Genomic DNA, 57,671 nt, shown 5'->3' on the forward strand with positions numbered 1-57,671 from the left:
AGCAAGGGAAATCCGCCATGGACGGCGGATTTAGGCGTCATGAGCAGGGATGCGAATAAAGCCGTCCCGCCAGCGAAAGGATGAGTCGAGGGAACCTGCGAAGCAGGCAAGCGATACGTGCGCAAGCGCAGGGGTTCCAAGGGGGTTACGCGCTTGTAACCCCATTGGCGGTTGAGGCGCTGGAGGCCAAGTGAACGCCGATCTCATGTCAACCGAACCGATCGCCTGAGCCGCTATCAACCGAAACCTGATCCGATCTAACTAAACTTAAACTTAAACCGAAACCCTAAATCTCCCCCTCGGGATCACCAACGGCGTCCCCGACACCGGATCATCAATAATCAAACACGGCATACCAAACACCTGTTCTACCAACTGGGCGGTAATCACCTCGCGCGGTTTACCTTGCGTCACAATCTGCCCGTCGCGCATGGCGATAATATGGCTGGCGTAGCGGCAGGCGTGGTTGAGATCATGCAGGACAGCAACCAGCGTGTGGTTATGGTGCTGATTCAGGTGGCTGAATAACTCAAGTAAATCAATCTGATGGGCGATATCCAAATAGGTGGTTGGCTCATCCAACAGCAGCAGCGGTGTTTGCTGCGCCAGTACCATGGCGATCCAGACTCGCTGGCGCTGCCCGCCAGATAGGGCATCGACTGACCGGTCAGCCAGTTCACTGACGCCAGTGGCCTGCATCGCCTCACTGACTGCCCGTTTATCGGCCTGTGTCCACTGCTGTAATAGCTTCTGATGGGGATAGCGGCCCCGCGCCACCAGATCCAATACACTGATACCGTCCGGTGCTTGCGAGCTTTGCGGCAATAAGCCCAAATGGCGTGCGACGTGGCGAGTATCAAGGCTGGCGATATTCTTGCCATCCAAAATCACCTGGCCCGCCTGCGGTTTCAGCAAACGGCTCAATGCGCGCAGCAATGTCGATTTACCACAAGCATTGGGGCCGACTATCACCGTAAACTCACCATCAGGAATGGCGACACTCAAATTTTGGCTGATTACCTTGCCGTCATAGCCCAGTGTCAGGGCATCAGCCTGCAAACGGGGGGTGCTGCTCGCTGGGTTAACAATAGTCATGATCGCCCGGACTCCCGGATTAAAAGCCAAATAAGATACAGCCCACCAATACTGATAGTGATAACACCGACTGGCAGTTGATTAGGTAAAAACAGGTGTTGGGCGCAGAGATCCGCTGCGATCAACAGCAACGCCCCCATCAACGCCGAGGCGGTGAAGGTCACTGACGATGTTCCCGCCAGACGCCGTGCAATTTGTGGCGCGGCTAAGGCAATAAAGGAGATTGGCCCAGCGGCGGCGGTGACGGCAGCCATCAGAATCACCCCAATCGCCATTAGGCTCAGGCGCGTTCTCTCCACTGGCACACCCAAAGCACCCGCAGCATCATCACCCATTTCTAGCAACGGCATACGGCGGCTAAGTAGTATCGCAACCAGCATGGCGATAGTGATAAACAGCACCGAAGGCAGACCTTTTGCCCAAGTCAGGCCATTGAGTGAACCGGCCCCCCAGGCCGCGGCGGTCATGGCAGACTCCAGTGACGCGGTGATCGTCAGCCAGGTATTGAATGCCGTCAGCATTGCACCCATGGCAATGCCGACAATAATCAGCCTAAAGCCCTGAATCCCCTGCCGATATGCCAGTAAATAGACCGCAATGGCGGAGAGTAACCCCCCCACCAGTGCGCTACTGGCAATCTCAAAATAGTTGCCATTAAACAACGTGATGGCGACCAGTGCGCCGGTATAGGCTCCCACATTGAAGCCGATGACATCTGGGCTGCCCAGTGGGTTGCGCACTAATGATTGAAATATCGCGCCACTAACGCCTAGCGCCGCCCCGAAAATTAGCGCCATCACAGCACGGGGTAAGCGCCATTGATTGACGATAATATCCACAGTGCCATGGCTATTGCCGAGCAAGGCATTCACCACCTGCTCGGGAGATAACGACAGCGTGCCGGCCATTAATGCCAACAGCGCACTCAGTAAGCAAGCCAGTAATAGCAGAGCGCCTACCATCAAACTGCGTGACCGGACACGTAAGTTTACCGGGCCATCAGGACGCCCCAATAGCCACGTGGGTGTGGCGGGTTTCATAGTGTGGTCATCCTTTTGTTACGCCGTACCAGCCAGATCAGTAGGGGCGCACCAATAAATGCGGTCACGATGGAAACCCGCAATTCGCCCGGCACCAAAAAGCGCCCAACAATATCGGACACCAATAGCAGGATAGGTGTCATTACCAGTGTAAATGGTAAAATCCAGACCTGATTTGGCCCGACAATCCAGCGCGCAATATGTGGCACCATCAGGCCAACAAAGGCGATAGGGCCGACGGCCGCGGTCGCCGCACCACATAATAGAGTGATGGTGATTACCGCCCAAAATTGGGTGCGGGCAATACGCGCCCCCATCGCCGCCGCCAGATCCTGCCCCATATGTATGGCATTTAGTGACCGCGCCAGTAGTAGGGCAATGATGCAACCGAGCAGAATCAGTGGGGCGACGGCTATCACCACCGCCATGTTACGGATATCCAGCGATCCCGCTTGCCAGAAGCGGACACTATCGTAAACCTGTGGATGGGTCAGCGAGATACCGGAAGTGATGCCGGTTAATACCGCACCAATGGCGACGCCAGAGAGTGTCAGGCGCAGAGGATTCATCCGCCCGCCGCCGGTTGCGCCGACCCAATAGACCACCAGAGTGGTGATCAGGGTGCCGATAAATGCCGAGATCATATAGCCGTAAATGGCGTGTACGCCAAACACCACTATGCCGATGACCACAGCAAAACTAGCCCCTGCATTCACCCCGAGAATACCGGGATCAGCCAGCGGGTTGCGGGTCAGCGCTTGGATCACCGCACCTGATAACCCCAAGGCAGCACCCGCGAGCACCCCGATCAGGGTGCGCGGCAGGCGTGATTCCAATATCAAAATGCTATCGGCATTGTGGCTCTCACCGAGCAGGCTTTGCCACACCACGGATAAGGGGATAGCTTTGGCCCCGAACATCAGGCTGGCCGCCATCACCAGCATCAATATAAGGAGGCTGAGAAGCAGTAACAGGGCGTGTCGGCGCTGCGTTTGCGCACCTGGAGTGGGGGCTGGTTTCAGCGCTGTTGTTGACGATTGATCTGAGGAATAAGCAGCTGGCATTGTTACTCTTTTTTAACAAATGATTATTGTTATCGATTTGATTATCATTATTATTTGCTGGGGTTATGTTAGCACGAGTTATGGTGGGAGGGCAGGGGGATTTATTACAATTCAGTTTGGTTCAGTTTGGTTCAGTTTGGTTCAGTTTGGTGATTGGTTCGGTTGTTAAAGCTTCAGTGTTCACCTTGCCTCCGATGCTCCAACCGCCAAAGGGGTTACAAGCGCGTAACCCCCTTGGAACCCCTGCGCTTGCGCACGTATCGCTTGCCTGCTTCGCAGGTTCCCTCAATCATCGTTTCGGCTGACGGACCGCCGTGATTCGCTCCTGCTCAAGCACGGCTCGCTCGGCATCCATGCCTCGCGTCCTACCTCCACTCTTCACTCGGCAGCTCAAATGTGCTTTTAACCTTGAGCGCAATCAGGAATATTGCCGACGAGGATGGAGGGTAGAGTGAGCGGGCAGGACGCCCGCGAAAAGCGCGCTTGGGCAGGGATGCCCATCGCGCTGGCTCGTCAGCCCGAAAGACGTGGGAGGTTTACCCGCAGGGCAATATTTCGCGCAAGCCGCAGGTGCAGGAGGGCCGGCCTGCCCTCCTGCTCGGTTGAGGCGACGAGGGTCAGGTGATCACTGAACGACTATCAACCGAAACCAGATCCAATCTCAATCTCAATCTCAATCACCAAACGAATATCAACCAGAAACCTGGTTCGGTTTCCCCCTTTACCCCTTAAACATCCCCTCAATCCGTGCTAACAAATGACTCGCACTATAATAATCCAGCCGGAAAGTATCATAACCCACCACATAAACACGGTTGTGCTCAATCGCTGGGATGTGCGCTAAAAACTGATTACTTTTCAATGCATCAACTGCCGGTCTCTCGCCGGAGAACAGTAAAATCGTCTCCCCGTTTAACCCCTCGGCCAGCTTCTCACCACCTAACTGAATGATATCCTTGCGATGTCCCATGCTGGTGTTGCCTTTCACGGCATCAGGAATAGTCGCCAGTGTGAAGCCCAATTGCTGCAATAACTTCCCCTGCGCTGAGTTATCAGTCCATAAATTGGCGGTGCTGCCCGCTGCTTGATAGACAAAAGCGGAGGTGGGTTGTGGTGGCAGGGTGATATTCTGCTTCACCTCATTAAGCCGATTGGCAAAACTATCAATCACTTGCGTTGCATCTGACTCATGCCCGGTAGCCTGCCCTAAAAGGATGGCTAACTCCTGCCAGCTCTTATCATCGTAATTAATCACTAATGTTGGCGCGATAGCGGATAACTGCTCATACAACTTCAGCGCGGAGTCGCCACCGGTAGCGGAAATGATAATTAAGTCCGGATTCATGCCGGCGACAGCTTCGGCATTCGGCTCGGTTTGATACAGCGGTACCAGTTTTTTAGCCTGTGCAACATCTGACCACTGGATAAAGAACCCTTGATTATCCGCGACAGTGGTATTGGGGGCGGTGGCTCCGGTGGCAATAACCGGGGCATTGATCGCCAGTAAAGTGCCAGTGATGGTGATGCTGGTGGAGACAATACGCTGCGGCTGTGAGGTCAATGTAACCGGGCCTTTTGCTGTCTCCACCGTTCGGGACCAGGCTGGCGTATCTTTCGCTGCCGCTGATGTCTCGGCTTCTTGCGCAGGTTTGCAGCCAGATAAGCCGAAAGTGAGAGTTAAGAAACTCAGCAGGAGGAGAACAAAACGAGCTGTTTTGGGTGAAATTGGTGGCACGTATCGGGATATCACGGCGTTTCTCTCTCTATTTGACGATGCTGGGCCGTAATTTATCACGCCATAAAATGAATGGTAGTAATTATTATTTCGATTATTATTTGTGACGAGGAGACAAAAAAGAGCTGCCAGAGAGGCGTTCGATAGCATGGTTGATCGGGCGAATAGTTGTACTTTAAGCAGGATATTGGTGTGTTAAGCACGGAAATTGCTTTTTATGTCCCTATAGCCAATATGTGATTGAGCGGTATTCATCGGTTAATTTCACTCAAGGTAGCTCGATAGGCTGATTTTAGTTTTCATACTAATCATTTCAATTTAATTCACTCGGATTATTGGTTTAATTCACTCATAGCGAAAACTATTGCACCAGCCAAATCATTTAGACGATAATGATTATCGTTAAGCTTTGTTGGCTAAAGTTCCCTTCCACCGATTTTTTATGCGCTGACCTCCATGACTCATATGACCACATTCTGGAGTAACTTCTATCTGGCTCATCAGGGCTGGTTGCGTGGATGGCTGCGTAAAAAAGTGGGTTGTCACCATAGTGCCGCCGATCTGACCCATGACACCTTTATCAAATTGCTGACCATGGCTGATCCCAGTGTGATCCGCCAGCCCAGAGCTTATCTGATGGTGACGGCTAATCATGTGATGATCGATCAATTCCGTAAGCGCAAGCTGGAGCAGGATGCCTTAGTGGCGCTGGCCCAGATGGCGGAAGATGTACATGAGCAATCGGCAGAAGAGCGGGCGGCGGTCAGTCAGCTGGTGGCGCAGGCGGTGCAGATCCTGGCAAGCGAGCTGGAAGATCACGTCTGCCGTGCCTTCTTAATGGCTCGTGTTGAAGGGTACAGCTACAGCGAAATTGCCCAGATACTGGGGGTCAGCGAAAGTAGTGTAAAACAGTATCTCGCCAAGGCACTTATTCATTGCCATAGCCGCATTTTTTGTCAGGAAAATCATGAATAAAAACCCCCATAGCCCTGATGGTGGGGTTGCTCAAATTCAGCAAGATGCGGCGCAATGGCTGTTGGACTTCTCTGAGGCGACGCCCGGCAGCCCGGAGCATAGCAAGCTGTTGGATGCCTGGTACAACTGGTGTCAGCAGAATGAGCAACATGAAAAAATTTATCAGCAAATGAGTGGGTTATGGCACAGCGGCCAACATGAGCCAGTGCGCCGCCGACCGGGTCTGCGGGTGTCGATTTGGCTGGCGCTAATGGTCAGTGGGTTGCTGCTTAGCCAACTGCCATACGGCTACTGGTTGGCGGATCAACGCACCGCTGTTGGCGAAATCAAACATATCCCGCTGGATGATGGCAGTGAGATCATTCTGAACAGCAACTCGGCTGTGAACATTCACTACTCATCGGGGCAGCGCCTAATCACCCTGCAACAGGGCGAGGTGTATGCCATTGTGGCAAAAGATCAGGCTAAGCGGCCCTTTGTGGTCAGTAGTCGTGATGCGCAGGCGCGAGCACTGGGTACACGTTATACGGTAGAACAGCAGCAGCAGGAGACCAAAGTCAGTGTGGTTGAGTCCATCGTCGAAGTCAGGGCGAATGGCAACCTACAGGCCAAGGTGACATTGGTGGCAGGGCAGCAGGTGAGTCTCAATAAGCACGCATTTACCGGCTCGGTATCCAATAACCGCAACGCCGACAGTTGGCTGCAAAACCAGCTGATTTTTGAGGATGCGCCACTTGAACAGGTGATTGAACAATTGACCCGCTATCGCGCTGGCCTGATGTATATCGATCCCCGTAGCCGGCGCGCATTAAGCGAATTGCGCTTCACAGGTGTACTACCTGCAACCGACAGTGATCAGGCGCTTAGCCTGCTCAGACAATCACTGCCGCTAAATGTGAATACAGCGCTGCCCGGTCTGGTGTGGCTATCAAAAAAATAAATCATCACTATTCAATTGGTTAACTATTTTTTGAACAAAAATGATAATTAATTTCATTATCAACTGCCCATTTTTATCTCTGATGCGTCTTTGATCCTGAAAACATAAAAATATTATTTCAGGGTAAAAGTATGCGCAGGAAAATTCTGCTGAATACATTGCTGACAGTCATTCTGTCTGGCGGTACTTCAGCGCTGGCTATCGCAGCTTCAGGGAGCGGCGGCAGCACCCAGGTTATCACTATCTCTGCACAGCCATTAGAGAGTGCATTGACGCAGTTTTCCAAACAGACCGGCATCACCTTTGGCGTCGATAGCCGCTTATTGACGGGTAAACAGGCCGCAGCCATCAGTGGCAATTACAGCACCCCTCAGGCGCTGGAATTACTGCTAAAAGGCAGCGGGCTGTATGCGGAGTTATCGGTCGATGGCCGTAGCTATATTCTGCGGCCACTGGCAACTTCAGCGGGTGAGACCGCTGATTCTGACCGCAAAACACTCCCCACTGCCACCGGAAATGCACAAAGTACCGGGGATGTGATTACCGTGCGAGGACGTGCGGCGGGGCAGTTGCAAATTGGTAGTCAGCAGATGACGGAGACAGATATTGCCAAACAGCCTACCGGCAACGGCAATATTACCGAGCTATTGCGCACCAATCCCAATGTGCAGTTTTCTGAAACGTCGCGCAACAGCACGACGCCGGGAGAGCTGGCCCCTGAGGCGGTCTCTTTCCACGGGGAAAAGTTCTATAACAACAATTTTATTGTTGATGGTTTATCCAATAATGACCGCTTAAATCCCGGCGACAATGTTGCTGATATTGAGAAAGCACCGAATGGCAATTCAGGGGCAGACTTTCCTGCGGGTCATCCGGAAGCCTTTTGGATTGATACCAGTTTGCTGGAGTCGGTCTCCGTCTATGACAGCAATATCTCCGCCAAATATGGGCAATTTACCGGTGGTGTGGTGGATGCCACACTAAAACGCCCGTCATTTACTGAATCTAGCGGCAATATCTCTTATCGCACCACTCGCTCTAGCTGGGCGAAATACCATATCGAAGATAAGAAACAGGTCAGTTTTAATAAAGCCTCCTCACTGGATGCTCAGCCCAAATTTACCAAAGATTTTTACAGCATCACGGTCAATCAACCGCTGAATGACCGCGCGGGTTTTACCTTTTCCTATAATCGCAAAGAGTCGGCCATCCCCTATTGGCACAGCTACATGCAAAAGTGGGAGGACCAGTCACGGCTGAGCGAAACCTACTTATTACGTGGCTCTTGGGACAGTGACGAAAATAATAAATTTAACCTGACATTAATGTATTCACCGCACAGTTCGACCTTCGTGCGCGCCAATACCATGAATGGCCAATATACCAATGAGGGGGGCGGTTATAGCGCTAATTTTGATTGGGCAAATCAGAATAAATTAGGTTCGCTTAATACTAAGCTGGCCTATCGGCAAAATGAAAACACCATCACTAACCAAGAGCAGAACTATTTTGCCTGGATATCCAGCCCCCACTTTGATTGGCGTAGCTCCGCCGGCTTGTCCGGTTTTGGTGGCTATGGCAGGGTAGAGACACAGCAGAGAAGCCAGATTTTACAGCAGGAGATGGCGTTCAATAGCTTCTACACCGGCCCTGTGAACCACAAAATTGATGTGGGTTATACCGCCGAATTTTCAACGGCAAGCTATAACCGACCAACCAGCAGCTACGGTTTTACCGGGCAGATTGCCGCGCCTAATGTGGTCTGTAACGGGGATATCGGCTGTCTGGATGGCGACCAATATTTCTATATGCGATCTGTGTATAGCGCCGGAAAAACGGACGTCAACGCCAGCACTTACGGGATCTATTTGCAGGATACGGCGAAATTTTCCCGCCTGACCATGATGCCCGGCGTGCGTGTGGACTATGACGATTACATGAAAAATCTCAATGTCTCACCACGATTAAACCTTGCTTATGATGTGTGGAATGATCACCACACCGAGGTGTTTGCTGGGGCTAACCGCTACTATGCGGGCAATATTCTGGCCTATAAATTGCGCGAATCCCGTAAGGCGGTTTATACCGAGTGCCGTGCCGGACATCTGTCGTCCACGGGAACTTGCGCGAAAGGGAAAACCCCGCTTACCACTCCGGGGCCGTGGGTTTACAGCAAAGCTCAGTCAACCACCAACTATAACTACAGCCAGTTGAACACGCCGTACAGCGATGAGCTGAACTTCGGTTTGCAACAACGTATTGGCGAGACGATTTGGACGGCCAAATGGGTTCATCGTCAGGGTAAAGATCAATTTGCCGCAGAAAAAATTGAGGGCACCAAAACCTATGTCATGACCAATGACGGGGAGAGCAGAGCAGATACTTACAGTTTGACGGTTGCCCCTGTTGCCCCAATTGACTGGCACTCGCTGGTTTTATCCTGGAATTTGGGTGCCAACATTCAACGTAGCTATAGCTCGAATGGGACTTATGACGATGAGGCCGATCCTGACCAACTGATTATCTATCGGGGCAGTGTTATCCGACAAATAGAGAAACCCGCAGATAACTTTAATCGCCCATGGTCGGCGTTTGCTGAATTAAATACAGAAATTCCGGCATGGCGTTTGGACTGGACACAGCGGCTGAGTTATATCGCCGGTTATCGCTCTATCACCACCAAAGAGACAGTTTCATGTAACGTCGATGTGCGCTGTCAGGGTTATAGCGGCACCATGGATGTTTATGAAGAAGAGCAATTCAGCCCAAATATTAATCTGGATTGGCGCGTTTCTTATACCCAACCATTAGGCAAACAAAATATTAAGGTGGGTTTGGATATATTCAACGTACTTAATCACGTCAATAAAACGGAATCGAATTATCAGATGGGCCGTCAATATTGGCTGGATGTGGCATATAGCTGGTAAGCAATTTTAAATAAAGAATAAGGATAGTTATGACACGCATATTGCGCTATTGGTCAGCGGGTATTCTATTGCTGCTGACTGGGGTTCCTGTTGCCAGCGCACAGGAAATTAGCAGCCCGGCACCTGAGATAATCGAAGGGCAATTGGAGAATGGCCTGCGCTATTCGCTGGTTCCACTGGCGGGGCAAAAGGGGCGGGTGGATATCCGTCTGGTGGTCGGTGCCGGCTCTCTGGATGAAGAGGAGCAACAGAGCGGCGTTGCCCATATGGTGGAACATATGGTGTTCCACAGTAGCAAAAATTACCCGCAAGGGGTCTCTGAATATTTGCATCAACAGGGCTGGGTGCGGGCGCAGCACTATAATGCAATGACCAATTATGAGCGCACCTCCTATTTATTCAGCCCCCCTAAAGGCAGTAAGCAATTACCTGAAGCACTGGCGGTATTAAGCCAGATGGCAGGTGAGAGCAATATTACGCAGCCGGAGTTGGATCGCGAACGGCAAATAGTTTACGAAGAGTGGCGCAGTAAACTCGGGGTGGCTGAACGTATGAATCAGCAGCGGGTTCAGGCAGTCCGTTTTGCTTCTCGCTATCCCGAACGGCCAGTCATTGGCGATGAAAAAAATATCAGAACACTACCCGCCACAGAGTTAAAAGCCTTTTATCAGCGCTGGTATGTACCGGGTAATATGCATTTGATTATTACCGGCGATATTGATGGGGAAAAAGTCACGCAACAGATTATCCACTATTTTGCGCCTTTGATTAGCGCCCAACTCCCTGAGCGTCACTATTATGAACCGACGCTATCCCCGCAACTGCGGGTGGTTCGCCTGCAAGATAGTGAAAGTGGTGGCAGTCAGGTCTCTTGGGTCTATCGCTTAGATGAATCTGCCAGTCGGGTGGCGGGCTATAACGGTATTTATGCGCGTTTAGTGGATCAAATCGCACTCACCGCACTTACCCGCCAACTGCGCCGTCAACAGCAGCAGCTTCCGCCTGCGGTCAGCTCGATGGTTATTCGGAAATCCAATATTGGCAGAACCACGTCAGCGCTGGGTATTTTCGCGCAAGTGACACCAGAGGGGCACCGCCGTGGGTTGACGCAGATTCAGACTGAGATCCAGCGCTTACAACGCTACCCGATTGCCGCTGACGATATCAACGACATCAAGCAAGAGCTGCTGGAGACACTGGCGAAAAGCAATGATCGCGAAGAGAGCCGCGATTTTGCCGCCTGGGTGCAGAAGGTCAGTGATACGCTGGTGCAAGACAAGCCGATGACCAGCCAGAAGCAGATCAACCAATGGGCCACTATGGCGCTGAGCCATATTGATGCCGATAAAGTGAATGCTCGCATTCAGCTTTGGTTATCCACTCCAGACCGCTTAGTACAATTCACCGTGCCGGGTAACGCCCCCTTTGCCCTGCCAAGCGCGGGGGCGATTTTGCGTGCCGAGCAGCATCTCCAAAACAGAACCATTGCGCCGCCACAAGCCAAACCAAAAACTGTCGCCGCGCCGTTTTTACCCGTGGTCAAAACCACAGGGACTGTAGTGCGTAAACAGAATTATCCACAGCAACAGGTTACTGTTTGGTCGCTCAGCAATGGTGATCGCGTGGTCTGGTTACGCTCACCGCAAGCGGATAAAAAAGTCTGGTTTACTGCCGTCAGTGGTGCCGGATTTATGTCCCCAGATCTTAATCCGTGGCAGTCCCAGTTAGCCTCGCAGTTGGTACAACAAAGTGGCCCTCAAGGCTGGAGTGGAGAACAATTTGCCGCATGGAGAAAGCAGCAAGGCGTCTCACTGAGCTTCAACCAAAAAGCAACTGAGTTGCAGATAAGCGGCCAGACTGATGCATCAAAGCTGGATGATTTGCTGGGCTTATATAACAGCCTCCATCAGCAGCCGCAAATAGCATCAGAAGTGATGAAAGAGAGTCTAAATTCGCTATTACGGATGACGGCAAGTAGCGCTGATTCTGTTAGCGCGAATAAGGAGCAATTGGTAACTCAGTTGCGGTTTGGCCAAGAGATCTTTACCCGCCCAACTCATGCGCAGTTATCTGCGGTTAGCCAGGAAGACTTGTTGTCACAGTGGCAACGAAGTGCCGCCGCGCCCGTCACGTTCTATCTGCTGACGGATGTAGATGCTCCGCAACTACAAGAAAAAACCGAGCGCTATCTGGCGGGGATCCCCCGAAAACCGCTGGCCGCCGCAGCCACCCACTCCCCACTAGCGGGCCATCGTGAAACCCGTAATCAGTGGAATATCGAGCCGCGCTCAGATTTAAATGTCTGGAGTTTCACCCCGCTGAAATGGACGCCGCAGCAGGCGGTTCAAGTGGCTATCGCCCAAGACCTGGCGCGTAAATACCTCAAAACAGCTTTACGGGATGATTCACTGGGTATTTACCGCATGAAAATTGACAGCACATTAGCGGATAAAACCAATCGCATCGACACCACAATGAGTTTTGGCAGCGAACCGGCTCGAATTGAGGCGCTATTGCAGCAGGCCGAGAGAGTCTTTGCCCAATTGCCGACGTTGATTACCGAGCAAGATGTCAACGAGGGGATCGCTAACTTCAAACGTAGCCAAGCCCCTCGCCTCAGTGATCCGACGACCCAATTACGGCTGTTGATCCTGAGTGACGAGAATTATGGTGATCCTCGCTATCTGAGTGAGGTTAAGTCGCTAGCGGATACGATCACCTTGGCGGGGGTGCGCACGGCGGCGGGCCAGTTATATAATCGGCAAAACAGTGTGATATCCATTATTCAACCACAGGAAAAACCCGCTAAGCCACAAGGTAGTTCGACAGTTCCGCAGGAGCAACAGCCGTGAAAAAGCTGTTTGCGATGCTGCTCGATTTAAGTCGCCCATTCTGGTGGAAACGCCAGAACTGGCAGGCGTGGCTACTATTGGCGTCAATATTGGCGATCGGCTTTGGTGTGGTTTATTTGAATATTCGGATTAATGACTGGAGCAAATCTTTCTATGATGCGCTGGGGGCATTTGATAGCGCGAAACTCTATGGTTTGGTCAAAGAGTACAGTCTCTATATTGCTATTTATATTGGCATTTATGTCTATCAGGATTGGCTCATCAAGTTGTTGACCATTCAGTGGCGAGGGGCGCTCACCGAACAACTGATCGACAGCTGGTTTGCCAAAAGAGCATTTTATCGTTTATCGCTCAATGGCCAGATGGATAACCCAGACCAACGTATCGCCGAAGACATTGACCTGTTTGTCACCAAAACCCTTGAGCTGTTTACCTCATTTATTATCAATTTTGCTCAATTGTCCTCATTTGTCATCATCTTGTGGAATCTCTCTGGAGTGCAGCAATTTACCCTGTGGGGCAAAAACATCACCCTATATGGCTATTTGGTGTGGGTAGCGGTCATTTACACCTTGCTGGGCAGCTTGATTACCCATTGGATTGGTAAAAAACTGCATGGCTTAAACTACCAGAAGCAGAAAGCCGAGGCCGATTTCCGCGCCTCATTGCTACGTAAACACGATAACGCCGAGCAAATTGCACTCTATGGCGGCGAAAATCAGGAAAAACATCATTTAAAACGTAATTTCTCGGCGATCGTGAGCAACTGGCGCGCCATGATGAATAGCGAACGAAATTTGGGTTTCTTCACTGTGGGTTATGGGCGTATCAGTATGATTGTCCCTATTTTCGCGGCCCTGCCTGCTTTCTTGAACAAAACCGTGACGCTGGGGGGCTTGATGCAAATTCGCAGCGCCTTTAGTCAGGTTTACAGCGCGTTAAGCTGGTTTGTGCGGGCATATCACTTGCTGGTCACCTGGTCGGCAACACTGGAGCGCTTAAGCCAATTTAAGCAGGCGATTTTGGATGAACAGCGTAAACAGCCGTTAGCCACAGCGGGAGACGAATTAGTCACTCAGAATTTATCGCTGTCGACCCCACAAGGCATGGCTTTGCTGCACGATATCAAACTGCATTGTGCTCACGGCAGTTGGCATCGGCTCTCCGGAGAGAGCGGCTTGGGTAAATCGACCCTGTTGCGCACATTAAGTGGATTATGGCCTTACTATTCAGGTGGTTGGGTAATGCCGCAAGGGCGAAATCTGCTGTTGCCGCAGCAGAGCTATCTGGGGCAGGGCACATTGGCTGAGTTACTGTGCTACCCGCTGGCAAGCACCGCAGAACCTGAATATCTGCGCGAAATACTGCATAAAGTGGGGCTATCGGGCTGGCAAGATCGGCTTGATACGCGGCTTAATTGGGATCGCATATTCTCCGGTGGTGAGCGCCAGCGTTTGGCTTTTGCCCGAGCGCTGATTAACCAGCCGGATACGCTCTATCTCGATGAAGCAACCAGCAATTTAGATACCGCAACAGCCAGAGAGTTGCTATTGCTGCTTAAAAAGCAGCTACCACAATGTACTCTGGTGGCTATCACCCATCAGCATGGATTGGCTGACCTTTTTGAGTATCAACACGACTTAAGTCAATTCAGGCTACCTACTGCTGCAATCTCCGCCGTGAATTAAGGGAAATTAACCGCCAGCGCTCCAAGAAGTTTGCTGGCGGTTTCTCTTCCGGGATAACTCAATGTTGCGCTATGCATTTAGCCGCATATCAATGAATAAAATTGTCACTCTTCTCGCCATATTTCTTTGCTCAAAAATCGATACAAAAAACAATTTTGATAAATAGATAAATTCTGCTGTATATCGAATCTGATAACTTTAAATGAATTTTTGTTAATTTTTTATTTATTGCGTCTAATCTCATTTAGTGGAGTGTTTAATGCTGCCATTGTAGGGGCGTTAATGACGACTCAGTAAGCAAATTAATTGTTTGGCTTATAATCCTAATAGTTAATAGGCAAGATGACACTGTATTTATATTCAAAATAAAGACATATTCTGCGAAAAATAGTGAGAGTTGCTAATTACTTTTCGATCAAAATTAGCGATCGTTATTTACATTTTAATAGGTAAAATCAATCAGTTACTTATTATTGATCGGTTATCTTGATCTTTTGTGTTGGTTTTATGCTATTTTGGTGATTAATCCTGATATTAAGCCTTTTTCCCTGCGGGAATTATCAGCGATAAACACCTTGAAATCTCAAGGAAATAAACTAAAAAAATAAAACACAAGGGTATTCCCGTGAATTTTCTAAAACATATCACCATCAGGATGGCGTTATTATCTATTCTTGTTATATTTTTGTTGCTCTGGGGCGGTGTTTCAACCTTTACATTATTTTCACTTAATCAATTGATGCACTCTTTGCAATTGAGTTCCAACCAACAGAAAAACATTAATATTATTAACCGGGGCAATGACCAATATTTCCGCGTGGTAACACGTTTAAGTCGTGCGGCAGCATATCGCCAGAGTGGGGCAACTGCCGAGGCAGATCGTGAACTGGCTTCGGCAGGGGTAGCGCTGAAAAATACTCAAGACGCGTTGGCGGCATTTAAGCTGCAAATCCATGAGCCGATGGACCCCGCATTGACGGATAAAACGATTCAAAGCTACTCAACACTCCTAAGTCAAGGGATTGAACCTATGTTCAAGGCGGTAGCTGAAAATCGATTTGATGATTATAACAAACTGTTTAATCAAGGTTATCCACCATTAAGTCGCGAGTTTGGCGCGGCAGTAGAGAAATATAACTCTACTGTCGATCAAGCAACCGAGGCCGCCAGTGTCCGGGTTGAGCTATTGGTCACTTGGTGTGTGCGGGCGCTGATCGCGGCATTAATTGCCGGTTTCATTATTTTGCTATTAACCGATCGCTACATTGTTCACTATCTGGTGCGCCCGCTGGATTCGATTAAACAGCACTTTAAGCGGATGGCGGAAGGGCAGCTAGGTCGACCAATGGCTGAATTTGGCCGCAACTGCGTTGGGCAATTAATCCCCTATTTGCGTGAAATGCAAAACAGCTTAGTAAACACGGTTTCGACTATCCGCAGTAGCACCGATGCCATCTATACCGGCGCCGGCGAGATAGCGGCGGGCAATGCGGATCTCTCTTCGCGCACTGAACAGCAAGCGGCGGCACTGGAAGAGACGGCTGCCAGTATGGAGCAGCTAAATGCCACGGTGAAACAGAATGCGGAGAATGCGCATCAGGCCAGTAAGCTGGCAGATAATGCCTCTGTCACGGCACAAAATGGTGGGCGAATAGTCAATGATGTGGTCGCCACCATGAGTAGTATTACCGAAAGCTCGCGGCGTATTGCTGACATCATCGGCGTGATTAACAGTATCGCCTTCCAGACGAATATTCTGGCTTTGAATGCCGCAGTGGAAGCTGCTCGTGCGGGTGAGCAGGGGCGTGGTTTTGCGGTGGTCGCCAGTGAAGTGCGTAATTTGGCGCAACGTAGTGCGCAGGCCGCCAAGGAGATCGAGGGGCTAATTAGCGAATCGGTCTCTCGAGTCAATATTGGTTCGAAGCAGGTCTCTGAGGCTGGAGAAACGATGAATAGTATTGTTCAGGCAGTGACTAATGTGACTGATATTATGGGAGAAATTGCCTCTGCCTCTGATGAGCAAAGTCGTGGTATCAGCCAAATTGGTCAGGCTGTCGCTGAGATGGATGGTGTTACACAGCAAAATGCCTCCTTGGTGCAAGAGTCAGCAGCAGCAGCGGCTTCGTTGGAAGAGCAGGCTCGTCAACTGACTGATGCTGTTTCGGCATTTAAGCTTTCGGATAATATGCAAGAGCATAACCATAATTAAAATAAGGATTAGGCTTAAGTTAGTGAAACTATTGCCGTCATAAAATAGTCAGTAGATAAACCATCCGTTTGGGCTAAGTGATTAGCCTAGGCGGGTGGTTTTTTATTTTCAACTAAAGATATTTTTTGATAGAAAAGATATAATATGAACGAATAGAGCTGGTTTGTAGTAATAAAAATCATATATTCTTCATCAGGTTAAATAATTAATATGACTTTTTTCCGCAATGTTTTTTTTCTCTTGATACTGCTGTTTTCATCCTCATCTTTCGCCATTAACTGCCAGCGGGCAGTGACACCGGTAGAGTATACCGTATGCAGCAATGAGGATTTACACTGGTTAGATCAGACCTTCAGTGAGATCTATCAGGTGATGCTCATCAAATATGATACTGAAATAGTTTATCAGCAACGGCGAGTGTGGGAGAAAGCGCTGAATAGCTGTACCAGTAATAGTTGTATTCAGCGCGCCTATTTTCAAGGCATCGCGTCTATGTCTGATATTGATAAGAACTTTGATTGGAAGGGGCAGTGGTGGAATATTACCAAAGGGAATGATCGTGGGGGGGTTATCAAAATTAACCGAATTACCGAGTGGGGGTTCAGTATTGATAGCCGTGCCTGGTCGGGCGAAAACAGCGGTACTTTCAGAGCCGAAGCGCGCAAGATTGAGGGGCTGGCTGTTGTCGATCTCATTGATAAAACATCAAATTGTCGCTTGTTGCTGATCCCGATAAAAGATGGTTCTATTCAGGTACACAGCAATGGCAGCTGGGGCTGTCGTATTTCGATGCCCAAAGATGTCTTTATTGATGGGCAATATGTGAGGGCGGATAAAGATCCCCGCGAAGAACCAACACTGCTCTCTATCGGTATTTTTGCTAATGCTGAGGACGATAAAAACTTCCGCGATTTAGTTGGTGATAATTACACTCAATTTGTCGCTTCAGCCAATGTCTATATCTATACCCATGATCTGGATAACCTAGGGGCGAAAGTATTAACCACCTGGGTACGTGGTGCGGCCAATACACGGGCATCAATAATCATGTACAGCCCTACCGGTGAAATATGGGCTGCTTTTGTTGCACCGGAAAAAAATGGCGACTTGCAGATTCACTATTTCACCAATGTCGCTGGCGATAAAGATAAGAGACCAAAAACCATTACACAATGGCAACAAACATTTATGGATAACTGACTTTTACGCTAGGCCACAGTGCTATTTTTTCTGCTTTTACACTGTGGCCAGTTTTATCATCACTTGTTGTGAAATAGCGCCTTTACTCCAATGTACCAATGACATTCAGTGCCATATCATCGGGCACTTCATTATAAGACAATACATTTAGCCCATCGCAGAATAATCGCGCATAGCGCGCGACCAATGGGCGTAGTTGTGGTGTAACCAATAAAATTGGCTGGTGATTCTCTGCCTTCATTTGTTCTTTAATGATGGGCATATTCTGTTGCAGCTGAGTTAGGATATTGGGTTCAACAGGGAAATTATCCAAAACAACTTTCCCCGCTTGCTGTGCCTGATTCAGTGAACCCAATAACATATTCTCTAATTCGTGATTGATGGTATAAACCGCCAGATTTTTATCGTCGCCATTGATGGCATTAACTATCCCTGAGCGCAAGGCGTAGCGTACATCAGAGGTCAATAACAGAGCATCCTTGGTAACATTGGCGCTTTCCACTAAGGTAGTGGCAATGGTGACTATATCTTTCAGTGAGACATTTTCGATTAATAATTGGCGATATACTTTAAGCAGTTGACTGAAATTAAGTGCTGCAGCCAAATCTTCAGCCAGACGTGGTGACAGTGATTCAAGCCGTTGGTGTAATTGAGTGATGTCGTCATAGTTAAACAGTTCAGATAAATGATCCCGCACCACTTTATTCGCATGTGTCGCTACCACACTGGCACAATCAACTATCTGATAACCGAAGTTTAAAGCGGTCGCTTTATCATGTGGCTCTATCCACACTACAGCCAAGCCGTAAGTCGGATCGATATCCAGAATACCATCGATCTCGCCATATTGTTCCGCTGTAGGAATTGCCATCAGTTTATCAATATGGACTTCGCCCCCCGCCATTTTGACACCATTAATATTGATGGTGTACTGAGAGGGCTTTAAGCGAAAATTCTCTCGGACTTTAATTTCGGGTAATAAAATTCCGCAGGTTTCGGAAATAATTTGCCGTACCCCCCGCAGGCGTTGGATTAATGGGCGACCTTTTGATTCATCGACCAGCGTTACCAGTTTATAACCCAAATTCAGTCCAATTGGCTCTACCACCGGGATATTATCCCAATTGATATTTAACGCACTATCTTCAGAGATGGCTTGGTTGATGGCTGTAAGATCGGGTTCAGCATCAGCTTGCTGAATTTTTTTACTTTGCTGCCAAGCAGCGAACAGGAGTAATCCGGTGAAGCTGAGAAAGGCAAGATGGGGCATCCCCGGCACAATGGCGAGAATGAACATCACAAATGCCGCGGCATATAAGATGGTCGGTTTAGCCAATAACTGATCTTTAATTTCATCAGTCATATCCCCGCCATCACTGACTCGGGTGACAATAATTGCCGCTGCGGTTGCCAATAATAGCGACGGAATTTGTGCAACTAAGCCATCACCAATGGTCAGCAAGACATATTGCTGGAACGACTGGCTAGCACTGAGATCGTACTTAAATATACCGATACAAACACCGCCGATCACGTTGATCACCAGAATCATAATACCGGCAATGGCATCACCGCGAACAAACTTGGATGCACCATCCATTGCACCGTAAAAATCAGCTTCACTGGCGACATCTTTGCGGCGTAGACGTGCTTGCTCTTGATTGATTAACCCAGCATTCAGATCGGCATCAATTGCCATCTGTTTCCCTGGCAAGGCATCTAATGTAAAGCGCGCGGAAACCTCAGAAATTCGCTCGGCACCTTTGGTTACTACCACAAAGTTGATTGTTGGGGTCGTCTCCGAAGAGGAGCGACAAGAAATTGTGGCGCAATTGAATGGCGAAACCATTTTTGACAAGCAATCCTATATTTCGATCCCCTCCAAAAGTAAGAGTGGTGGCGGCAAGTTCTCCGACAGCATTGATGGTCACGAACAGGCCAAAGAGACCAAAAGTAACCTTGCAGTGGAGGTGCCGGAGCCAGAACAGTCATTGGAAGAGGTGGTGGATAAGTCGGGTAAAGAGATGGAAGAGTTATCGCGCATTATTATGCAAATCACCTCAACCTACGACGCGCAATCTAACTTGAAAATGGAGGTAGTACCGCAAGGGCTACGTATCTTGATTCAAGATGATAAGCAGCGGGATATGTTTCAGCGCAGCAGTGCGTTATTGACCCCATTCTTCAGCCGTTTACTGGCTGAACTGGCACCCGCCTTTAATGAAATGGACAATAAAATCATTATTACCGGTCATACCGATGCATCCCGTTATCGTGATCAGGTGCGGTATAACAACTGGAATCTATCTGGCGAAAGGGCACTAATGGCGCATAAAGCGCTGGTAAAAGGCGGATTGAGTGAGGAGCGAGTGCTGCAAATCAATGCAATGGCGGATCAGATGCTACTGACTCCGACAGAGCCTTTAGCGGCCAGTAACCGACGTATCGAAATTATGGTCTTAACCAAAACAGCGTCGGACACCCTATATCAGTTCTTTGGCAACCACGGTGAGAATGTCGTGAAGTCGGCGGTCAAAAAAGTCGAACAGTGACACTCATATTTTTCACCGTCCAGCCTACCCTCGAACCTCAGGGCTGGACGGTGTTTTTTATTGGCGATAATCGATTTGTTAACGCCACTCCTGCTAACGCCCATCGAATGTCGCTATTTGTCACGCCAAAAATTATCGTGGCGTGATAGTGACACTATTGCCATTGGTGGCAATCGTCACCCGTTGACCCGCATGGAACTGTGTCACCCCTTGCGCCTGAACAACCAGGAAGGTGGTGCCATTATCACGGCGGACTTCCAGTTCAACCCCACTGCTGCGGTTCATCATGCTCTGGACTTGTTGGCCGACAACGCCACCAGCAACCGCCCCTGCGGCGGTGCCGAGACGGCGGCCAGTACCACCACCAATGGTGTTACCCAAAAAGCCACCCACAACAGCCCCACCTACCGCACCGGCAATGTTATTGCCATCCCCACCCTGAATAGTGACCGGACGAACAGAAACCAAGGTGCCGTAAGTCACCGATTGGGCTTGCCCCGCCTGAGAGCTGCTAAAGGTATCGCCCGAAAGTGTATTATTATTGGCGCAGCCACTGAGTGTGGCGATGGCTAGAGCAGCAACAATGAATGATTTTGTCATAGCGGACCCTTCCTACTTGAAGTTGCAGCGGTGTTAGCTGCGCTTACTCACCCGAATCACTTACTGGAGTAAGCTCATCGGGATTCGCTCGTTTGCTGCCTACCTGCAACTCCAATTAGTTTGGGTGATACCCTTCCCTTGAAGTTGCAGCGGTGTTAGCTGCGCTTACTCACCCGAATCACTTACTAGAGTAAGCTCATCGGGATTCGCTCGTTTGCTGCCTAACCGGTTGAATAGTGACCGGTAAACAAATCATAGCACGACTCATTTACCGATAAATTGATTAAAACACAAAATATACAATTAACTACGATATTGGTGAGTGAGATTAAGGCTTTGTACCTGCGCTGAATTGACGAGGGGGAGGTCACCGGGGGCGCGTGTGTCACCTTTGGGCATGATATTACCGCTTTGCTGGCTCATCGACTAACCCCAGTAAGGTGATGGCGGCAGCACAGGTAAAGTTGATGACTCAATATACCTATAACGAGTTATTATCCGGGGCTGATATTATCTGTTTTCATTTCTCGACTTATGAAATTAATATTTATAGTTAAATAACTAAAATAAGTAATCGGCTATTAAAGTTATTAAGTCAATTTATGTTTTTGGCTAAATGATATTGAATTTCATCGGCATTATTCGCGGTATCACCTGACAGATTTTTTATTTTCTGGCAAATGAAATATTTTGCTGAAACGGTTTTAGTTCACAGATATTAGCCCCCCAATCATTCAATCAATTTCCATTGATAAAGATCAACTTAATTAAATTGGTGAGGTTACAAACTATTAACACTAAAACCATGTTTTATCTAAGGGTATAAACAGAGGAATAATAATGGTAGGGGAAAAAAACATGCTTTCCCAGCATGGCGTTAACCGTCGTGATTTTATGAAGCTTTGTGCAGCACTGGCTGCCACCATGGGTCTTAGCAGTAAAGCTGCCGCTGAAATTGCTAACACGGTCAGTTCACCGCAACGACCACCGGTCATCTGGATTGGTGCGCAGGAGTGCACCGGTTGTACTGAATCGCTACTACGTTCGACCCATCCCACCATTGAGAATCTACTGCTCAGTGTTATCTCGATGGAGTATCACGAAGTGCTGTCGGCCGCATTTGGTGAGCAAGCGGAGGAGAATAAGCACCGGGCTATCGAACAGTACAAAGGGAAATATGTGCTGGTGGTAGATGGCTCTATCCCGCTGAAAGATGGCGGGATTTACTGCATGGTGGCGGGCAAGCCGATTGTCGAGCATATCCGCGAAGCAGCGGAACATGCGGCGGCGATTATTGCCATTGGTTCCTGCTCCGCCTGGGGAGGTGTGCCCGCCACTGGCGGCAACCCGACTGGCGCGGTGAGTTTGCAAGACGCACTGCCCGGCAAAACGGTGATTAATATCCCCGGTTGCCCACCCAACCCGCATAACTTTTTGGCGACTGTCGCCCATATCATCACTTTCCAGCGGCCACCCGCGTTGGATGCCAAGAACCGCCCAACCTTTGCTTATGGCCGCTTGATTCATGAAAACTGCGAGCGCCGTCCGCACTTTGATGCTGGCCGCTTTGCGCGCCAGTTTGGCGACGAAGGTCACCGGCAGGGCTACTGCCTTTACCACTTGGGCTGTAAAGGGCCAGAGACTTATGGCAACTGCCCAACACTGGAGTTCTGCGATGTCGGCGGCGGCATCTGGCCGGTGGGTATTGGGCACCCTTGCTACGGCTGCAATGAAGAGGGAATTGGCTTCACCAAAGGCATCGCCCAATTGGCGAATGTGGAGAACCCCACACCGCGCGCTGAAAAACCGCTGATTCATAATCCGGAAGGCGGCGAGGTGTCGACCACGGCGACGGCACTGCTGGGCGGCGTGGTGGGATTGGTGGCGGGCGTTAGCCTGATGACCGTCCGTGAGCTGGGGCGGCAACAGAAACAGCGCCGTAAAGATGACGATCACCCATCGCGGGAGGAGTAGCCGTGAACCGACGTCACTTTTTCAAATTAGCCTCTGGCGGTGTGCTGCTAGCAGGGCTTTCGCCCAGTGCGCGAGCTGAGGTACAAAATCGGCCACCGATCCCCGGTGCGTTGAGCATGTTATATGACTCCACGTTATGTGTCGGTTGTCAGGCGTGTGTGAGTAAATGCCAGCAGATCAACCATAGCGAGTTTGCCGAACATGGCGAAACCTATGCCAGTGGTGAGGCCATCTGGTCAAACAACGACAAACTTAGCCCCTACACCAACAATATTATTCAGGTGTGGACCAGCGGCGCGGGGATTCATAAAGATCAGCTAGAAGATGGCTACGCCTATATCAAAAAGCAGTGTATGCACTGCGTTGATCCCAACTGTGTTTCTGTCTGTCCGGTGAGCGCACTGCGCAAAGATGCCAAAACCGGCATTGTCCACTATGACCCCAATGTTTGTACTGGCTGCCGCTATTGCATGGTCGGCTGCCCATTCAATGTGCCGAAATATGATTATGACAACCCCTTTGGCCAGATCCACAAATGTGAATTATGCAATCAGAAAGGGGTAGAGCGGCTGGACAAAGGTGGGCTACCCGGCTGTGTCGAGGTGTGCCCAACCGGTGCGGTGATATTTGGCACCCGTGAGGAGTTGCTGTCTGAGGCGCAACGGCGGCTGACCCTGAAACCGGGTGAAAACTACCGCTTCCCGCGTCAGACACTCAGTGCCAATGACACCTACGAGCACCCGGTCGCCCACTATGAACCGCACGTTTATGGTGAAAAAGAGGGCGGCGGCACACAGGTCTTGGTGCTGGCGGGGGTCCCGGCCGAGAAGCTCGATTTGCCGCCACTGGCAGAACTGGCGACTGGCGCGCGCTCTGAGCATGTCCAGCATACGCTGTACAAAGGCATGATCCTACCGCTGGCGGTTCTGGCGGGTGTCACGGCACTGGTGCATCGCAATACCCGCGATGAGCGCAAAGAAGATGATAGTCAGGAGCCGCCACAGAGCCAGGGTAAGCCGCAGACGCAGAACAAAAAGGAAAGTCGCGATGACGATGCATAAATCCAGCCCACTGGGTGGGCGGCTGGTCAGCTGGCCAGTGATGCTGTTAGCGCCCTTTGTGGTGCTCTGCGCGCTGCTGATAGTCAAGCGCTTGGTGCTTGGGCTGGGGTCTGTCAGTGATTTGAATGGCGGCTTCCCATGGGGGATCTGGATAGCCTTCGACTTACTGGTCGGCACAGGACTTGCCTGTGGCGGCTGGGCGCTGGCGTGGGCGGTTTACGTGTTTAACCGTGGTGAGTATCACCCGCTGGTACGCCCGGCACTGCTCGCGAGCCTGTTTGGCTATGCGCTCGGCGGTTTGTCGATCACCATTGACGTGGGCCGCTACTGGAACCTGCCGTACTTCTTCATTCCCGGCTATTTCAACGTCAATTCAGTGCTGTTCGAAACCGCCGTCTGTATGACGATTTATATCGGCGTGATGGCGCTGGAGTTTGCCCCCGCCCTATTCGAACGTCTCGGCTGGAAAGTCTCGCTGAAGCGGCTAAACAAAGTGATGTTCTTTGTTATCGCCCTCGGTGCGCTGCTGCCCACCATGCATCAATCCTCCATGGGGTCACTGATGATTGCTGCGGGTGCCAAGATCCATCCCCTGTGGCAAAGCTATGAAATGCTGCCGCTATTCTCCCTGCTGACGGCCGCCATTCTGGGCTTCTCGATTGTTATTTTCGAAGGATCCTTAGTACAGGCGGGATTGCGCGGGCGAGGGGCCAATGAAGCGCCACTGTTCACCCGCTTAACCACCATCATTGATCTGTTCCTGCTGCTGTTTGTGCTGCTGCGCCTCGGTGAAGTCATCGTGCGCCATAAGACCGATTATCTGTGGCATTTTGACCGCTACGCCATCGCCTTTTGGGCGGAAATCGTGCTGATGACCCTGCCGCTGCTGATCTTCCGTATTCGGCGGGCCAGAGAGGATAGCCGCTTACTCTTTATCGGCGCGCTCTGCATGATTGGCGGCGCGGCACTGTGGCGGCTCAACTACTCGCTGCTGGCCTTCAACCCCGGCGGTGGCTACAACTACTTCCCCACCACCAGTGAAATTCTGGTCTCAATCGGCTTCGTCGCCATTGAGGTCTGCGCCTACATTTTATTGATTCGGCTGTTGCCGGTGCTTCCCGCTCACGGACAGTTACATAAGAGTAATCAAACAGAGGTAAAGCATGAGCCAACGCATCACCATTGATCCCGTTACCCGCATTGAGGGACACCTACGGATCGACTGCGAAATTGAGGATGGCAAGGTGATCAAGGCCTGGTCCTCCGGCACCATGTGGCGCGGCATGGAGGAGATTTTACAGGGCAACGATCCGCGCGATGCCTGGATGATTGTGCAGCGCATTTGCGGCGTCTGTACCACCATTCATGCCATCGCCTCGGTACGTGCGGTGGAGAACGCGCTGGGGATGGAGGTGCCGGTTAACGCGCAGCATATCCGCAATCTGATCCTCGCAGCCCATAGCATTCATGACCATATCGTGCACTTCTATCAACTGTCGGCGCTGGATTGGGTGGATGTCACCTCTGCGCTGCAAGCCTCGCCACAAAAGGCGGCCGCCATGTTGAGCGGCCTATCCAGTTGGCCATTGAACAGCGCTGAAGAGTTCACCCGCGTGCAGCAGAAAATCAAAGATCTGGTCGCCAGCGGGCAGTTGGGTATTTTTGCCAACGGCTATTGGGGCCATCCGGCAATGGCGCTGCCGCCAGAGGTGAATTTGATTGCGGTGGCGCACTACCTGCAAGCACTGGAGTGTCAGCGCGATGCTAACCGCATCGTGGCAGTTTTGGGCGGTAAAACCCCGCATATTCAGAATCTTGCGGTAGGTGGCGTGGCTAACCCGATCAATCTGGATATGCCGAGCGTGCTCAATCTGGAGCGCCTGATGCTGGTGAAATCCTTCATCGATCGTCTGGGCAGCTTTATCGAGCAAGTTTACAAAGTGGATACGGCGGTGATCGCCGCTCACTATCCGGGCTGGCTCCATCTGGGCAAAGGGGCGGATAACTACCTCAGCGTGCCGGAGCTACCGACAGATCGCAAAGGCGAAACCTTCCTGCTGCCGGGGGGCTATCTGGAAAATGGCCGCTTCCGCCCGATAGCCAATCACAACGATCCCTATCTGATCAAAGGTATCGCCGAGAGCGGCAAACACGCCTGGTATCAGGACGACGAACCGCTCGCGCCATGGGAGGGTAAAACCAACCCGAACTACACCGGCTGGCAGGAAGATGGCAAATATTCGTGGGTCAAAGCGCCGACCTTCTACGGCAAAACCGTGGAAGTGGGGCCACTGGCGTGGCTGATGTGTGGCATGGCGGCAGGCCATGGGCCAACCAAGCAGCACTTCAACGATATCGGCGCGGCCTATCAACAGCTCAGCGGGCAGGGGATCACTGCCGAACAGTTACCTTCAACACTGGGCCGCATTATTGGTCGTGCGGTGCATTGCTGCGTGCTGCATGAAACGCTGGCGCAGCAGTGGACGGCACTGGTCACCAATATTGGCACCGGTGATGTGGAAACCTTTATCAAGCCGGATATCCCATTGACAGGGGAAATACGTGGTGTCGGATTTGAAGAGGCACCGCGCGGCATGTTGTCGCACTGGGTGGTGATTAAGGATGGCAAAATCGCCAACTATCAGGCGGTGGTGCCCTCCACCTGGAATGCCGGGCCACGTAACTATAACGACGAACCGGGGCCATACGAGCAAGCGCTGGTGGGCACGCCGATTGCTGATCCTGCCAAGCCGCTAGAGGTGGTGCGAACCATTCACTCATTCGACCCGTGCATGTCTTGTGCTGTACATATTGTTGATACAACGGGCAACGAAGTGACCAAAGTCAAGGTGCTGTGATGGGGATTTTGGTATTAGGTATAGGTAATTTGCTACTGAGTGATGAAGCGGTGGGAGTGCGTCTGGTGGAAGCACTGGAGCAGCGCTTTGCCATTCCTGCGGGTGTCGAAGTGCTGGATGGCGGCACGGCTGGTCTGGAGCTAATGGAGGCGATGGCGAATCGCGAGCATCTGATTGTGGCCGATGCGGTGCTAACTGGTCAGCCGCCGGGCAGTGTCGCGGTGCTGCGTGATAAAGAGATCCCCGCCATGTTTAGCCGCAAAGTGTCGCCCCATCAACTGGGGCTATGTGATGTGCTGATGGCGCTACAACTGACTGATGAGTTCCCGCGCCAACTGACACTGGTGGGCGTGGTGCCAGAGTCACTGGCGCCGGGGATCGGCCTGACCTCCACCGTGACGCAAGCAATGGAACCGGCACTGGAACAGATCCTGGCGGCGCTGCGGGCCAGCGGCGTCACCCTCAACCGACGGGAAGAGAGTCATGTCTGATGTGATTACCGGCCATCAACACCATCCGGCGGCGTTGCTGGAGAGTCGCTTTGGTCAGATAGCGGCTGAGTCGATGCGCGGTTTGCCGTTTTACCGCGACCACATCCCACTGCGGGCCTGTGGATTTCAGCTATTTGAGCAGCAGTGGATTGGCGCGCTATTGACACCGTGGATGCTGAGTTTAGTGGTGTTACCGGGGCCGAGTCAGAGCTGGCAGCGCCGCACTGTGGGTGAGCGACTGATGCTAGCGCTGCCTTGTGGCACCATCGGTTTTACCGTCAGCGAAGTGGCGGGCTGTGGCCAATACCTGAGTCGCTCGCTGATGTCGCCACTGGATACTACCCTCAGCGCGGAGCGGGCGCTGCAACTGGCAGAGCAAAGTGCGCGCATGGCGCTCTCACTGCCGGTGGTAGATGCCGACGGCCCTGCCAATCCACGGCGGCGCGCTTTGTTTAATAAAGTTAGCCAAATAAAGAATCAGCATGCATGAAATCAGCTTATGCCTCAGCACGCTAGAGCTGATTGAACAGCAGGCGCAGCGCCACGGTGCCAAACGGATAACCGCAGTATGGCTAGAGATTGGGGCGCTCTCTTGCATTGAAGAGAGCGCCCTGCGATTCAGTTTTGATGTCGCTAGCCGCCAGACACTGGCCGCCGATTGCCAACTGCATCTCAGCTACTTGCCGGCAATGGCTTGGTGTTGGGAGTGTAGCGCCAGCGTAGAGATTGAACGGCATGATGCCGGGTGCCCGCATTGCGGCAGCCATGCTCTGCAAGTAGAGAGTGGCGGCAATTTGCAGGTGAAACAGATAGAAGTGGAATAATTCTGAAGGAGTGAGTTCCTATGTGTACCACTTGTGGTTGCGCCAGCGGCGAGAGAAAAATCGAGGGCGACGACAGTCACCATCACGACCATCACGACCATCACGACCATCATGACGGCCACCACCATCATGACCATCACGACCATGATGATGGCCACCACCATCATGACCAGCACGACAGTGATACCAATGCGGCAAACATTCAGCATAAGCATAAACACAAATATGTCGCCAAAGGCACACAGCCAGTCATTGTCCATCACCACTATTACTACCATCAAGGCGATGTCCATCACCACTATCATGGTAAAGGCGCTGAGCATGACAAAGCCCCTGAGTCGCTGACTTTCTCTGAACCCGACGACACTGATGCGCCCGCCGTGGAGCCTTTTACCCCGCAGCTACATGCCGATCAACAAGGGCTGCATTACGGGCAAGGTGAGGCCGGTAGCCATGCGCCGGGGATGGGGCAGCGCCGTTTGCTGCAAATCGAGCAAGATGTGCTGAGTAAAAATAACCAGTTAGCCAGCCATAACCGTGAGCATTTTGTTGAGCAACATATTCTGGCGCTGAATCTGGTCTCCAGCCCCGGTTCCGGCAAAACGACCTTGTTGACCACTACTCTGCGACGGCTGGCAGGGCTGGTGCCTTGCGCGGTGATTGAAGGCGATCAGCAAACCACCCACGATGCCGAGCGCATTCGTGCCACGGGGGTGCCGGCGATTCAGGTCAATACCGGCAAAGGCTGCCATCTGGATGCGCAGATGGTGCATGATGCCGCGCACCGCTTGGATCTGAGCAATGACAGCCTGCTATTTATTGAAAATGTCGGCAATTTGGTTTGCCCCGCCAGCTTTGATCTGGGGGAGCGCCATAAAGTGGCGGTGCTCTCAGTGACCGAAGGCGAAGATAAGCCGTTGAAATACCCCCATATGTTTGCCGCATCCAGCTTGATGATTATCAATAAAATCGATCTGCTGCCCTATCTGGATTTCGATATTGAGCAGTGCATCGCCTATGCCCGCCAGGTGAATCCGGGCATTCAGGTGATTGCCCTGTCCGCCAGTAGCGGCGAGGGGATGGATCTGTGGCTGGAGTGGCTGGAGGCGCAGCGATGTGCTTAGGCGTACCCGGTAAAATTGTGGCTGTCGGTGAGGATATCCACCAGCTGGCTTGGGTCGAGGTGAGCGGCGTAAAACGTGAGATCAATATCGCGCTAGTGTGTGATGAATCACCAGCGGCCCTACTCGGCCAATGGGTATTGGTGCATGTCGGCTTCGCCATGAGCTTGCTTGATGAGGAGGAGGCCCGGCAGACACTGGCCGCGCTGGCCCATATGCAGGCGGTTGGATTGGATCTGGACGATATAGCAAGTGGGGCTGGTGATGCGCTACGTTGATGAGTTCCGCGATCCCGCCTTGGTGAGCGCCTTACTGGCCCGGATCGAACACTTACTGCCGCAACTGCCGGATCAACAGTGCTTGCCATTGCAGATCATGGAGGTGTGCGGCGGTCATACCCATGCGATCTTCAAGTTTGGCCTCGATCAACTGCTGCCGGACGGGCTGGAGTTTGTCCATGGGCCGGGTTGTCCGGTGTGTGTGTTGCCGATGGGGCGTATCGACAGCTGCCTTGAAATTGCCGCCCATCCGGAGGTGATTTTCTGCACCTACGGCGACGCCATGCGCGTACCAGGGCGTAATGGCTCAATGCTAGATGCCAAGCGGCGCGGCGCGGATATTCGCGTGGTCTACTCGCCGCTGGATGCGCTGACACTGGCACAGCAAAACCCAGAGCGGGAAGTGGTGTTTTTCGGCCTGGGTTTCGAAACTACCATGCCCGCCAGTGCCTTAACTCTGCAACAGGCCAGGCGGCTCGGGCTGAGCAACTTCACCCTGTTCTGTCAGCACATCACCATCATTCCCACTCTGCGCAGCCTGCTGCAACAACCAGATGTGCGCATCGACGGCTTTCTGGCTCCCGGCCATGTCAGCATGGTGATCGGCACCACGCCATACGGCTTTATTTGCGATCAATTTCGTAAGCCGCTGGTGGTCACGGGTTTCGAACCGCTAGATATCTTGCAAGGGCTGGTGATGCTGCTGGAACAGAAGGTCAGCGGGCGCTGCGCGGTGGAGAACCAGTATCGCCGCATTGTGCCGGACAGTGGCAACTTACTGGCGCAACAGGCGCTGGCGGAGGTCTTTACCGCTAAAGCCAGCAGTGAATGGCGCGGCTTGGGCGAGATAGCCGGCTCCGGTGTCCAGATAAGCCCGGCGTATCAGGCTTTCGATGCCGAGTTGCGCTTCAACCCGCAACAGCAGCGGGTCGCCGATGATCCGCGATCCCGTTGCGGTGAGGTGTTGACCGGCCGCTGCAAGCCAGATCAATGCCCGCTGTTCGGCGGCGAATGTACGCCAGAAAATGCATTTGGGGCGCTGATGGTCTCCTCCGAGGGGGCTTGCTCCGCTTACTATCAATATCGATAGTTTTCGATATCAGAGTTATGGCAAAGCTGGCCGGCGGGGAGATGTGCCGAATGGATCGTAGCGACGCAAGTCGCCGGAGCGCCCATCGGTGTAGTCGCCCCGCTAGTCTCCGAACTATAACTATTGGTTATCAAAATCAATAATCAGGCTACAACATAATGAATAACAAAGAGATTACCTTGGCTCACGGCAGTGGTGGCCGGGCGATGCAGAGCTTGATCGAGTCGCTGTTTCTGACGGCATTTTCTAACCCAGCGCTGAATGAGCGGGAAGATCAGGCGCGTATCGCGCTGGCGGATCTGGTGGCGCAAGGAGATCGACTGGCCATCTCGACCGACAGCTACGTCATTGATCCGCTTTTCTTCCCCGGTGGCGACATTGGCAAGCTGGCAGTGTGCGGCACCGCCAATGATGTGGCAGTCAGTGGCGCAACCCCGCGCTATCTCTCCTGCGGCTTTATTCTGGAAGAGGGGCTGCCGATGGCTGACCTTGAGCGCATTGTGCACTCGATGGCCGCTACCGCCCAGCAGGCGGGTATTCAGATCGTCACTGGCGATACCAAAGTGGTACAGCGCGGTGCGGCAGATAAGATCTTTATCAACACCACCGGCATCGGCGTGATCCCCGCCGAGATCCAGTGGGGAACCGCAATGATCCGTGCCGGCGATCGGATCATTGTCAGCGGCACCTTAGGTGATCATGGCGCGACCATCCTCAACCTGCGGGAAGGATTGGGGCTGGAGGCCGAGCTGAGCAGTGATTGCGCGCTACTGGCCCCCTTGATTGCGCCACTGCGTGCTATTGCGGGGGTGAGGGCGCTGCGTGATGCAACTCGCGGTGGGGTCACCGCAATTTTGCACGAATTTGCCGCCGCCAGTGGTTGCGGCATGGAGATCAACGAAGCAGATTTGCCGCTAAAATCGGCAGTGCGCGGGATCTGCGAGCTGCTGGGGCTGGATGCGCTCAACTTTGCCAATGAAGGCAAACTGGTGCTGGTGGTCGCCCCCGAGGCGCAGCCGGCGGTATTGGCCGCACTGCATCGCCATCCGCTAGGTCTTGATGCGGCAGTGATCGGGCAAGTAACCGAACGCCAGCAGGTGCGCTTATGTGGTGCGTTTGGTGTCTCGCGGCGATTGGATCTGCCGCTCGATGAACCTTTACCGCGTATTTGTTAATCCCATTCGTACTTGAAGCCGCAGGGGTGTTAGCTGCGTTCGCTCACCCGAATCACTGACTAGTGTCAGCTCATCGGGATTTGCTTACTTGCTGCCTACCTGCGACTCCAATTACTTTTGGGATCCCAGAGTCCTTTAAGCGGCAGAGAATTAACTATCAGTGGGAGTGTGATGTGGAGACAAACGGCCTCTGCCTGCGGGTAAAAGGCAAGGTGCAGGGGGTGGGGTTTCGGCCCTATATCTGGCAGCTTGCCCACCGCTACGGGTTGCGGGGTGATGTCAGTAATGACAGCGCTGGCGTCACTATTCACTTGTGGCAATCGGCAGCGGTGGCCGACTTTTTGCGTGCGTTGCCGCAAGAGTGCCCGCCATTGGCGCAGATCGACAGCATCACCATCAGCCCCTATCACTGGGGGCAACCGCCGCTGGATTTTGTGATCCACCACAGTGGGGCGGGGCAGATGGACACCCAGATTGTGCCAGATGCCGCGACCTGCGCTGCTTGCCTGCATGAAATGAACGATCCCGCCGACCGCCGCTACCGCTACCCCTTTATCAACTGCACCCACTGCGGCCCGCGCTTCACCATCATCCACCGGATGCCCTACGATCGCCCAGACACGGCTATGGGCGAATTTCCGCTGTGTGCGGCTTGTCAGGCAGAATATGACCATCCCGCCGATCGCCGTTTTCATGCCCAACCCAATGCCTGTGCGGCGTGTGGCCCGCAACTATGGTTGAGCGGGGCGAATGGGCAAGCCGTGGCCCATGGCTTCAGTGCGCTAGAGCAGGCCGCGCAAGCCCTGCTGGCGGGCGAGATCGTCGCCATCAAAGGCTTGGGCGGTTTTCATCTGGCGGTGGATGCCACTAATGCCGCTGCGGTGGCCCGTTTAAGACGGCGCAAGCAGCGGCCCTCTAAGCCACTGGCGGTGATGCTGCCGAGTGAGGAGTGGCTGACGCGCTGCGTGCAGAGCGCTGATAATGACGCACTGCTCCGATTATTGCGCAGCCCAGCGGCTCCGATTGTCCTGGTCGCGAAACAGCCCGACAGCCCGCTCTGTGCGGCAGTCGCGCCGCAATTAGCTGAAATTGGCGTCATGCTAGCGGCCAATCCGCTGCAACATTTGTTGCTGCAACAGGTGGCGCGCCCGCTGGTGATGACCTCCGGCAATGGCAGTGGCAAGCCTCCGGCGCTCAGTAATGAGCAAGCCCTGAGCGCCCTGAGTGATATCGCCGATCACTGGCTGCTACACAACCGGAAAATTGTGCAGCGGGCTGATGACTCACTGGTACGTTTCACGGCACAAGGGGCTGAAATGCTACGCCGTGCCCGTGGCTATGTGCCGGATAGCTGCGAACTACCGCCGGGATTTAGTCAACAGCCGGCGATTCTGGCGCTGGGCGCTGACATGAAAAACACCTTTTGTCTGCTGCGCAACCACACTGCGGTCTTGAGCCAGCACTTAGGGGATCTGGCGGATAGCGATATCGCGCAGCAACAGCAGCAGCTTTTGGCGCTGTTTTGCCAGATTTACCACTTCACGCCGCAGGCGGTGGTGGTGGATGCCCACCCCGCTTATGTCAGTCACCAATTGGGTAAACAGTGGGCCGCACAGCGGGAGATCCCCTGTGTGGCGGTGCTGCATCACCATGCGCATCTGGCGGCTTGTCTGGCCGAGCATGGCTGGCCGCGAGAGGGCGGGGCGGTGATTGGTCTGGCGCTGGATGGGCTGGGCTATGGTGCTGAGGGGCAGCTGTGGGGTGGCGAATGCCTGCTAGTGGATTATGCCAACTGTGAATATCTGGGCGGCTTGCCAGCGGTGGCGCTACCCGGTGGTGATCTGGCCTCCCGCCAGCCGTGGCGCAACCTGCTGGCACAGTTGCAGCGCTTTGTTCCGCACTGGCAACAGTTACCCGAAGCGGCGGCCATTGCGCAGCCGCAGGGGATGATGTTGGCGCGCGCTATTGAGCGCGGGATCAATGCGCCGTTGGCCTCCTCGACTGGGCGGTTATTTGATGCGGTCGCCGCTGCGCTGCATATTGTTCCGTCGTCGATAAGCTGGGAGGGGGAGGCGGCCTGCTTGCTGGAAGCGCTGGCAGGGCAGAGCGCCCAAACCGCCCCGCCGGTCACTCTACCGTTGCGTGATAATCAACTGGATTTAGCCACCTTTTGGCAGCAGTGGCTGGCCTATGATGCCTCACCGGCTGAGCGGGCTTATGCTTTCCACTTTGCACTGGCGCAGGGTTTTGCCGCCCTGGCCCGTCAAGCCGCTCAGCGTTTTAGCATTGATACTATTGCCTTTTCTGGCGGTGTGCTGCACAACCAACTGCTGCGAGAGTTACTTTGCGCGCAGCTGAGCGATTTTCAGCTCTTGCTGCCGCAGCGTCTACCTGCTGGTGATGGTGGATTAGCCTTGGGGCAAGCACTGATTGTGGCGGCCCGTGGTGTTGCTGGGCGATAGTCATTGCCCCGAGACCGAGCGGTGTTGGGTGGTGCGGCAGTTAGTCGAAATAGGCATTGCGGATAAGCACCGATAAATCATGCAATCTCATTGGCTTGCCCAATAAGTAACCCTGCACTTCATCACACATCAGCGACTGTAAATAGCCCAGTTGCGCCTCGGTTTCAACCCCTTCTGCCGTCACTGTCATCGAGAGTGCATGACCAAGATTAATGATGCCCTCGACAATCGACTGCCCCTCATGTGATTCAGCCAGCTCATCAATAAAGCTTTTATCAATCTTCAGCCCATCAAACGGGAAGCGGCGCAGATAGTTTAGTGATGAGTAGCCCGTGCCAAAATCATCCATCGATAAGCGCACGCCAAGGGCTTTGAGCGCCGTCATGGTCTTAAATGCCCCGTCGGCATCTTCAATCATGATCCGCTCGGTGATCTCCAGCTCCAGCCGATGGCTGGGCAGCCCTGTTAGCAGTAGCACTTGTCGCACCCGCTCAATCAGGCGCTGGCTGCGGAATTCAATGGCGGAAATATTGACCGAAACAATCAGTGACGGATGCCATGTGGAGGCATCCTGACACGCCTGCAACATAGTCCAGTCGCTGATTGAGGTGATAAGCCCGGTCTCTTCTGCCAGCGCAATAAATTGATCCGGCATCAGCAGCCCCAGCACCGGGTGATTCCAGCGCACCAGAGCTTCGGCACCAGTTAGTTGCGTGCCTTCGATGCGGTAACGCGGCTGGTAATAGAGGCTGAATTCGTTGTGTTTGACGGCTTGGCGTAAAAATCGCTCCAGTTCACTGCGCTGCATTAGCCGATCATTCATCTCACTGGAGTAGAAACTCCAGTGGTTAAGGTCACTGTTTTTGGCTTCATACATGGCAATATCGGCAAAGCGCAATAGCTCCTCGGCCTGCATAGAGTCTTGCGGAGCCAGTGCAATGCCGATGCTGGCACTGATATAAATATCCTGATCATTAATGACGTAAGGGCTTTCGATGTGCGTAATCACGCGGGCGCAGAGCTGCTCAATCTCCTTGATTGAGGAGAGGCCGGTAATAATCAGAATGAACTCATCTCCCCCCTGACGGGCCACTAAATCTTGATCGCGCAAACAACTTCTTAGCCGCTCAGAGACTTGATGCAGCACCTTATCGCCAGCAATATGACCGAAGGTGTCGTTAACCGGCTTAAATTTATCCAAATCAACATTGAGAATAACCAGTGGGTGCGGTGAGGCGGCGAGATTTCGCAGCTTATTTTCCAGAAACTCTTTCATTCGCAGACGATTAGGTAAACCTGTCAGCGCATCATGCAAAGAGAGGTGCTGAATACGCTCCTGCGCTTCTATTTCTCGGGTGATATCCGATGCGGTGCCACGGAAACCGATGGTTTCGCCATTTTTGATAATGGGTTTGGCATAAATACGGCAGATCCGTTTCTCGCCTTGGGCAGAGAAATAGGTGCATTGCAGCTCATTGCGCGACTCGGTGAGATGGGTATGTTGCAGCCAGGAGCGGAGCGGAATAATCTCGCAATTGAGCAGCGAATCCAGATTACGCCCTAGCCAATGCTCCACACTTAATCCGGTGATGGTTAAAAAACGCTGAGACAGATAGGTGATGCGCAGATTGGCATCGGTCTCCCATAACCAGTCAGTGGCGGCTTCGGCGACATGACGAAAACGCTCTTCGCTGGCTATCAAGGCGGCTCTATTTTCATCGGCAATCTGTGCTTCGGACATTGCACGCCTTAGTACCAGCCAGCCGGATAGCCCTAGGATCAGTGCAACCAGTGCCAGCAGCGGGAGCAAGATATTGAGCAGTTGTGCACCGGGCATATTTTGGTTCCAGTGCAGCGCCAGCGTACTATTATCATCTGAGGATAGCAGCATTGACGGGTTGGCGGCGGCATCATCTTTGTCTCGAGGTGTGCGCAGTTGATGGATACCATAATCTTCGCCTAAGGCACTTAGCTCAGTTTGGGTCAGAAAATCGATAAAAACTAAAACAGAAGGTGCACCGGCGACTGATTTAACGCGCGGGTCACTGCCGGTGGTTAAGGCTGCGGCGGCCACGATCACCGGTTGCCCCGCCACCTCAATGGTTTCTGTCGCGATATATTGTTGTGTCGCCCGCTGGCGTGCCGCATCAATAATGGGGGTAATATCTTGACCGAGCCAATCTAGCAAACTGGTACTGGCCAACTGCCCTTTGATGACGGAGTAGCGGGTCTTTCCCTGCCCATCAACCACAAATACGCCTTCATAGCGAAAGTCGTTATACAGCGACGGCCCTAGATTTTGGCTGACATAGGCCCACTCGGGGTCCACTTTGGTATGCAGATGCTCGTAAGCATCCCCCCAAAATGCATTATCTTTGATGCGAACTTTTATGGCGTCCTGGCGCATTTGCCAGGCTTTCTCTACCAGAAAACGGCTTTGGGACTGTGCTTGTTCATTCAACTGTGAGGCAATATAGATGATGCCCACCGCAGCAATAATAATGGTTGCTCCCACTAACAAGGCCATGGCCTGTAAAGTTTGTTTCGCGAAGAAAACATTATCCCCTTTTGTCCGTGTTTCCGGCCACTTGGAGTCTGTCATGGTGAATTCCCTTAGCACTGACGAAGTTCGGGCTGATAGTGAATATGATAAAAACTTTTTTTTAATCAGCAGGAAGCGATGACTCTGAGGCAATACAAGCTAGCATATTTCTGCATACATATAATTTGAGCTTAGAATAATTTAATGTTCAGATGCTGATTTTTTCAGCAAAAAAGAGAGAATTTAGAAAAAGCTTATATTATTACCGACTTAATCTTAAGGAGGTATGACCTGTTTATTCTGTGGGCGGCGCGATAAGGGGGATCATTCATCAGGCGGTGATAGGAATTTTTACCCTAAGACGTTAAAGTGACATCAGAATATTATTAATCCCGCTAAGCTTTGTTAAAGCCGCACTCAAACACATTATCCTGCCGAGAGTAAGGAATAAACCACCATGCCCACACTGAAATTGATTCGTCACAGGATAATGGCTGACATGCAGCAAGCCCGATTTGCTCGGCGACACCCTCTGACCCCTTATATTATTGCGCTACTCCTGAGTTTCAGCCCATTCGGCGCGATGGCTGCCGACGCGCCACTGCCGGCGGTGACCGTGGCGGTGGTGACCTCAGCCACGCCAGATTCGGCACTGCAATATCTGGGGCGAGTGGAAGCCATTCAAGCGGTGGATGTGACAACCCGCACTGAAGGTTTTATTGCCCGCCGGTTATTTACTGAGGGGCAGATGGTTAAGCAAGGGGATCTGCTGTATGAGATTGATCCCGCGCTGCATCAGGCGTCAGTCACTCAGGCGCAGGCGCAGTTAGATAGCGCCACTGCCAGTGCCAACCATGCGCAGGTGAATCTCACCCGTTTGCAGCGGTTAGGCAATAATCGCTCAGTCAGTCAGGCGGAAGTGGATGAAGCGCAGGCGCAGCGGGATATCAGCCGTGCTGCGGTGGCACAGGCGCAGGCCAACTTACAAATTCAGCAGTTACAGCTCGGTTTCACCCAAATCACCGCCCCGATCAGCGGTCAAATTGGTCACAGCCGCTTTAATGTTGGCAGCCTGATTAACCCCGCCAGCGGCACCTTGGTCAGTATTGTCCAGCTTGATCCGATTCGTGTGGCGATTGCGGTCAATGAACGCGATTACATCACGGCGACCTATCAGTTATCCGCTGCGGGAACCACCGCTGATAATACTGCCCTGGCGTTTGGCAATTTCACGCCACGCATTCAACTGGCAAATGGTAAGCAGTACCCAGACAGCGGTGTTTTTGAATCCGTCGATAACCAAATTGATAAGCAGACCGGCACTGTGACGATCCGCACCCGTTTTGCCAATCCTCGGCATCTGCTGCTGCCCGGTGGGGTCGTGAATGTGTCGCTGGCGGCAGAAACGGCGAAATCAGTGATAGCGATACCCATTGCCGCGTTACAGCAGAATAAGCAGGGCCACTTTGTGTTAGTGGTGACTGATAAGGATCAGGTTGAGGTGCGGCCAGTGACCCTCGGCGAGCAGTTTGAGCAGCAATATGCAGTGAAAGATGGCCTGAAAGTGGGCGAGCGGGTGATTGTGGCGGGGCTACAACATGTGCGCCCCGGCATGACCGTCAACGCCACGGTTGCTACACCGCTGACCACGAACTAAGGGGAAGGCCAGATGCTGCATTTCTTTATCCGTCGCCCTAAGTTTGCCATTGTAATCGCCCTGGTGATCACCATTGTTGGTTGGGTGTCACTGCATGTGATCCCGGTGGAGCAATACCCCGACATCACGCCGCCAGTGGTCTCTGTCAGTGCCGTCTATCCGGGGGCCAGTGCTCGTGATGTGGCGCAAGCTATCGCTTCTCCCCTCGAGGCTCAGGTCAATGGCGTCAGCAATATGCTCTATATGGAGTCGACCAGCGCCAATAACGGCAGTTATCAGCTCAGCATTACCTTTGCCAGTGGCACCGACCCCGATATGGCGGCGGTTGAGGTGCAAAACCGCATCTCTCAGGTCAGCGCCCAGTTGCCGGCAGAGGTGAATGAAAACGGCATCTCAGTGCGCAAGCGGGCCTCCAATCTGCTGTTGGGGGTCAGTGTCTTTTCGCCGAAACAGACCCATGACGCCCTGTTTGTCAGCAACTACACCAGTATTCAGTTGCGTGATGCGATTGCGCGTATTAATGGTGTCGGTGATGTGCAGGTGTTTGGGGCGCGTGATTACAGTATGCGCGTCTGGCTAAACCCACAACGTATGGAATCGCTGAATGTCAGCGTGCAAGATATTGTCGCCGCACTACAGCAACAGAATGTGCAGGCGGCGGCGGGGCAGATTGGCTCATCCCCGTCGATGCCTGGTCAACAGCAGACCTTAACCATCAGCGGGCAGGGGCGACTGACTGACCCGCAGCAGTTTGCCAATGTGATTATTCGCAGCAATCCTCAAGGCGGGATGATTCGTCTGGGTGATGTGGCGCGCGTGGCTTTGGGGGCGCAGAACTATCAGGTGAGTGCGGCGCAAAACCAGACGGAATCGGCCTTTTTAGTGGTCTACCCGGTGCCCGGTGCTAACGCCCTAAATGTGGCGAATGGGGTGCGTGATGAGATGGCGCGCCTGTCGGCCTCTTTCCCCGAGGATCTGACCTATGAAATCAACTATGACTCCACCTTGCCGGTCACCGCGACACTGCATGAGATCGCGCTGTCACTGACCCTGACCCTGATTGTGGTGCTGGCGGTGGTGTACCTGTTTTTGCAAAGTATGCGGGCGACATTTATTGTCGCGCTGACAATTCCGGTCTCCCTGCTCGGCACCTTTGCTGTGCTGTATGTCTTTGGTTACTCAGCTAATACCCTCAGTTTGTTCGCCATCATTTTGGCGCTCACCATCGTGGTGGATGATGCCATTGTGGTGGTGGAAAACGTCGAGCGCTTATTATCGAATGACCCGAATCTGACGCCGGCGCAAGCCACCAAACAGGCGATGAGCCAGATAGCGGGGCCGATTATCGCCACTACACTGGTGCTGATGGCAGTATTCGTGCCAATAGCCATTTTGCCGGGAATCATTGGTGAGCTGTATCGCCAGTTTGCCGTGACCCTCTCAGCGGCGGTTATTTTGTCCAGTATCAATGCGTTAACCCTCAGCCCGGCGCTGTGTGCGCTGTTGCTGAAGCGGCGAACGCTGTCGACCACTGGGGTATTTGGTGGCATCAACCGTGGTTTGGATCGCGCCCGTGATGGTTATGTCTCATTGACGGGCCGTATCAGCAGCCGCGCACTATTCAGTATTGCCGCGCTGTTGCTGGTGGGATTGGCAACCTGGTGGGGCTATACCCGCCTGCCAACCTCATTTCTGCCGGAAGAAGATCAGGGCTACTTTTTTGTCAGCTTACAGCTGCCAGATGGGGCTTCCCTGAATCGGACTCAGGCGGTCATGGATCAGATGTATCAACAGGTGACCGCCAACGACGCCGTCGAGGATGTGATCAAAATCACCGGTTTCAGTCTGCTCAGTGGCAACAACGCCCCCAATGCAGGTTTTGCCATTGTGATGCTCAAACCTTGGGGGCAGCGGCCACACATTGATCAGGTGCTCGCCGCGATCCAAGCCAATTTAGCAGCCATCCCGTCGGCGATGATTATGGCGGTAAACCCGCCGGCGATTGCCGGTCTGGGGAGTGCTTCAGGCTTTGATTTGCGCATTCAGGCGCAACTGGGCCAATCACCGCAAGAGCTGGCGCAGGTCAGTCAGGGGATTATTTTTGCCGCCAATCAGGATCCGAAACTGAGCCGGGTATTTACCACCTTCAGCGCCTCAGTACCTGAAACCAATTTGAGCATTGATCGTGACCGCGCCGCGCTGCTACAGGTGCCAGTTAGCCGCATTTTCCAAACCTTGCAGACCTCGCTTGGGGGGATGAACGCTGGTGATTTCACCTTGAACAACCGCATGTTCCGCGTGCAATTGCAAAATGATATGGATTTTCGCCAGCGCACGGCGCAGATCAATAGCTTGAATGTGCGCAGTGATAATGGGGCGCTGGTCAGTTTGGCTAATTTGGTCACCCTGACGCCGTCGGTCGGTGCACCATTTATCAGTAATTTCAACCAGTTCCCATCAGTCGCGGTGAGCGGCTCGGCGGCCGAGGGGGCCAGTTCGGGTCAGGCCATGGCGGCGATGGAAGCCCTGTTGGCGCAGAATTTACCGCAAGGTTACAGCTATAGCTGGAGTGGCATGTCATGGCAGGAGCAGCAAACCGGCGGGCAGGTGATGCTTATTTATCTGGCGGCGTTGGTGTTCGCTTATCTGTTTTTAGTCGCTCAGTATGAGAGCTGGAGCATTCCGCTGGTGGTGATACTGTCGGTGGTGTTTGCCGTGGGGGGGGCGGTGGCCGGGTTGTCAGCCATGGGCTTTGCCAATGATGTTTATGCGCAAATCGGGTTGGTGCTACTGATTGGGCTGGCGGCCAAGAATGCCATCTTAATTGTTGAGTTCTCTAAAGCCCGACGGGAAGAGGGGGCCAGTATTGCTGAGGCCGCGCAGGATGGGGCTAAACAGCGCTTCCGTGCGGTGATGATGACGGCAATCTCATTTATTCTTGGTGTGATGCCGCTGGTTTTCGCCAGTGGTGCCGGGGCGATGAGCCGCCAAATTATCGGTATTACTGTATTTGGCGGCATGTTGATGGCGACCGCAGTGGGGATTCTGTTTATTCCGGCGCTCTATCTACATATTCAGCGGCTGCGGGAGTGGGCCAAATCCCGCAAGCAGCCTTCGGATGAAGGTTCGCAACACTAAAATCACTCCCGGATGAAGAGTGTCGGCAAGGGCGCTGTTCATCTGGGCTTGGTTGAATAGAGATCACTCTTTATTTGAGGCGAAAACTCTCGCTGCAAAGTCATGATCAGCTGTGTGCATGGCCAGATAAGCCCCGCTTATGTAATTGATGGCATGAATGGAATGTCCAACTAGATATAGCTGCAATACCAGCTATAACAGCGCATATAACCTTTTATTTCCGCAGTTTAAGTGGCTATTTTGGTATGGTTCAATTAGCCACTCTACTGCTTTATAGCCGATTTACCCTACACATCTCCTCTATTTACAACTATTCTTATAAATCTACAATAAAGTTTTTAACCCTTAATCGGTACTACCATTTATCTGTGGGTTTGACTTTATATCGTGGAGCAACAGGGTAAATAAGGAAGAAAAATGGGACTCAGAAGAAAGAGTGTTAAACCGATGCAAATCAATGACATTACCATCATTGATGACACCAAATTGAAGAGAGCGATTACCGCCGCGGCGCTGGGCAATGCAATGGAGTGGTTCGATTTTGGGGTGTATGGTTTCGTCGCATTCGCCCTTGGACAGGTGTTTTTCCCCGGCGCTGACCCAGGTCTCCAGATGATCGCCGCATTGGCTACTTTCTCCGTGCCTTTCCTGGTTCGCCCCCTCGGTGGCCTATTTTTTGGTGCCTTGGGTGACAAGTATGGGCGGCAAAAAGTCCTGTCTGTCACCATTATTATTATGTCGGTCAGTACCTTTTGTATTGGTTTGATCCCCTCTTATGCCTCGATAGGTATTTGGGCACCGATACTGCTGTTATTGGCAAAACTGGCGCAGGGTTTCTCTGTTGGTGGCGAATATACGGGGGCCGCTATTTTTGTTGCTGAGTATTCACCGGACAGAAAGCGCGGTTTTCTGGGTAGTTGGCTGGACTTTGGCTCTATTGCCGGTTTCGTCTTAGGGGCCGGGGTGGTGCTGCTAATCTCCAGTATCGTCGGCGAGGCCCAGTTTCTCGAGTGGGGATGGCGGATCCCATTCTTCATTGCTGCGCCATTAGGACTGATTGGTATCTACCTGCGTCATGCGCTTGAAGAGACACCGACCTTCCAACAGCATGTGGATAAAATTGATAGTGATTCGCGTAACAGTATTGCCGAGCCACCTAGAGTCTCTTTCCGCGAGATTCTCACCAAGCAATGGAAAAATCTGACTATTTGCGTCGGCATCGTGATTGCCACCAATGTCACCTATTACATGCTACTGACCTACATGCCGAGCTATCTCTCTCATAGCCTGCACTACTCAGAAGATCATGGCGTCTTGATCATTATCGCCATCATGCTCGGAATGTTATTTGTCCAGCCAGTCATGGGGTTAATGAGTGATAGATATGGCCGAAAACCTTTTATTATTTTCGGCAGTCTCGGGCTGTTTATTCTCGCGATCCCCAGCTTTATCCTGATTAATAGCGGTGTTATTGGTTTGATATTTTGTGGTTTGCTGATTTTAGCCATTTTGCTTAACTGCTTTACCGGAGTGATGGCTTCAATATTACCGGCAATGTTCCCAACCCATATTCGCTACAGTGCTTTGGCTATCGCTTTTAATGTCTCGGTACTGGTTGCTGGCCTGACCCCAACGGCTGCCGCATGGTTGGTTGAAACCACGCAAAATCTCTTTATGCCGGCTTATTATCTGATGGTGGTGGCACTTATTGGGCTGGTTACTGGGATATTTATGAAGGAGACGGCGAATAAGCCGCTGAAAGGGGCGACACCAGCCGCGTCTGATCGGGCGGAGGCTAAAGAGATATTGCAGGAGCACCATGACCATATCGAACAGAATATTGAAGATATTGATCAGCAAATAGCGGAGTTGGAGAAAAAGCGTAAAAATCTGATTGCTCAACATCCTGATATTGATTAATCCGCATTGTGAGGGATATCACGGGTTGAATTTGATTTAAATCAATAAAAGACATTTATATACAATCACTTACCTTTCTATTCAAATCTATCTTTGACCCTCCCCTTAGGGGAGGGCTTAGATTATTGCGACTTACATTGAGATTATGACTCTTATCGACAGGACCCTCACAATGAATAAAACCTTCGCTTTCGCTACCCGATTGGCGGTTGTTGCTTTAGCCGCAATGACTTTCAGCCATTTTGTTTCTGCGCAAACAACTACCAGCGCTGAAAATAACTTTCTGGCTCAACAGGGTTTAACCGGAAAAACCACTGAGCAGATGATTGAGGCGATTGATCAGTCGAAACAGGCGCGGCCTCTACCCTATTCAGCTTCGGTCACCGGCACCGAACTAAAATTATCGGATGGACAACAGCAACTCTCTTTCCCGCTGGGCGATAAGTTTTATCTCTCATTTGCGCCTTTCGTGAAGCAAACTCACCCTTGCTTTAATCACAGTTTATCCGGCTGCCGTGGTGAAATGGCGGAGACGACATTTGATGTCAAGATTACTGATAACGCCGGGAAAGTGATCATGCAGGATAAGTTAACCAGTTACCCAAATGGCTTTATTGGTGTGTGGCTGCCGCGTAATAGCGAAGGGACGATTGAGGTGAGCTATCAGGGTCTTAAGGCAGTATCACCTTTTGCTACCCATGCTGAGAGCCAAACTTGTATGACCACACTACAGCTGAAAAAATAGATCCCACCGGATATTAGGCTTAAATTGAAATCAGTGGGGATCAGTCATCAACGGCACATATCATTCGGTATGTGCCGTTTTTATGGTCAGCATCCGCTTAATCCAAAGGCTCTTCCTGCACTTCCAGCACATGGTAGGCCGTCGAGCAAAATAGTGAGTTTAAGCGCTTCATATCCCCTAGCAGCCCCATATGCAGGCTACTGGTTTCAATGCTCTGGACGTTTTGCTGATGCAGACGTTCAACGTGAGAGTGGGAGTAGCGGCGGTTCAGCAGGCGGAAACGGTGCTTGGCACGGCGCAGGCGCTTGGCGTTATTGATATCACGCGATAAAAATACCGACATGCCCAAATCCAGATTCGCCACCAGCCGAGTATGCAGGGTATTTAGCTCCTCAAAGCCCTCTGCGGAAAATGGCTTCTGGGCATTGAGGGATTTGGCGGCGACATCGGCGGTCATGCGGCCAATAATATCGCCAGCCTGTTGCAGGTTGACGGCGGTATCAATAATTTCTGCCCAGCGGCGTGAGTCAATCTCACCCAATTCATCTTGTTGAATTTGCGCCAGATAGAGCTTAATCGCGCTATACAGCATGTCCACTTCATCTTCCAGCAAACCCACTTCATGTTTTTGCTGCTTGTTGCCCTCGAGCACCTCTTTAAAGCGAAAGAGCATCTGCTCCAATACATCACCCATGCGCAGAGTTTCCCGCACCGCATTAGCGAGCGCCAGTGATGGCGTGTCGATGGCGGTAATATCAAGATAGCGCGGGGCTGAGGGCAGCGCGCTATTGGGGTCATCTTTAACTAATCGGCTACAGATGCGGGTCATCACTTCCACCAATGGCAGCATCAGTAAACAGCGCAGCAGGTTATAGAACACGTGGAAGTAGATGACCACTTCGGCGGCAGGGAGGTTCTGACCGAGCAACCACTGCGCTAAGGTATTGACCCATGGCAGCACCAAAATACAGCCGATCACTTTAAATAATAAGCTCCCTAACACCACTTGTCGGGAGATAGCATTCTGCCCACGGCTGCTGATCAGTGCCAGTAAACCGCTGCCCAGATTTGAGCCGATCACAATGCACAGGGCGATATTCAGTGGCACTAAGCCGGTGGCGGCCAGTGTGGCGGTTAGCAATACGGCGGCCAGACTGGAGTAGCTGATCATGGCGAACAGTGCGCCAATCAATAACGCCAAAATGGTATCGCCGGTCAGGGAGGAGAAAATGGCCTGCACGGCGGTGGCCTGGGTAATTGGCCCGGCGGAGGTGACAATCAGTTGCAGCGCCAGAATAATCAGCCCAAGGCCAATCCCCACGCGGCCCATCTGGCCAATGCGGCTTTTGCGCTGGCCGAGAAAGGTAATCACCCCGATTAAAATCAGCAGCGGCGATAGCCAGGAGAGATCAAAGGTCAGCACCCGTGCCATCAGCGCGGTGCCGACATCGGCACCTAACATGATAACCAGTGCAGGCGACAATGAGATCAACCCCTGCGAGACAAAAGAGATCACCAGCAGCGCGGTGGCATTGCTGCTTTGCACCAGTGCCGTCACCCCAATCCCCGCCATAAACGCGGTCGGTTTTTTCTGGATACTGGCACTCAGAATTCGGCGCAAATCAGCGCCATAAACCCGCATGATGCCGGTACGGACAATGTGTGTTCCCCAAACTAGCAGGGCGACGGAAGAGAGCAGGTGAAGCAGTGTCAGCATAGTTAATCTCAGTTGTGGTAAAGCGGCAGCCTTACACTGATTTAAGTCAGATCCTATTTAAGCGGGGCCGCCCGACAGCGAAAAGCCCCAAGATGGATAGCTATGATAGCTGATACCTGCCGAACAGGTGCTCAACCAGACTAATGATAACAACTTAGGGCGTGATAAAGCGTCGCCAAGAGTTTTTTATTATCAACAGTTTGCAGTATAGTGACCGGTTTACCTTTGGGGGCCGGAATGCCAACATCCAAACGCAAACTCTCTGGGCTGAAACGCAAGGTCATGCCACGGGTCAGTGCCCCCTCCAGCGCCACATCGAGGTAGTCGCTGCCGGTGGTGACGATGCTTTTATCCAGCAACCAGGCGACCACCAGTGCATCATGCACCCAACAGCCCGGCAACTGACGAGTCTGCATTGAGTAGCTGATCCACGGACGGATAGTCTCCACCAGATAGCGGCTGAGTGGCGACTCAATTTGCGCGATTTTATCCAAATCCTGATGCAGCAGTTGGGTCTGGGTGGTGACATCCAAAGGTGCGAGGGTGATATTCGCGCCACTGGTCAGTACCATATGGGCCGCTTCTGGATCGAGACCAAAATTGGTGTCTTTCAGGTAACCATCGACATTAAAAACCCCGCCCATGATAGCAATTTCGGCGACCGATGAGGCCAACTGCGGATAGAGCTGCATCGCGTGGGCGATATTGGTCAATGGGCCGATAGCCACCAAGGTTATCTCACCGGGGTTATTACAAATTAATTCACCTATGGCATGGGCCGCCAGTGGTGCATTGGGTGCCACAACGGGTGGGCGCGCTGTTTGCTGCCAAAGTGCGGTTAATCCACTTTTGGTTGCGCCATTATCCAGTTTGTCGCGCCATGGTTCGGGTGGCTCAACCAGCGCCTGCGAGGCCCCACGAACAATGGGGACACTCAATCCCAGACGGTTGACTAAATCATGGGCAACAGAGAACCCCACCTCGCTTGGGGTGTTGCCCGCCACGATGGTGATTAATTCTAAGGCTATTTCCGGGGCCGCGATGGCCAGTGCCAGGGCTAAACCATCATCGACATTGGCGCCGGGTACGCCATTTCCTGGGTCACAATCAATAATTAAACGCATATTTTTTTATCTTTTTTATGTTGGAAACTAATCTCTTTTACTTCTGGAGCAGCCGCAGGACTCACCGAGTTGCAGTGAGAAATTGAATTCGCGAATAGTTGGCGCGCCGCTCCAGTTTTTCAGCATTTCGATAGCGGTTTTCGCCATTGCATCCACCGGTTGGCGTACAGTGGTCAATGACGGCACGTTATATTCAGATTCAATGGTGCCGTTAAAGCAGATAAGCGCCAGATCCTTAGGTGCCGTCAGATTGTGTTCAGCCATGGCCCGCAGACAGCCAAACGCCTGTAATTCATTGGTGGTAAACAGGGCTTGTGGCAACCGCCCTTTTAGCATCTGCTGTGCCGCCTGATAACCACCGGGGCGGGTATAGCTGGTCGCGAAAATCCACTCATTGCGCACGGGTAATCCGGCCTGTAGCAAGGCATCGCGCCAACCATTGACCCTATCTTGAGTATTAAGCATATCCAGCGGACCGCAAATAATGGCGATTTCACGATGGCCATGCTCAATCAGATGTTGGGTCGCCTGAAACGCCGCTGCACGTTCATCCACCCGAATGGCGCAGACTTGCTGCGCAGGGTCGACTCTATCGAGCATCACAAAGGGTGTGGCGGTGGACTGAATCAATTCGATATAGGGATGGCGGTCGACACTGGTATACAGCAAACCATCAACCTGACGAAGCAGCAGGTTATTAATGAGTTCGAACTCACGCTGACGAGAGTCACCGGCGTCGCCCAGCAGCAACACTTGCCCATTGGCAAAGGCTTCACGTTGCAGGGCATGGGCCATTGAGGAGATAAAAGGGTTGGAGATATTGGGCACCACCAGACCATAGGTTTTAGTGGTGCCGGACGCCAATGCTCTGGCAATTCCATTGGGGCGGTAACCGGTTTTTTCGATGGCATCCAGCACACGTTGCCTGGTTAGCTCAGCTACCGGACGCGGCCCGTTATTAATGACATAACTCACCACTGCCACAGAGGTACCCGCTTCGCGGGCCACATCAGAACGTGTAATACGGTTGACCAAAGTTACCTACTTAATCTGCAAACAGATGCCAAACATCCCTGAAGGGGTTATCCCCAGTAAAGCGGGTGCTAAACTCACTTTACCGTGAAAGGCAGGTAATTTCTGTATTAAATCGCATACTTCAAGCTGCATGTGTGTTGGCTACATTCGTTACTCGACCCATCCATGGGTCGCGGCATTAAATTGCATCTTCTGGCAGATTGAGGTCACGTCCGCGCGTCTCAGGGGCAAAGAAGGTGGTGACAAAGCCGATTCCTGCCATAACAGCAAAGTACAGGGCGATTGGCCACCAGTGGCCGGTGAAGGTCAACATGGCTGCGGCCATCAGTGGGGCAGTGCCGCCGGACAAAATGGAACCTAGCTCTTTAGCCACCGCCATCTTGGTGTAGCGGTTAGTCACGCCAAATAACTCAACGCCCCACGCCGCTTGCACGCCGAAGATACCCAGTGATGCCAGGCCCATACCCACAATGATAGTTGCCATTACAATAATTGGCTCGCGGGTTTCCAACAGCATAAAGGCCGGGAACGCATAGATAATCAATAGCAGGCAGAACCAGCGGTAGGTGATACGGCGACCAAAACGATCCGACAGATAGCCCGCCAATGGGATGATCAGGAAGCCGAGGCAGGAGGCGATAAACACCGCCATGGTCGGCACCGACTTATCAACCATCAGCACTTTGGCGACATAACCAATCATAAAGCCCTAGGCCAGATAAGAGGGGCCGTTCTCGCCGATACGCAAGCCCACCATGATCCAGAAGGATTTACTGCGCTGCCAGAAGCTGCGGTTATCCACTTCTGCAATGTGCTCACGACCCAGTGCCAGTGCTTGTTGGCGCTGCTGCTCCAGCACCAGTTTTTGGCGTTCAAATACTGGGCTTTCACGCATATGGCGGCGAATAAACAGCGCGGCACCGGCGATTAAAATGCTGGAGAGGAACGGAATACGCCAGCCCCAATCAAGCAAACTCTGTTTGTCCATCTGCAACACTAACAACCAAACTAGCGCTGCCAGTAACGTGCCGCTGTTAGAGCCTAATGCAATAATTGAGGAGACCAGACCGCGTCTTTTGGCTGGGGCATACTCCCCCAACATCACTGCACCGCCGGAGAGTTCAGCGCCAGCCCCTAATCCTTGCATAAAGCGTAAAAAAGCCAGGGAGGCCGGCGCCCACAGGCCAATAGAGGCATAACTGGGGATTAAACCAATGAGAGTGGTGGATGCCCCCATCAAGGTAATGGTGGTAATCATCACCACTTTTCGGCCCTTGCGGTCACCGAGTCTGCCGAACAACAGTGCGCCAATGGGGCGAGCAATGAAGCCGACAGAGTAGGTGGCAAAGCTAGATAACAAGGCAATCGCCGGTGTTGCTTCAGGGAAGAAGACATCACCAAATATTATGCCAGCAGCTAAACCATAGAGTGCGAAATCCGCATACTCCATGGCGGTGCCGAGCCAGCATGAAAAGGTTGCGCGCCAAAAGTCTTTGCGACCTTCGGGCGTAGCCAGACGCTCTTCCGCAGCCATGCTCTCTGATGGAGCATTGTCTGCCGCCGAGCTATTTAGTGAAGTCATTAAAAAGGTTCCCCTGGTGTTGAAGCATCATGTTCACGCATTAATGTTTGCTTATTCGCCTTGCACCCAGCCACTGAGATAAGCGGGCTAAAAAATGCAGGATGAGAAACATTAACAAACATTAATCTTTACCTTCCTTTTTAGTGTATCTACCCGCGTAGATAGGTCAATCTAATTATTAAATCTTTAGAGATTGTTCACAAAACTGTCATGTAACTGAGTGGGATTTGCACGGGATAGCTGTGGTGGCCGGATTAAAGTGGCTTTTTAACCTGTTCATCACAGGCAGAGATAGGTATTATCTCGACATTAGTAATGCAAATCATTAGCGTTAGCACTCAAGGATCTTTACATTCCCACTTTTCAGGAGAGAAAATGCGATTACGTTTGGCTCTATTTTCATCATTACTGGCAGCCACTGTTGCGATGACTGGTTGTGATGACTCATCTACGGCTTCAGAACCATCAGCAAAAATCAGCATTGAACATGCTCAAGGGAGCACCCAGGTTCCGCTAAACCCGCAAAAAGTCATCATATTGAACCCATCCGTATTGGATACCGCCGATGCACTGAACATTAAAGTGGCCGGTGTCCCGCAGACCAGTGCCCATCTGCCCGCATTTTTATCCAAATACAGTAGCCCTGAGTATTTGAACGCCGGCACACTTTTTGAACCCAACTATGAAGCACTGAGCCAGGAAAAACCTGACCTGATCATCGCGGGTGGTCGCGCGCAAGATGCCTATGACAAACTGAGCGCCATCGCGCCCACTATCGCACTGGATATTGATCCCCAGCACTTTACCCAGAGTTTGACTCAGCGCACTGAACAACTGGCCTCAATATTTGGCAAAGAGGAAGAGGCGAAGGCGCTACTGGGCAAATTCACCGCCCAGATAGATGAGATCAAGCAGAAATCGGCTAACGCAGGTTCAGCCATGGTGGTGATGGTCAGCGGCGGGAAAATGTCTGCCTACACCCCCGGTTCCCGGTTTGGTTTTGTCTTTGATGAGCTGGGATTCAAACCTGCGGCCGTCTTCACAGAAACAGGCAGTCATGGGAATGTGGTGACCTCGGAATTCATTCTTAATGCCAACCCTGACTGGCTATTTGTGCTGGATCGCGACAATGCGATTGGTCGGGCTGAAGGGCAATCTGCACAACAAGTGCTCGATAACCCGCTGATTAATAAAACCAAAGCATGGCAAAAAAACCAGGTTGTCTATCTTGATTCGGCCTCACTCTATATTGCGGGCGGTGTGCAGAGCTATATGCAACTGATGGATAAAATTGCCTCAGTGCTGGATCAACAAGCAGCAGCTCAGTAATCATTACTAATGAAAAATCTTGGCTTTATCGCCGGCCTGGTTAGCTTACTGGGCCTGATGATGTGCAGTTTGTTCATCGGTGCCGGACATGTCACCTTGGCGGATGTCTGGTCAGACTCGGATATGCGCGACATCTTTCTACTTAGCCGAGTGCCGCGAACACTGGCATTGGTTCTGGCGGGTAGTGCGATGAGTGTTGCCGGTCTGATTATGCAGATGTTGACACAAAATCGTTTTGTCGAGCCATCAATTGCGGGAACCACCCAGTCGGCCAGCCTTGGCTTGTTGTTGGTGATGGTTTTCAGCCCCTCAGCGCCAGTGATAGTCAAAATGCTGGTCGCCACAGTATTTGCGATGGGCGGCACTGCGCTGTTTATGCTGCTACTGGCACGAATGAGGATGAAATCGGCGCTCATGGTGCCGCTAACCGGCATTATGCTGGGGGCGGTATTTAGCGCAGTAACCACCTTTTTGGCGATGGAGTTCGATCTCCTGCAATCGCTAGGTAGCTGGGAATCCGGTGATTTCTCTGGTGTGCTACAGGGCCGTTATGAGCTGCTGTGGATAGTGGGCGCTCTGACGTTGATTGCCTGCCTGATCGCGGATCGCTTTACCGTTGCCGGAATGGGCCGGGACTTCTCGGTCAATGTTGGCTTGAATTATCAACGCGTTATGATGGTCGGGATGTCCATTATTGCCATCATCAGCGGTGTGGTCGTGGTGGTCATTGGTGTGCTTCCTTTCCTCGGTTTGATTGTACCCAATATTGTCAGCATGGCGATGGGGGACAATCTACGCCGAACCATACCTTGGGTGGCGCTGTGCGGCGGTGGGCTGGTGGTTTTATGCGACATTATTGGCCGGTTGATCAGTTATCCATTTGAAATACCTGCCAGCGTTATTTTAGGGGCCATTGGCGCACTGGTTTTTCTGTTATTAATTGTTGGGACGAAACGCCATGCAGGCTAGTGAGTATTCTGCAAAAGAGGGCCAGCTTCAGGTAAATAGCCGGGCGCTAAGCATTCCTGCAAAAAGGTTAGTGTTACTGAGCCTAATTGCCCTTGCCGCTATTATCATCTTCATGACGATTAATCTTAAGGGCAATATTCAGTATATTTTGGTTCACCGTGGTCTTATTTTAGCCACTATGCTGTTGGTGGCATTTGCCGCAGGTATCGCCACCATATTATTCCAAACTGTCACCAATAATCGAATCTTAACGCCGTCAGTGATGGGGCTTGAGGCGCTATTTATCCTCATTCAGACAATGTTGATATTCTTTATCGATGCCAATGGTTTCAAAGTGTTGGGTGTCACCGGTAAGTTTCTTTGTGAATCGGCATTGCTGCTGCTGTTTTCGGTATTTCTTTACCGCTGGTTACTGAGCGGGGTGGGGATCAATCTGCACAAAGTGCTGCTGGTGGGATTGGTGTGCGGCACCTTATTCCGCAGTTTATCCAACTTGATGCAGCGCCTGCTCTCGCCGGGGGAATTTGCCATCTTACAGGGGAGGCTGTTCGCTACTTTTACGCGAGCTGCCCCGGAAATTATCGCCCTGTCCACTGGGATAATTGTGATGGTGGGTATTATCGTTTGGCGCATGCGCTATTGCCTCGATATTATCGCCCTTGGCAGAAATACCGCGATTAATTTGGGTGTCGCCTATCAGAAAAAAATAACCGCGATCCTCCTCTTGGTCTCGTTATTGGTGGCTATCTCGACGGCACTTGTTGGGCCGCTGACATTTTTAGGCTTGCTGATTGCTAATCTGGCTTATCCCATTGTGGGGTCATTCCGGCATCAATATTTGCTACCGGGTGTATTTCTGCTGGGGACCATTACCTTGGTCGGTGGCCAATTGATCCTCGAACGTCTACTGAACATGTCGGGAACACTGTCGGTGGTGATTGAGTTTATTGGTGGCGCGCTATTTATTTATCTTTTAATAAAAAAGGCTCCAGTGTGATTGAAATTAATGACATTAATAAAAAATACCAGGACACAGCGGTGCTCAATAATATCAATGAGAGCATTCCTTCTGGTGGAATTACCTCAATCATTGGGCCAAATGGTGCCGGTAAGTCTACGTTATTGTCGATCATGAGCCGTTTGCTGATGCCGGATCTGGGCCGCGTACTGTTTAATGGGCTAGATGTAGCGAAAACGTCCGGGGATAAGCTTGCAACTATCCTCTCTGTTTTGCGCCAAGAGAATCACTTCACTAGCCGCCTGACAGTGTCGGATTTAGTTGGATTTGGCCGCTACCCCTATTCGAAAGGGCGACTTAACGAGAGTGACCGCCAGCATATTGATGCCGCGATGGAGTTCCTCAATCTGATGGCGCTAAAAGATCGCTACCTTGACGAGCTTTCCGGCGGGCAGCGGCAACGGGCATATGTCGCCATGGTGCTTTGCCAGGATACAAAATATATCTTGCTGGATGAGCCATTAAATAATCTTGATATGAAGCATTGCGTGGCGATGATGAAGCAATTGCGGCGTGCTGCCGATGAGCTGCACAAAACCATCATACTGGTTATCCATGATATCAATTTCGCCTCAGCTTACTCCGACCATATGATCGCCATGAAAAACGGTGAGGTAATATATCGGGGCGCGCCTGAAGAGATGATGAAACCTGATATTCTGGAGGAGATTTTCGATATAAAAGTCAGCATAGAAAAAGTGCAAGAGCAGCATATTGCGGTGTATTACCGCTGAGTCATTAATAACCTAATTTATAGCTCGGTGACTGGCGGGGCGACTGCACCGATGGGCGCTCCGGCGGCTCACGCCGTTACGACCCATTCGGCACATTTCCCCGTTAATCAACTTTGTCCACAGTCTGAAGGCTTGAGTATTCTCTACTTAAGCCTTTTTGCTCTATTTGTGGCAAATAGATCCGCGATAAATAAGCATCGCGTTATATTGCGGCGTACTCTCCGGTGCCTTCCGGCCACGGCGTTAGTAAGTCATATCCGGACTCGGTAACGGCAATAGTGTGCTCCCATTGTGCCGACAGAGAGCGGTCTTTGGTGACCACAGTCCAGCCATCAGACAGTACGCTGGTTGCGGCTTTGCCGGCATTAATCATCGGTTCAATGGTAAAAATCATGCCCGGTTTGAGGATCATGCCAGTCCCTGCAATCCCATAGTGCAGCACTTGTGGTGCCGTATGATACTCCTGACCTACGCCGTGACCACAATACTCCCTGACGACAGAGAAGCCCGCCCCCTCTGCGACATGCTGAATGGCAGCCCCAATATCACCGAGTGTCGCTCCTGGGCGCACAACTTTAATACCCTCGACCATAGATAAATAGGTGATATCAACCAGACGTTTGGCCCTGACTGATGGCTCACCGACAAAATACATTCTGCTGGTATCGCCATACCAACCCTCTTTAATAATGGCCACATCAATATTCACAATATCGCCATTCTTGAGTTTTTTATCTGAGGGAATGCCGTGACAGACCACATGATTGACGGAGGTGCAAACAGTATGAGCATAACCGTGATAACCAATGTTGGCGGGAGTGACCTTCAGCTCATTAATAATGTAATCGTGGCACAACCGATCAATTTCATCCGTCGTAACGCCAGCAAGAACATAAGGGGTGATTATTTCTAATACCTTAGCCGCTGCGTGACCTGCGGCGCGGGCCATTTCAATCTCAGCGGCTGAGTGGATTTTTACTGCTGTCATTGTACTTCCTCTGCTTTATTCAGAAGAGCTTCATTTTGAATCATTCTGGTAATGTCAGCTCCCCCTTGTAATTCTGCCTGAACCAGTGCCCGGGCAAGCTCATGATGAGTCAATTGGGGATAAAGCTCAGCCAGCATCCCCATCTTGAGCCAGTGCTCAGCCTGTGAATTGATTGAGCGACTCATCGCATTACTGGCGATACGCAGGTTTTCATGCATCAAATCGGAGATTTTTACGATACCCATAACCATAAAATGCCTATACGAAACATACATGGAACATATATTGCCACAAGTGCGGGTAAAATACATCTCTCAAAGCATTCAAAATGAGATGCCCAAAGCACGCATTAATATTAAATTAAATCTGCATGCCGTCGGGGATTAAAAGAGAATAGAACTACATCATAAAGCCGTATCAAAACTAAAATGTATTTAATATTGTTCTTAGTTAAATTATAAGTATTTTATGGTGTAATTATTTTCAATTTGAAACTATTAACTTAATAGGGTGCCGTGTTAATTATCCCATCCTGACTCTGTTTTTTGTTATTGAATTTCACTATATTAATATGGTTCTCATTCAGGTGGTCGCACTCCATAACATGCCTTAAACTTTTCAATGATGAAGTAAATATTCAAAAATATAATTATTTGCGTTGGTATCTTTTGTTTTTTTAACTTACTGACTTACTCATTTGTTTTACTGATTTCTTTAAATTAAATGATATTTTATTGTTATAAATCAATATGGTTGTGGTTGTTTGGTTTTTCAGGGATATTTGGGCTATTGAGGAGAGGAGGATCTCATTATTTTTTATTGACGATAAAAATAAATTGTAAATGGCGTTTTTGTAGGCATAATTCTCGAAAATAATTTTATATCTTACATTCCATATATATTCGGGAAAGGAATTCCTTGTGTCTCGCATCTGCAATTCTATATTAATAGCCACTGTTCTATTGCTGGCGAGTGCTATTCCCTACGCCAGTTATGGCGCGGAATCCCCCCCCGTTGAGCAAAGTATTCATCAACAAACCCGGCAACGAGCACTGGAAGAGCGCCTGGCACCCTCAACGCCAGATGTGCGCTTATCGGCCCCTGCGCCCTCTTTGGGGCGTATCTCCTTCCCCGCAGAGAAACCCTGCTTTGTTATTGAGCGCGTAAAAATCAGTGGCGCAGAGCCGCTCCCCCGCTGGTTGCCACTGCAACGCCTCGCCAGTCAGGCGCAAGGGCAGTGTCTGGGGGGGCAGGGCATTAATCTGCTGATGAGCCAGTTGCAAAACCGCCTGATCGATCACGGCTATGTCACCAGCCGAGTGTTGGCCCCGCAGCAGGACTTGAACAGCGGCACACTGGTGCTACAAGTGGTGCCCGGCACAATACGCCATGTGGCGCTGACCCCCGACAGTGACCGCCATGTCACGCTGTTCAGCGCCTTCCCCGCCCGCCCCGGTAACCTGTTGGATCTACGTGATATTGAGCAGGGGCTGGAGAATCTCCAGCGCGTGCCGACAGTGCAGGCCAGCATGGAGTTGATCCCCGGCGATGCCCCCGGCGAGACCGATATTGCCCTGAGCTGGCAGCAGAGCAAAATGTGGCGGCTGGCGGCCTCACTGGATGACTCCGGCACCCGCAGCACCGGCCGCTATCAAGGCGGCGCAACCCTGTTTCTGGATAACCCGCTCTCCCTGAGCGACCTGTTTTATCTCTCTGCTGGCGGCTCAATCAAAAACCGTGGCGAAAAAGGCACCAACAACCTGACGGGCCACTACTCGCTGCCGTTCGGTTACTGGACCGTCGGCATGACCGCCAGCAGCTATGACTATCACCAGACAGTGGCGGGCCTCAATGGTGACTACCACTACAGTGGCGAAAGTGAAAATGTGACGCTGCAACTCAGCCGCCTGTTGCACCGCAATGCCAGCCAAAAAACCACTTTTACTTACGATGTGCTGACCCGCGCGTCGAAAAACTACATCAATGATACCGAAGTGGAAGTGCAGCGCCGCCGCACCTCGGCCTGGCGTGTCGGGCTGCAACATCGCCACTTTATCTCGCAGGCCACGCTGGACGCGGGTATCAGTTATCAGCGCGGCACCCGCTGGTTCGGTGCCATGCCCGCGCAGGAAGAGTATGTCGGCGACGCCACTGCCCTGAGCAAAATCCTGCGGCTGAATGCGCAGCTGGATATTCCTTTCACCATCCAAAAACAGAACTTCCATTACAACCTGCAATATCAGCGCCAAAGCAGCAGCACGCCGCTGACGCCACAGGATCAATTCAGTATCGGTGGCCGCTGGTCAGTGCGCGGTTTTGATGGCGAACGCACGCTGAATGCTGATCGTGGCTGGACGGTGCGCAATGATCTCGGCTGGTACACGCCACTGCCGGGGCATGAGCTGTATGTCGGCATGGATTACGGCGAAGTCGGCGGTCGCAGTGACCCTTATCTGCTCGGTCACCATCTGGCCGGTGGTGTGGTCGGGGTGCGCGGCAGTGTACTGAAGACCCGCTATGACCTGTTTGCTGGCCGCCCCTTCTCTAAACCCGATGGTTTCAAAACTGACGACGTGACGATGGGCTTTAGCCTGAACTGGCAGTACTGATGTGTCCGATCCCCCCATTCATCAAGGATGAACCATGAATAAGAACCTGTATCGTATCGTGTTCAACAAGGCGCGTGGGCTGTTGATGGTGGTGGCGGATATCGCCGCGTCCGGTCGGGCCGCCTCGTCGCCCTCGTCAGGTGTTGGTCATACTCAGCACCGCTGTGTCACTGCTTTATCGCGGCTGAGCTTTAGCCTGCTACTGGCACTGGGCTGCGTCTCGTTATCCGCTCAGGCCAATATTGTTGCCGACGGCAGTGCGCCGGGTAATCAACAGCCGACTATTATCAGCAGCGCCAACGGCACCCCACAGGTCAATATTCAGGCACCGAGCAGCGGCGGGGTGTCGC

The 57,671-nt window shown here is 51.9% G+C and carries 41 protein-coding genes and 2 pseudogenes (1 of these 43 running past the window's edge); 30 read left to right on the forward strand and 13 right to left on the reverse strand.

The features are described from left to right. Nucleotides 1-273: 273 nt before the first annotated feature. The 4 genes from FFE93_RS03270 to fepB all read right to left on the reverse strand — a co-directional run bounded on the left by FFE93_RS03270 (nucleotide 274) and on the right by fepB (nucleotide 4,934). Nucleotides 274-1,095 (reverse strand): ABC transporter ATP-binding protein, encoded by an 822-nt coding sequence (locus FFE93_RS03270; RefSeq protein WP_054873163.1) that lies wholly within the window; start codon nucleotides 1,093-1,095, stop codon nucleotides 274-276. Continuing rightward, a complete protein-coding gene (gene fepG / locus FFE93_RS03275) occupies nucleotides 1,092-2,135 on the reverse strand; it encodes an iron-enterobactin ABC transporter permease (RefSeq protein WP_138774764.1) in 1,044 nt (347 codons plus the stop codon). Before fepG ends, FFE93_RS03270 begins: the two co-directional genes overlap by 4 nt. Next, a complete protein-coding gene (gene fepD, locus FFE93_RS03280) occupies nucleotides 2,132-3,199 on the reverse strand; it encodes a Fe(3+)-siderophore ABC transporter permease (protein ID WP_054873162.1) in 1,068 nt (355 codons plus the stop codon). Before fepD ends, fepG begins: the two co-directional genes overlap by 4 nt. A 721-nt stretch (nucleotides 3,200-3,920) precedes the next feature. Next, nucleotides 3,921-4,934 carry a Fe2+-enterobactin ABC transporter substrate-binding protein gene (gene fepB, locus FFE93_RS03285; protein WP_186367711.1) on the reverse strand — a complete coding sequence of 338 codons (1,014 nt, stop codon included), beginning with the start codon at nucleotides 4,932-4,934 and terminating at the stop codon, nucleotides 3,921-3,923. 465 nt (nucleotides 4,935-5,399) lie between these two features. Between fepB and FFE93_RS03290 the strand changes: the two genes are divergently transcribed. The 7 genes from FFE93_RS03290 to FFE93_RS03320 all read left to right on the forward strand — a co-directional run bounded on the left by FFE93_RS03290 (nucleotide 5,400) and on the right by FFE93_RS03320 (nucleotide 17,728). Then, entirely contained in the window at nucleotides 5,400-5,909 is a 510-nt protein-coding gene (locus FFE93_RS03290) for a sigma-70 family RNA polymerase sigma factor (RefSeq protein WP_005279666.1), read from the forward strand. Beyond that, entirely contained in the window at nucleotides 5,902-6,849 is a 948-nt protein-coding gene (locus FFE93_RS03295) for a FecR family protein (protein WP_261369038.1), read from the forward strand. The genes FFE93_RS03290 and FFE93_RS03295 overlap by 8 nt, the downstream gene beginning before the upstream one ends. Nucleotides 6,850-6,980: 131 nt before the next feature. Next, a complete protein-coding gene (locus FFE93_RS03300) occupies nucleotides 6,981-9,779 on the forward strand; it encodes a secretin and TonB N-terminal domain-containing protein (RefSeq protein WP_138774765.1) in 2,799 nt (932 codons plus the stop codon). A 29-nt stretch (nucleotides 9,780-9,808) separates the two neighbouring features. Beyond that, the gene (locus tag FFE93_RS03305) at nucleotides 9,809-12,631 is read left to right on the forward strand and encodes a M16 family metallopeptidase (RefSeq protein ID WP_138774766.1); all 2,823 of its coding nucleotides are present in this window, start codon (nucleotides 9,809-9,811) and stop codon (nucleotides 12,629-12,631) included. A 14-nt stretch (nucleotides 12,632-12,645) separates the two neighbouring features. Then, the gene (locus FFE93_RS03310; RefSeq protein WP_072188544.1) at nucleotides 12,646-14,319 is read left to right on the forward strand and encodes an ABC transporter ATP-binding protein/permease; all 1,674 of its coding nucleotides are present in this window, start codon (nucleotides 12,646-12,648) and stop codon (nucleotides 14,317-14,319) included. A gap of 625 nt (nucleotides 14,320-14,944) precedes the next feature. Continuing rightward, a complete protein-coding gene (locus tag FFE93_RS03315) occupies nucleotides 14,945-16,528 on the forward strand; it encodes a methyl-accepting chemotaxis protein (RefSeq protein WP_049601962.1) in 1,584 nt (527 codons plus the stop codon). A 210-nt stretch (nucleotides 16,529-16,738) separates the two neighbouring features. After that, nucleotides 16,739-17,728 (forward strand): lysozyme inhibitor LprI family protein, encoded by a 990-nt coding sequence (locus FFE93_RS03320; RefSeq protein WP_005275293.1) that lies wholly within the window; start codon nucleotides 16,739-16,741, stop codon nucleotides 17,726-17,728. A gap of 82 nt (nucleotides 17,729-17,810) precedes the next feature. Here FFE93_RS03320 and FFE93_RS03325 read toward each other — a convergent pair. Continuing rightward, a pseudogene (locus FFE93_RS03325) lies at nucleotides 17,811-19,514 on the reverse strand (flagellar biosynthesis protein FlhA); the annotation flags it as partial. Here FFE93_RS03325 and lafU point away from each other — a divergent pair. Further along, nucleotides 19,492-20,280 carry a putative lateral flagellar export/assembly protein LafU gene (gene lafU, locus FFE93_RS03330; RefSeq protein WP_032898094.1) on the forward strand — a complete coding sequence of 263 codons (789 nt, stop codon included), beginning with the start codon at nucleotides 19,492-19,494 and terminating at the stop codon, nucleotides 20,278-20,280. The pseudogene FFE93_RS03325 and the gene lafU sit on opposite strands and share 23 nt — an antisense overlap. A 132-nt stretch (nucleotides 20,281-20,412) precedes the next feature. Here lafU and FFE93_RS03335 read toward each other — a convergent pair whose 3' ends face one another. Then, the gene (locus FFE93_RS03335) at nucleotides 20,413-20,880 is read right to left on the reverse strand and encodes a glycine zipper 2TM domain-containing protein (RefSeq protein WP_005275300.1); all 468 of its coding nucleotides are present in this window, start codon (nucleotides 20,878-20,880) and stop codon (nucleotides 20,413-20,415) included. A gap of 840 nt (nucleotides 20,881-21,720) precedes the next feature. Between FFE93_RS03335 and hybO the strand changes: the two genes are divergently transcribed. The 12 genes from hybO (at nucleotide 21,721) to hypF (ending at nucleotide 34,214) form a co-directional block, all read left to right on the forward strand. Then, nucleotides 21,721-22,854 (forward strand): hydrogenase 2 small subunit, encoded by a 1,134-nt coding sequence (gene hybO, locus FFE93_RS03340; RefSeq protein WP_072083829.1) that lies wholly within the window; start codon nucleotides 21,721-21,723, stop codon nucleotides 22,852-22,854. Nucleotides 22,855-22,856: 2 nt separating this feature from the next. Further along, entirely contained in the window at nucleotides 22,857-23,915 is a 1,059-nt protein-coding gene (hybA, locus tag FFE93_RS03345) for a hydrogenase 2 operon protein HybA (RefSeq protein WP_032898096.1), read from the forward strand. Further along, nucleotides 23,902-25,101: a Ni/Fe-hydrogenase cytochrome b subunit gene (hybB, locus tag FFE93_RS03350; RefSeq protein WP_054873018.1), complete on the forward strand. Its 1,200-nt coding sequence runs from the start codon at nucleotides 23,902-23,904 to the stop codon at nucleotides 25,099-25,101. The genes hybA and hybB overlap by 14 nt, the downstream gene beginning before the upstream one ends. Continuing rightward, on the forward strand, nucleotides 25,079-26,773 hold the full coding sequence (gene hybC / locus FFE93_RS03355) for a hydrogenase 2 large subunit (RefSeq protein ID WP_049601956.1): 1,695 nt from the start codon (nucleotides 25,079-25,081) through the stop codon (nucleotides 26,771-26,773). The genes hybB and hybC overlap by 23 nt, the downstream gene beginning before the upstream one ends. Then, nucleotides 26,773-27,264, forward strand: a complete 492-nt coding sequence (locus tag FFE93_RS03360; protein ID WP_032898101.1) for a HyaD/HybD family hydrogenase maturation endopeptidase — start codon at nucleotides 26,773-26,775, stop codon at nucleotides 27,262-27,264. Before hybC ends, FFE93_RS03360 begins: the two co-directional genes overlap by 1 nt. Beyond that, on the forward strand, nucleotides 27,257-27,754 hold the full coding sequence (hybE, locus tag FFE93_RS03365) for a hydrogenase-2 assembly chaperone (protein WP_032898102.1): 498 nt from the start codon (nucleotides 27,257-27,259) through the stop codon (nucleotides 27,752-27,754). The genes FFE93_RS03360 and hybE overlap by 8 nt, the downstream gene beginning before the upstream one ends. After that, complete coding sequence (hypA, locus tag FFE93_RS03370; RefSeq protein WP_057648758.1) at nucleotides 27,747-28,088, forward strand: hydrogenase maturation nickel metallochaperone HypA; 342 nt, start codon at nucleotides 27,747-27,749, stop codon at nucleotides 28,086-28,088. Before hybE ends, hypA begins: the two co-directional genes overlap by 8 nt. A 20-nt stretch (nucleotides 28,089-28,108) precedes the next feature. Next, on the forward strand, nucleotides 28,109-29,212 hold the full coding sequence (gene hypB, locus FFE93_RS03375; protein WP_138774767.1) for a hydrogenase nickel incorporation protein HypB: 1,104 nt from the start codon (nucleotides 28,109-28,111) through the stop codon (nucleotides 29,210-29,212). Next, nucleotides 29,203-29,487, forward strand: a complete 285-nt coding sequence (hybG, locus tag FFE93_RS03380) for a hydrogenase maturation factor HybG (protein ID WP_057648759.1) — start codon at nucleotides 29,203-29,205, stop codon at nucleotides 29,485-29,487. Before hypB ends, hybG begins: the two co-directional genes overlap by 10 nt. Continuing rightward, on the forward strand, nucleotides 29,474-30,577 hold the full coding sequence (hypD, locus tag FFE93_RS03385; RefSeq protein ID WP_138774768.1) for a hydrogenase formation protein HypD: 1,104 nt from the start codon (nucleotides 29,474-29,476) through the stop codon (nucleotides 30,575-30,577). The genes hybG and hypD overlap by 14 nt, the downstream gene beginning before the upstream one ends. A 158-nt stretch (nucleotides 30,578-30,735) precedes the next feature. Continuing rightward, nucleotides 30,736-31,752 carry a hydrogenase expression/formation protein HypE gene (hypE, locus tag FFE93_RS03390; protein ID WP_049601946.1) on the forward strand — a complete coding sequence of 339 codons (1,017 nt, stop codon included), beginning with the start codon at nucleotides 30,736-30,738 and terminating at the stop codon, nucleotides 31,750-31,752. A gap of 173 nt (nucleotides 31,753-31,925) precedes the next feature. Further along, a complete protein-coding gene (gene hypF / locus FFE93_RS03395) occupies nucleotides 31,926-34,214 on the forward strand; it encodes a carbamoyltransferase HypF (protein WP_138774769.1) in 2,289 nt (762 codons plus the stop codon). Between the two features lie 40 nt (nucleotides 34,215-34,254). On the opposite strand, the gene FFE93_RS03400 is transcribed toward hypF, so the two are convergent. Then, on the reverse strand, nucleotides 34,255-36,816 hold the full coding sequence (locus FFE93_RS03400; protein WP_049601940.1) for an EAL domain-containing protein: 2,562 nt from the start codon (nucleotides 36,814-36,816) through the stop codon (nucleotides 34,255-34,257). A gap of 397 nt (nucleotides 36,817-37,213) precedes the next feature. Here FFE93_RS03400 and FFE93_RS03410 point away from each other — a divergent pair, with 397 nt between their 5' ends. The 4 genes from FFE93_RS03410 (at nucleotide 37,214) to cueP (ending at nucleotide 44,216) form a co-directional block, all read left to right on the forward strand. Further along, on the forward strand, nucleotides 37,214-38,413 hold the full coding sequence (locus FFE93_RS03410; protein WP_054873014.1) for an efflux RND transporter periplasmic adaptor subunit: 1,200 nt from the start codon (nucleotides 37,214-37,216) through the stop codon (nucleotides 38,411-38,413). Nucleotides 38,414-38,425: 12 nt separating this feature from the next. Next, nucleotides 38,426-41,551, forward strand: a complete 3,126-nt coding sequence (locus FFE93_RS03415) for an efflux RND transporter permease subunit (protein WP_005275338.1) — start codon at nucleotides 38,426-38,428, stop codon at nucleotides 41,549-41,551. Between the two features lie 417 nt (nucleotides 41,552-41,968). Continuing rightward, nucleotides 41,969-43,471 carry a glycine betaine/L-proline transporter ProP gene (proP, locus tag FFE93_RS03420; RefSeq protein ID WP_049601933.1) on the forward strand — a complete coding sequence of 501 codons (1,503 nt, stop codon included), beginning with the start codon at nucleotides 41,969-41,971 and terminating at the stop codon, nucleotides 43,469-43,471. A 172-nt stretch (nucleotides 43,472-43,643) separates the two neighbouring features. Then, on the forward strand, nucleotides 43,644-44,216 hold the full coding sequence (gene cueP / locus FFE93_RS03425; RefSeq protein WP_054873013.1) for a copper-binding periplasmic metallochaperone CueP: 573 nt from the start codon (nucleotides 43,644-43,646) through the stop codon (nucleotides 44,214-44,216). A gap of 97 nt (nucleotides 44,217-44,313) precedes the next feature. On the opposite strand, the gene FFE93_RS03430 is transcribed toward cueP, so the two are convergent. From FFE93_RS03430 to FFE93_RS03445, 4 genes and pseudogenes are all read right to left on the reverse strand, one after another. Further along, nucleotides 44,314-45,933, reverse strand: a complete 1,620-nt coding sequence (locus tag FFE93_RS03430; RefSeq protein ID WP_005275358.1) for a Na/Pi cotransporter family protein — start codon at nucleotides 45,931-45,933, stop codon at nucleotides 44,314-44,316. Nucleotides 45,934-46,073: 140 nt separating this feature from the next. Next, nucleotides 46,074-47,057: a nucleoside hydrolase gene (locus FFE93_RS03435; protein WP_099460357.1), complete on the reverse strand. Its 984-nt coding sequence runs from the start codon at nucleotides 47,055-47,057 to the stop codon at nucleotides 46,074-46,076. Nucleotides 47,058-47,084: 27 nt separating this feature from the next. Further along, entirely contained in the window at nucleotides 47,085-48,041 is a 957-nt protein-coding gene (locus tag FFE93_RS03440; protein WP_057648782.1) for a LacI family DNA-binding transcriptional regulator, read from the reverse strand. Between the two features lie 229 nt (nucleotides 48,042-48,270). After that, nucleotides 48,271-49,674, reverse strand: a pseudogene (locus FFE93_RS03445) (MFS transporter). A 375-nt stretch (nucleotides 49,675-50,049) separates the two neighbouring features. Between FFE93_RS03445 and FFE93_RS03450 the strand changes: the two are divergent. Genes FFE93_RS03450 through FFE93_RS03465 form a run of 4 tightly spaced genes read left to right on the forward strand, consistent with a single transcriptional unit; the run spans nucleotide 50,050 to nucleotide 53,724 of the window. Continuing rightward, nucleotides 50,050-51,003, forward strand: a complete 954-nt coding sequence (locus FFE93_RS03450) for a siderophore ABC transporter substrate-binding protein (RefSeq protein ID WP_138774771.1) — start codon at nucleotides 50,050-50,052, stop codon at nucleotides 51,001-51,003. 9 nt (nucleotides 51,004-51,012) lie between these two features. Further along, nucleotides 51,013-51,972: an ABC transporter permease gene (locus FFE93_RS03455; RefSeq protein ID WP_005275375.1), complete on the forward strand. Its 960-nt coding sequence runs from the start codon at nucleotides 51,013-51,015 to the stop codon at nucleotides 51,970-51,972. Next, nucleotides 51,962-52,969, forward strand: a complete 1,008-nt coding sequence (locus FFE93_RS03460; RefSeq protein WP_049601921.1) for an iron chelate uptake ABC transporter family permease subunit — start codon at nucleotides 51,962-51,964, stop codon at nucleotides 52,967-52,969. Before FFE93_RS03455 ends, FFE93_RS03460 begins: the two co-directional genes overlap by 11 nt. Continuing rightward, on the forward strand, nucleotides 52,966-53,724 hold the full coding sequence (locus tag FFE93_RS03465) for an ABC transporter ATP-binding protein (protein WP_032898108.1): 759 nt from the start codon (nucleotides 52,966-52,968) through the stop codon (nucleotides 53,722-53,724). The genes FFE93_RS03460 and FFE93_RS03465 overlap by 4 nt, the downstream gene beginning before the upstream one ends. Before the next feature lie 202 nt (nucleotides 53,725-53,926). On the opposite strand, the gene map is transcribed toward FFE93_RS03465, so the two are convergent. Together map and FFE93_RS03475 are read right to left on the reverse strand one after the other, a co-directional pair. Next, nucleotides 53,927-54,712 (reverse strand): type I methionyl aminopeptidase, encoded by a 786-nt coding sequence (gene map / locus FFE93_RS03470; protein ID WP_032898109.1) that lies wholly within the window; start codon nucleotides 54,710-54,712, stop codon nucleotides 53,927-53,929. After that, entirely contained in the window at nucleotides 54,709-54,957 is a 249-nt protein-coding gene (locus FFE93_RS03475; RefSeq protein WP_005275385.1) for a ParD-like family protein, read from the reverse strand. The genes map and FFE93_RS03475 overlap by 4 nt, the downstream gene beginning before the upstream one ends. A 675-nt stretch (nucleotides 54,958-55,632) precedes the next feature. On the opposite strand from FFE93_RS03475, the gene FFE93_RS03480 reads away from it, so the two are divergent. Further along, nucleotides 55,633-57,321: a ShlB/FhaC/HecB family hemolysin secretion/activation protein gene (locus FFE93_RS03480; protein WP_138774772.1), complete on the forward strand. Its 1,689-nt coding sequence runs from the start codon at nucleotides 55,633-55,635 to the stop codon at nucleotides 57,319-57,321. A gap of 34 nt (nucleotides 57,322-57,355) precedes the next feature. Further along, nucleotides 57,356-57,671: the 5' end (the start) of a hemagglutinin repeat-containing protein gene (locus FFE93_RS03485; RefSeq protein ID WP_186367691.1), read on the forward strand. It continues 9,032 nt past the right edge of the window; only the first 316 of its 9,348 coding nucleotides appear in the window; the start codon lies at nucleotides 57,356-57,358; its stop codon lies off the right edge, out of view.

Origin of the sequence: Yersinia sp. KBS0713, assembly GCF_005937895.2 — a bacterium.
Taxonomy (GTDB): domain Bacteria; phylum Pseudomonadota; class Gammaproteobacteria; order Enterobacterales; family Enterobacteriaceae; genus Yersinia; species Yersinia bercovieri.

Bases quoted from the DNA above. Each gene is read 5' to 3' on its own strand.
- FFE93_RS03270 (WP_054873163.1), bottom strand. From the start codon at position 1,095: ATGACTATTGTTAACCCAGCGAGCAGCACCCCCCGTTTGCAGGCTGAT.
- fepG (WP_138774764.1), bottom strand. From the start codon at position 2,135: ATGAAACCCGCCACACCCACGTGGCTATTGGGGCGTCCTGATGGCCCG.
- fepD (WP_054873162.1), bottom strand. From the start codon at position 3,199: ATGCCAGCTGCTTATTCCTCAGATCAATCGTCAACAACAGCGCTGAAA.
- FFE93_RS03290 (WP_005279666.1), top strand. From the start codon at position 5,400: ATGACCACATTCTGGAGTAACTTCTATCTGGCTCATCAGGGCTGGTTG.
- FFE93_RS03295 (WP_261369038.1), top strand. From the start codon at position 5,902: ATGAATAAAAACCCCCATAGCCCTGATGGTGGGGTTGCTCAAATTCAG.
- FFE93_RS03300 (WP_138774765.1), top strand. From the start codon at position 6,981: ATGCGCAGGAAAATTCTGCTGAATACATTGCTGACAGTCATTCTGTCT.
- FFE93_RS03305 (WP_138774766.1), top strand. From the start codon at position 9,809: ATGACACGCATATTGCGCTATTGGTCAGCGGGTATTCTATTGCTGCTG.
- FFE93_RS03310 (WP_072188544.1), top strand. From the start codon at position 12,646: ATGCTGCTCGATTTAAGTCGCCCATTCTGGTGGAAACGCCAGAACTGG.
- FFE93_RS03320 (WP_005275293.1), top strand. From the start codon at position 16,739: ATGACTTTTTTCCGCAATGTTTTTTTTCTCTTGATACTGCTGTTTTCA.
- FFE93_RS03335 (WP_005275300.1), bottom strand. From the start codon at position 20,880: ATGACAAAATCATTCATTGTTGCTGCTCTAGCCATCGCCACACTCAGT.
- hybO (WP_072083829.1), top strand. From the start codon at position 21,721: ATGGTAGGGGAAAAAAACATGCTTTCCCAGCATGGCGTTAACCGTCGT.
- hybB (WP_054873018.1), top strand. From the start codon at position 23,902: ATGACGATGCATAAATCCAGCCCACTGGGTGGGCGGCTGGTCAGCTGG.
- hybC (WP_049601956.1), top strand. From the start codon at position 25,079: ATGAGCCAACGCATCACCATTGATCCCGTTACCCGCATTGAGGGACAC.
- FFE93_RS03360 (WP_032898101.1), top strand. From the start codon at position 26,773: ATGGGGATTTTGGTATTAGGTATAGGTAATTTGCTACTGAGTGATGAA.
- hybE (WP_032898102.1), top strand. From the start codon at position 27,257: ATGTCTGATGTGATTACCGGCCATCAACACCATCCGGCGGCGTTGCTG.
- hypA (WP_057648758.1), top strand. From the start codon at position 27,747: ATGCATGAAATCAGCTTATGCCTCAGCACGCTAGAGCTGATTGAACAG.
- hypB (WP_138774767.1), top strand. From the start codon at position 28,109: ATGTGTACCACTTGTGGTTGCGCCAGCGGCGAGAGAAAAATCGAGGGC.
- hybG (WP_057648759.1), top strand. From the start codon at position 29,203: ATGTGCTTAGGCGTACCCGGTAAAATTGTGGCTGTCGGTGAGGATATC.
- hypD (WP_138774768.1), top strand. From the start codon at position 29,474: ATGCGCTACGTTGATGAGTTCCGCGATCCCGCCTTGGTGAGCGCCTTA.
- hypE (WP_049601946.1), top strand. From the start codon at position 30,736: ATGAATAACAAAGAGATTACCTTGGCTCACGGCAGTGGTGGCCGGGCG.
- FFE93_RS03400 (WP_049601940.1), bottom strand. From the start codon at position 36,816: ATGACAGACTCCAAGTGGCCGGAAACACGGACAAAAGGGGATAATGTT.
- FFE93_RS03410 (WP_054873014.1), top strand. From the start codon at position 37,214: ATGCCCACACTGAAATTGATTCGTCACAGGATAATGGCTGACATGCAG.
- FFE93_RS03415 (WP_005275338.1), top strand. From the start codon at position 38,426: ATGCTGCATTTCTTTATCCGTCGCCCTAAGTTTGCCATTGTAATCGCC.
- proP (WP_049601933.1), top strand. From the start codon at position 41,969: ATGGGACTCAGAAGAAAGAGTGTTAAACCGATGCAAATCAATGACATT.
- cueP (WP_054873013.1), top strand. From the start codon at position 43,644: ATGAATAAAACCTTCGCTTTCGCTACCCGATTGGCGGTTGTTGCTTTA.
- FFE93_RS03430 (WP_005275358.1), bottom strand. From the start codon at position 45,933: ATGCTGACACTGCTTCACCTGCTCTCTTCCGTCGCCCTGCTAGTTTGG.
- FFE93_RS03435 (WP_099460357.1), bottom strand. From the start codon at position 47,057: ATGCGTTTAATTATTGATTGTGACCCAGGAAATGGCGTACCCGGCGCC.
- FFE93_RS03450 (WP_138774771.1), top strand. From the start codon at position 50,050: ATGCGATTACGTTTGGCTCTATTTTCATCATTACTGGCAGCCACTGTT.
- FFE93_RS03455 (WP_005275375.1), top strand. From the start codon at position 51,013: ATGAAAAATCTTGGCTTTATCGCCGGCCTGGTTAGCTTACTGGGCCTG.
- FFE93_RS03460 (WP_049601921.1), top strand. From the start codon at position 51,962: ATGCAGGCTAGTGAGTATTCTGCAAAAGAGGGCCAGCTTCAGGTAAAT.
- map (WP_032898109.1), bottom strand. From the start codon at position 54,712: ATGACAGCAGTAAAAATCCACTCAGCCGCTGAGATTGAAATGGCCCGC.
- FFE93_RS03475 (WP_005275385.1), bottom strand. From the start codon at position 54,957: ATGGGTATCGTAAAAATCTCCGATTTGATGCATGAAAACCTGCGTATC.